Source organism: Halomonas caseinilytica (assembly GCF_001662285.1).
Classification (GTDB): Bacteria; Pseudomonadota; Gammaproteobacteria; order Pseudomonadales; family Halomonadaceae; genus Halomonas; species Halomonas caseinilytica.
Genome location: NZ_BDEO01000007.1, coordinates 228409 through 286079 on the forward strand (window position 1 = coordinate 228409; position 57671 = coordinate 286079).

The 57671-nt window shown below is 65.0% G+C and carries 47 protein-coding genes and 3 tRNA genes (2 of these 50 only partly in view); 10 read left to right on the forward strand and 40 right to left on the reverse strand.

Annotated features, from left to right (window positions below):
* The 5 genes from exaC to ptsP form a co-directional block, all read right to left on the reverse strand.
* A protein-coding gene (exaC, locus tag HSDC_RS08780) for an acetaldehyde dehydrogenase ExaC (protein WP_064699554.1) crosses the window boundary here: on the reverse strand, positions 1-928 show its 5' portion. Its footprint begins 593 nt before the window's first position; the window shows 928 of its 1521 coding nt (coding positions 1-928); its start codon is at positions 926-928; its stop codon lies off the left edge, out of view.
* Positions 929-1047: 119 nt separating this feature from the next.
* Positions 1048-1629: an antibiotic biosynthesis monooxygenase gene (locus HSDC_RS08785; protein WP_170862759.1), complete on the reverse strand. Its 582-nt coding sequence runs from the start codon at positions 1627-1629 to the stop codon at positions 1048-1050.
* A 135-nt stretch (positions 1630-1764) separates the two neighbouring features.
* Complete coding sequence (locus tag HSDC_RS08790) at positions 1765-3507, reverse strand: PTS fructose-like transporter subunit IIB (protein WP_064699555.1); 1743 nt, start codon at positions 3505-3507, stop codon at positions 1765-1767.
* Positions 3504-4481: a 1-phosphofructokinase gene (pfkB, locus tag HSDC_RS08795; RefSeq protein ID WP_064699556.1), complete on the reverse strand. Its 978-nt coding sequence runs from the start codon at positions 4479-4481 to the stop codon at positions 3504-3506. Before pfkB ends, HSDC_RS08790 begins: the two co-directional genes overlap by 4 nt.
* Positions 4481-7354: a phosphoenolpyruvate--protein phosphotransferase gene (gene ptsP / locus HSDC_RS08800; RefSeq protein ID WP_064699557.1), complete on the reverse strand. Its 2874-nt coding sequence runs from the start codon at positions 7352-7354 to the stop codon at positions 4481-4483. The genes pfkB and ptsP overlap by 1 nt, the downstream gene beginning before the upstream one ends.
* A gap of 179 nt (positions 7355-7533) precedes the next feature.
* Between ptsP and cra the strand changes: the two genes are divergently transcribed.
* Positions 7534-8547 (forward strand): catabolite repressor/activator, encoded by a 1014-nt coding sequence (gene cra / locus HSDC_RS08805; protein WP_064699784.1) that lies wholly within the window; start codon positions 7534-7536, stop codon positions 8545-8547.
* 27 nt (positions 8548-8574) lie between these two features.
* Here the strand turns inward: cra and HSDC_RS08810 are convergent, their stop codons facing one another.
* The 5 genes from HSDC_RS08810 to HSDC_RS08830 form a co-directional block, all read right to left on the reverse strand.
* A complete protein-coding gene (locus HSDC_RS08810) occupies positions 8575-10746 on the reverse strand; it encodes a response regulator (RefSeq protein WP_064699558.1) in 2172 nt (723 codons plus the stop codon).
* A gap of 18 nt (positions 10747-10764) precedes the next feature.
* On the reverse strand, positions 10765-11268 hold the full coding sequence (locus HSDC_RS08815) for a putative pterin-binding protein (protein WP_342039353.1): 504 nt from the start codon (positions 11266-11268) through the stop codon (positions 10765-10767).
* A 132-nt stretch (positions 11269-11400) separates the two neighbouring features.
* Positions 11401-11829 (reverse strand): universal stress protein, encoded by a 429-nt coding sequence (locus tag HSDC_RS08820; protein WP_064699560.1) that lies wholly within the window; start codon positions 11827-11829, stop codon positions 11401-11403.
* 11 nt (positions 11830-11840) lie between these two features.
* The gene (locus HSDC_RS08825; protein WP_064699561.1) at positions 11841-14435 is read right to left on the reverse strand and encodes a TRAP transporter permease; all 2595 of its coding nucleotides are present in this window, start codon (positions 14433-14435) and stop codon (positions 11841-11843) included.
* A 137-nt stretch (positions 14436-14572) separates the two neighbouring features.
* Positions 14573-15553 (reverse strand): TAXI family TRAP transporter solute-binding subunit, encoded by a 981-nt coding sequence (locus tag HSDC_RS08830; protein WP_064699562.1) that lies wholly within the window; start codon positions 15551-15553, stop codon positions 14573-14575.
* A gap of 287 nt (positions 15554-15840) precedes the next feature.
* Between HSDC_RS08830 and HSDC_RS08835 the strand changes: the two genes are divergently transcribed.
* Positions 15841-16371, forward strand: coding sequence for a macro domain-containing protein (locus tag HSDC_RS08835; protein WP_137055249.1), 531 nt, complete (start codon positions 15841-15843; stop codon positions 16369-16371).
* A 71-nt stretch (positions 16372-16442) separates the two neighbouring features.
* Here HSDC_RS08835 and HSDC_RS08840 read toward each other — a convergent pair whose 3' ends face one another.
* From HSDC_RS08840 to HSDC_RS08850, 3 genes are read right to left on the reverse strand one after another with little or no spacing between them, the layout of a single operon-like run.
* A complete protein-coding gene (locus tag HSDC_RS08840; RefSeq protein ID WP_064699564.1) occupies positions 16443-17738 on the reverse strand; it encodes a TRAP transporter large permease in 1296 nt (431 codons plus the stop codon).
* Positions 17728-18204, reverse strand: a complete 477-nt coding sequence (locus HSDC_RS08845) for a TRAP transporter small permease (RefSeq protein WP_064699565.1) — start codon at positions 18202-18204, stop codon at positions 17728-17730. Before HSDC_RS08845 ends, HSDC_RS08840 begins: the two co-directional genes overlap by 11 nt.
* Positions 18205-18264: 60 nt before the next feature.
* Positions 18265-19275, reverse strand: a complete 1011-nt coding sequence (locus HSDC_RS08850; protein ID WP_064699566.1) for a DctP family TRAP transporter solute-binding subunit — start codon at positions 19273-19275, stop codon at positions 18265-18267.
* A 484-nt stretch (positions 19276-19759) separates the two neighbouring features.
* Here HSDC_RS08850 and HSDC_RS08855 point away from each other — a divergent pair, with 484 nt between their 5' ends.
* Together HSDC_RS08855 and HSDC_RS08860 are read left to right on the forward strand one after the other, a co-directional pair.
* Positions 19760-20524 carry an outer membrane protein OmpK gene (locus HSDC_RS08855; RefSeq protein WP_082920004.1) on the forward strand — a complete coding sequence of 255 codons (765 nt, stop codon included), beginning with the start codon at positions 19760-19762 and terminating at the stop codon, positions 20522-20524.
* A gap of 194 nt (positions 20525-20718) precedes the next feature.
* Positions 20719-21585 (forward strand): DMT family transporter, encoded by an 867-nt coding sequence (locus tag HSDC_RS08860; protein ID WP_064699568.1) that lies wholly within the window; start codon positions 20719-20721, stop codon positions 21583-21585.
* A 32-nt stretch (positions 21586-21617) separates the two neighbouring features.
* Here HSDC_RS08860 and HSDC_RS08865 read toward each other — a convergent pair whose 3' ends face one another.
* Together HSDC_RS08865 and HSDC_RS08870 are read right to left on the reverse strand one after the other, a co-directional pair.
* Positions 21618-22241 carry an L-threonylcarbamoyladenylate synthase gene (locus HSDC_RS08865; RefSeq protein WP_064699569.1) on the reverse strand — a complete coding sequence of 208 codons (624 nt, stop codon included), beginning with the start codon at positions 22239-22241 and terminating at the stop codon, positions 21618-21620.
* 43 nt (positions 22242-22284) lie between these two features.
* Positions 22285-23193 (reverse strand): PHP domain-containing protein, encoded by a 909-nt coding sequence (locus tag HSDC_RS08870; RefSeq protein ID WP_064699785.1) that lies wholly within the window; start codon positions 23191-23193, stop codon positions 22285-22287.
* A 117-nt stretch (positions 23194-23310) separates the two neighbouring features.
* Between HSDC_RS08870 and HSDC_RS08875 the strand changes: the two genes are divergently transcribed.
* Positions 23311-23610, forward strand: a complete 300-nt coding sequence (locus HSDC_RS08875; RefSeq protein WP_064699570.1) for a YciI family protein — start codon at positions 23311-23313, stop codon at positions 23608-23610.
* Between the two features lie 147 nt (positions 23611-23757).
* On the forward strand, positions 23758-25779 hold the full coding sequence (gene mnmC, locus HSDC_RS08880; protein ID WP_244534432.1) for a bifunctional tRNA (5-methylaminomethyl-2-thiouridine)(34)-methyltransferase MnmC2/FAD-dependent 5-carboxymethylaminomethyl-2-thiouridine(34) oxidoreductase MnmC1: 2022 nt from the start codon (positions 23758-23760) through the stop codon (positions 25777-25779).
* 54 nt (positions 25780-25833) lie between these two features.
* Here mnmC and HSDC_RS08885 read toward each other — a convergent pair whose 3' ends face one another.
* The 13 genes from HSDC_RS08885 to ccmA form a co-directional block, all read right to left on the reverse strand.
* Complete coding sequence (locus HSDC_RS08885; RefSeq protein ID WP_064699572.1) at positions 25834-26103, reverse strand: YheU family protein; 270 nt, start codon at positions 26101-26103, stop codon at positions 25834-25836.
* Entirely contained in the window at positions 26096-28144 is a 2049-nt protein-coding gene (gene ligA / locus HSDC_RS08890) for an NAD-dependent DNA ligase LigA (RefSeq protein ID WP_064699573.1), read from the reverse strand. The genes HSDC_RS08885 and ligA overlap by 8 nt, the downstream gene beginning before the upstream one ends.
* 184 nt (positions 28145-28328) lie before the next feature.
* Positions 28329-29882 (reverse strand): cell division protein ZipA, encoded by a 1554-nt coding sequence (gene zipA / locus HSDC_RS08895; RefSeq protein WP_064699574.1) that lies wholly within the window; start codon positions 29880-29882, stop codon positions 28329-28331.
* Between the two features lie 227 nt (positions 29883-30109).
* On the reverse strand, positions 30110-33604 hold the full coding sequence (gene smc / locus HSDC_RS08900) for a chromosome segregation protein SMC (protein ID WP_064699575.1): 3495 nt from the start codon (positions 33602-33604) through the stop codon (positions 30110-30112).
* 3 nt (positions 33605-33607) lie between these two features.
* Complete coding sequence (ccmI, locus tag HSDC_RS08905; RefSeq protein ID WP_064699576.1) at positions 33608-34555, reverse strand: c-type cytochrome biogenesis protein CcmI; 948 nt, start codon at positions 34553-34555, stop codon at positions 33608-33610.
* Complete coding sequence (locus tag HSDC_RS08910; protein ID WP_064699577.1) at positions 34552-35061, reverse strand: cytochrome c-type biogenesis protein; 510 nt, start codon at positions 35059-35061, stop codon at positions 34552-34554. The genes ccmI and HSDC_RS08910 overlap by 4 nt, the downstream gene beginning before the upstream one ends.
* Complete coding sequence (locus HSDC_RS08915; protein ID WP_064699578.1) at positions 35049-35579, reverse strand: DsbE family thiol:disulfide interchange protein; 531 nt, start codon at positions 35577-35579, stop codon at positions 35049-35051. The genes HSDC_RS08910 and HSDC_RS08915 overlap by 13 nt, the downstream gene beginning before the upstream one ends.
* A complete protein-coding gene (locus HSDC_RS08920; RefSeq protein ID WP_064699579.1) occupies positions 35576-37579 on the reverse strand; it encodes a heme lyase CcmF/NrfE family subunit in 2004 nt (667 codons plus the stop codon). Before HSDC_RS08920 ends, HSDC_RS08915 begins: the two co-directional genes overlap by 4 nt.
* 12 nt (positions 37580-37591) lie before the next feature.
* A complete protein-coding gene (gene ccmE, locus HSDC_RS08925; RefSeq protein WP_064699580.1) occupies positions 37592-38095 on the reverse strand; it encodes a cytochrome c maturation protein CcmE in 504 nt (167 codons plus the stop codon).
* Positions 38092-38292: a heme exporter protein CcmD gene (gene ccmD, locus HSDC_RS08930; protein ID WP_064699581.1), complete on the reverse strand. Its 201-nt coding sequence runs from the start codon at positions 38290-38292 to the stop codon at positions 38092-38094. The genes ccmE and ccmD overlap by 4 nt, the downstream gene beginning before the upstream one ends.
* Positions 38292-39032: a heme ABC transporter permease gene (locus tag HSDC_RS08935; protein WP_064699582.1), complete on the reverse strand. Its 741-nt coding sequence runs from the start codon at positions 39030-39032 to the stop codon at positions 38292-38294. Before HSDC_RS08935 ends, ccmD begins: the two co-directional genes overlap by 1 nt.
* A gap of 15 nt (positions 39033-39047) precedes the next feature.
* Positions 39048-39785 (reverse strand): heme exporter protein CcmB, encoded by a 738-nt coding sequence (ccmB, locus tag HSDC_RS08940; RefSeq protein ID WP_082920012.1) that lies wholly within the window; start codon positions 39783-39785, stop codon positions 39048-39050.
* Complete coding sequence (gene ccmA, locus HSDC_RS08945) at positions 39772-40416, reverse strand: cytochrome c biogenesis heme-transporting ATPase CcmA (protein WP_064699583.1); 645 nt, start codon at positions 40414-40416, stop codon at positions 39772-39774. The genes ccmB and ccmA overlap by 14 nt, the downstream gene beginning before the upstream one ends.
* 201 nt (positions 40417-40617) lie before the next feature.
* Here ccmA and lexA point away from each other — a divergent pair, with 201 nt between their 5' ends.
* Positions 40618-41088: a transcriptional repressor LexA gene (gene lexA / locus HSDC_RS08950; protein ID WP_064699584.1), complete on the forward strand. Its 471-nt coding sequence runs from the start codon at positions 40618-40620 to the stop codon at positions 41086-41088.
* The gene (locus tag HSDC_RS08955; protein ID WP_064699585.1) at positions 41088-41708 is read left to right on the forward strand and encodes an IMPACT family protein; all 621 of its coding nucleotides are present in this window, start codon (positions 41088-41090) and stop codon (positions 41706-41708) included. The genes lexA and HSDC_RS08955 overlap by 1 nt, the downstream gene beginning before the upstream one ends.
* On the opposite strand, the gene olsF is transcribed toward HSDC_RS08955, so the two are convergent.
* The 4 genes from olsF to HSDC_RS08975 form a co-directional block, all read right to left on the reverse strand.
* Positions 41705-43492, reverse strand: coding sequence for a bifunctional ornithine lipid synthase OlsF (gene olsF / locus HSDC_RS08960; protein ID WP_064699586.1), 1788 nt, complete (start codon positions 43490-43492; stop codon positions 41705-41707). The genes HSDC_RS08955 and olsF overlap by 4 nt on opposite strands.
* 161 nt (positions 43493-43653) lie before the next feature.
* Positions 43654-44979, reverse strand: a complete 1326-nt coding sequence (locus HSDC_RS08965) for a sodium ion-translocating decarboxylase subunit beta (RefSeq protein WP_064699587.1) — start codon at positions 44977-44979, stop codon at positions 43654-43656.
* A gap of 10 nt (positions 44980-44989) precedes the next feature.
* A complete protein-coding gene (gene oadA / locus HSDC_RS08970) occupies positions 44990-46801 on the reverse strand; it encodes a sodium-extruding oxaloacetate decarboxylase subunit alpha (RefSeq protein ID WP_064699588.1) in 1812 nt (603 codons plus the stop codon).
* A 75-nt stretch (positions 46802-46876) separates the two neighbouring features.
* Positions 46877-47128, reverse strand: a complete 252-nt coding sequence (locus HSDC_RS08975) for an OadG family protein (RefSeq protein WP_064699589.1) — start codon at positions 47126-47128, stop codon at positions 46877-46879.
* A gap of 159 nt (positions 47129-47287) precedes the next feature.
* Between HSDC_RS08975 and HSDC_RS08980 the strand changes: the two genes are divergently transcribed.
* Positions 47288-48247, forward strand: a complete 960-nt coding sequence (locus HSDC_RS08980) for a tRNA dihydrouridine synthase (protein WP_064699590.1) — start codon at positions 47288-47290, stop codon at positions 48245-48247.
* Positions 48248-48346: 99 nt separating this feature from the next.
* On the opposite strand, the gene HSDC_RS08985 is transcribed toward HSDC_RS08980, so the two are convergent.
* Both HSDC_RS08985 and HSDC_RS08990 read right to left on the reverse strand, forming a co-directional pair.
* Positions 48347-51514: an efflux RND transporter permease subunit gene (locus HSDC_RS08985; protein WP_064699591.1), complete on the reverse strand. Its 3168-nt coding sequence runs from the start codon at positions 51512-51514 to the stop codon at positions 48347-48349.
* A gap of 178 nt (positions 51515-51692) precedes the next feature.
* Positions 51693-52877: an efflux RND transporter periplasmic adaptor subunit gene (locus tag HSDC_RS08990; RefSeq protein ID WP_425292852.1), complete on the reverse strand. Its 1185-nt coding sequence runs from the start codon at positions 52875-52877 to the stop codon at positions 51693-51695.
* A 248-nt stretch (positions 52878-53125) separates the two neighbouring features.
* Between HSDC_RS08990 and HSDC_RS08995 the strand changes: the two genes are divergently transcribed.
* The gene (locus tag HSDC_RS08995) at positions 53126-54106 is read left to right on the forward strand and encodes a LysR family transcriptional regulator (RefSeq protein ID WP_064699593.1); all 981 of its coding nucleotides are present in this window, start codon (positions 53126-53128) and stop codon (positions 54104-54106) included.
* A gap of 179 nt (positions 54107-54285) precedes the next feature.
* Here HSDC_RS08995 and HSDC_RS09000 read toward each other — a convergent pair.
* The 6 genes from HSDC_RS09000 to alaS form a co-directional block, all read right to left on the reverse strand.
* Positions 54286-54362: transfer RNA gene (locus HSDC_RS09000), tRNA-Arg, on the reverse strand.
* Positions 54363-54442: 80 nt separating this feature from the next.
* A tRNA-Arg gene (locus HSDC_RS09005) sits at positions 54443-54519 on the reverse strand.
* Positions 54520-54540: 21 nt separating this feature from the next.
* Positions 54541-54633, reverse strand: a tRNA-Ser gene (locus HSDC_RS09010).
* 103 nt (positions 54634-54736) lie between these two features.
* Positions 54737-54934 (reverse strand): carbon storage regulator CsrA, encoded by a 198-nt coding sequence (gene csrA / locus HSDC_RS09015; protein WP_064699594.1) that lies wholly within the window; start codon positions 54932-54934, stop codon positions 54737-54739.
* Between the two features lie 201 nt (positions 54935-55135).
* The gene (locus tag HSDC_RS09020) at positions 55136-56386 is read right to left on the reverse strand and encodes an aspartate kinase (RefSeq protein WP_064699595.1); all 1251 of its coding nucleotides are present in this window, start codon (positions 56384-56386) and stop codon (positions 55136-55138) included.
* Between the two features lie 98 nt (positions 56387-56484).
* A protein-coding gene (gene alaS / locus HSDC_RS09025; protein ID WP_064699596.1) for an alanine--tRNA ligase crosses the window boundary here: on the reverse strand, positions 56485-57671 show its 3' portion. 1420 nt of this gene lie beyond the right edge of the window; only the last 1187 of its 2607 coding nucleotides appear in the window; the start codon falls outside the window, past its right edge; the stop codon is at positions 56485-56487.

Consider the following 57671-nt stretch of genomic DNA (forward strand, 5'->3'; position numbering starts at 1 on the left):
GGATCAACGCCCGGCTCGGGCAGGTACAGACCTCGCCCTGATTGAGGAAGGCCAGCACCAGTCCTTCGACGGCCTTGTCGATGAACTCGGGCTCGGCATTCATGATGTCGGCGAAGTAGATGTTCGGCGACTTGCCCCCCAGTTCCACGGTGGACGGAATGATGTTCGCCGCGGCGCATTCGAGGATGTGCGAGCCCACCGGGGTCGAGCCGGTGAAGGCAATCTTGGCGATGCGCTTGCTGGTCGCCAGCGCCTCGCCGGCCTCGGCACCGTAGCCGTTGACCACGTTGATCACGCCGGCCGGCAGCAGATCGCCGATCAGCTCCATCAGCACCAGGATCGAGGCTGGCGTCTGTTCGGCGGGCTTGAGGACCACGCAGTTGCCGGCGGCCAGTGCCGGGGCCAGCTTCCAGGTGGCCATCAACAGCGGGAAGTTCCATGGAATGATCTGCCCGACCACGCCCAGCGGCTCATGGAAATGATAGGCCACGGTGTTGGCGTCGATATCGGCCGTGGCTCCTTCCTGAGCGCGAATACAGCCCGCGAAATAGCGGAAGTGATCGACGGCCAGGGGAAGATCGGCGTTGAGCGTCTCGCGCACCGCCTTGCCGTTGTCCCAGGTCTCGGCGACGGCCAGCATCTCGAGGTTGTCCTCGATACGCTGGGCGATCTTCAGCAGCAGGTTGGCACGCTCGGCGACGGCCGTCTTCCCCCAGGCGGGAGCCGCGGCGTGGGCCGCATCCAGGGCCTTGTCGATGTCCTCGACATCGGAACGAGGGATCTCGCAGATCACCTGGCCGTTGACCGGGCTGACGTTGTCGAAATAGCGCCCCTTCACCGGCGGCACGAACTCACCCCCGATATAGTTGCCGTAGCGCGTGGCGAACTCGACCAGGGCACCAGGGGTTCCGGGGTTGGCGTAGATCATGGCATGACTCCGCAGGTTGGCAGTGATGAATGGCAACCCTCAGTCTTGGTCATGTGGCGCCAGTGGAACATACGCCTTTGGCAGGACAGCCCCTGGAAGCGTCGAAACGGACGTAGCGCCTACGCCCTACGCTGGTGCCACAGGCGCCAAAGACGCGCCAGGGGAGCCCCTCTGCCATGCAGCCAGGGCGCCAGCAGGCGAGTCGACAGTGGAATGAACACGAACACCATCACCGGCGTGAGCATCAAGGTGCCGACCAGCACCCTCAAGACCAGCGGCAAGGCGGCCAGCGTCTCGCCGAACATGGCCTGATGCCCCAGGGAGACGGGAAAGAAGGCCAGCCAGATCGCCACGGCCTGCTTCCAGCGTGGCGGCGTCTTCTGCCCCGGGGCCTCGTGAAACCAGCTATCCAGCCCGGTGGCACGATGCTCATGAGGGGATTCGAACAGTCGCCGGCCGCGTGCCAGCCAGGCACGCCGGGACGCGGAGTGCTCCCAGGCCGCCAGGGTCTCGGCATCCCGGAAGCGGAAGATGACCTGATATTCGTCGTCGCCGGGTGGCGGCGCCAGGATGCCGGAGCCCAGATAACCCGGGAAATCGGCGGCGAGTTCGCGGCCCTCATCGAGCCAGGCCGTGAAGGATCGGTAGCGCCCGCGTGCCACGCGGCGCGCTACCATCAGGGTAACGGGGGCGGTGGACATCGTGTATCTCCTCGCGATTCGGCGACCGGGGTAGGGGGTCGCCGACAAGACGTCGGCCCGGGTAGGGGCCTCCGTGACAGGGAAGCAGAAAATACACCAGCCGGGGGATTCCCTCCAGTACCGACGGCCCCCGCGTCAGCCTTCCGCGGCTACCGACATCGCCTTGTCGCCGCGCTTGATCAGCGCATAGCCCAGCCCGGTGACCAGCGAACCGGCCACGATGGCCAGCAGGTAGGGCAATACCGGGGTGATGGCATTGGGAATCATCAGCACGAAGATGCCGCCATGAGGCGCCATCAGCTTGGCACCGAAGAGCATCGCCAGCGCGCCGGTCAGGGCTCCTCCGACCATGCTGGCGGGAATCACCCTCAGCGGGTCCTTGGCGGCGAAGGGTATGGCGCCTTCGGTGATGAAGCACAGGCCGAGCACGAAAGATGCCTTGCCGGCCTCTCGCTCCGGCTCGGAAAATTTGCCGCCGGCAACGAAGCTGGCGATGCCCATGCCGATGGCCGGCACCATGCCGGCGGCCATGATCGCCGCCATCGGCGCATAGCTCTCCGAGGCCAGAAGCCCCACGCCGAAGGTATAGGATGCCTTGTTGACCGGCCCGCCCAGGTCGAAGCACATCATGGCGCCGAGCAAGGCACCCAGCAGCACCGCATTGGCCGAGCCCATGTCCTCGAGAAAGGCCGTCAGGGCGGCAAGAATGGCAGCTACCGGCTCGCCCACCACATAGATCATCACCAGACCGGTGACCAAGCTGGCCAGCAGCGGGATGATCAGGATCGGCTTGAGCGACTCGACGCTGGCCGGCAGCTTGATGTACCGGGTCACCGCCCAGGCCGTGTAGCCGGCCAGGAAACCCGCCAGGATGCCGCCGATGAAGCCGGCACCGATGCTGGATGCCAGCATGCCCCCGATCATCCCCGGCGCAATGCCAGGCCGGTCGGCGATGGAATAGGCGATATAGCCGGCCAGTACCGGAATCATCAGCGCGAAGGCCGTCTCCCCGCCGATCTGCATCAGGGCGGCGGGCAACGTGCCCTCTTCCTTGAAGGCCTCGATGCCGAACACGAACGACAGGGCGATCAGCAGACCGCCGGCTACCACCATCGGCAGCATGAAGGAGACGCCGGTCAGCAGGTGCTTGTAGACGCCCTTCTCCTTGATGCTCTTCTTGGCGTCGCCGCCGCTGGAAGCCGTTCCCTCGCGTTCCACCTCGGCATCCACCAGGGCCGCCTCGATGGTCGGCCGCGGCTTCTTGAGCGCATTGCCGGTCGAGGTGCGATAGGTCCGCTTGCCGGCAAAACGCGTGGGATCCACCTCGATGTCGCAGGCCAGGATCACCACCTCGGCGGCGGCGATCTCATCGGCGGTAAGGGCATCCTGAGCCCCTACCGAGCCCTGGGTTTCCACCCGGATCTCGTGCCCCATCGAGCGTCCCGCCTCAGCGAGTGCCTCGGCCGCCATGAAGGTATGCGCCACGCCCGTCGGGCAGGCGGTCACGGCGACGATGCGCTGCCCCCCGGCCTCACTCGCTGGCGTCTCGTCCGCCTCCTCCTCGGGCGCGAAGACGTCGGCATCACGCTCGGCGCGCGCCAGGAAGGTCTCGGGATCAGGCAATGCCTGGTCGATCGATCCCTGGAAGACACGCTTGCCGGCAAAGCGCGCAGCGTCGGGGATTCGATCGGCCGCCACCACGACCAGCTCGGCGGCTTCCAGGGTCGCTTCGTCGACCGGCGTGACGGCTCGCGCCTCGCCGTGCGCCTCGACCGTCACCTTCCAGCCCAGGCGTTCGGCGGCGCTCTGAAGGCGACGCGCGGCAAGGTAGGTCGTGGCCATGCCACTCGGGCAGGCGGTGATCAGGATCACATTCATGCAAGCGCTCCCTCTGCGGCATCGCCGGCGTCCAGGCGATACACGCGAGTCTGTCGTTGGAGTTCGGAAAAATCATCGGCACCCGGGCGTCCCACGCCGATATGCCGCACGGCTTCGGCAGACAGGGCCGTGGCCAGGCGCAGCGCATCCTCGGACGATGTTTCCTCGAGCACACCGTGCAACAACGCCGCGACCAAGGTGTCGCCGGCCCCCACGGTATTGACCGCTTCCACTCGAGGCGGCCTGGCCTCCCAGGCACCACGACGGCCAAGCCACAGCACCCCTTCGGCACCGGCGGAAACCACCGCCTCCTCGACGCCGGCATCGCGCAGCCGGCGTGCCGCCGCGCGCCGCCCCGCGTCATCCAGCGCCGCTTGGCCGGCCCAGGCGGCAAGTTCATGTTCATTGGGCTTGACCGCCGTGGCCCCTGCCACGATGGCGGCATCGAGCGCCGGGCCACTGGTATCCACCCATACCGGCAAGCCCGCTGCACGCCCTCGGGCCACCAGCTCGCCGAGCCGATCAGGCGTCACGCCGGGCGGCAGGCTGCCGGCGATCACGACCGCCCCGGGGCAATGGCGCGATGCCGCGAGCCGCCGCTCCAGCTCGTCGATCAACCGCTGCCAGGCATTGGCGTCGATGGTCACGCCAGGACCATTGATATCGGTGACACGTCCGTCGTCCTCGGCCAGCTTGACGTTGGTGCGGGTCTCGCCGGGTACGCGCAGACAGGCATCCTCGATGCCCAGGGTCTCGAAGGTACGGCGGAAGGCACCGTCGTTGTCGGCACCGAGAAAGCCCGACACGGCCACCTCGTGTCCCAGCGCCACCAGCACCCTGGCCACGTTGACGCCCTTGCCGGCGGCCTCCAGATGCGTCGCGCGGGTTCGGTTGACGCGACCGGGCGACAGGCGTTCGAGGTCGACCGACAGGTCGAGTGCTGGATTGAGGCTCAAGACCAGAACCGCTGCCATCATGCCTCCTCCAGGGCGTCACGCACCTCGTCGGCGGTCGCCCGGGATAGCGCTCGCCGCGCTTGCTCCTGGGCACTCGCCAGGTCGAACTCGCGCAATCGCGCCTTGACCATCGGCACCTGGCGGGCACTCACCGATAGCTCGTCAACCCCGAGTCCCACCAGCACCGGCACCGCCATGGCATCCGAGGCCAGTTCCCCGCAGACCCCGACCCACTTGCCTTGGGCATGGGCGGCCTCGACGGTCATCTGGATCAGCCTGAGCACGGCCGGATGCAAGCCGTCGGCCTGGGCAGAAAGCTCGGGATGGCCACGGTCGATGGCCAGGGCGTACTGGGTCAGGTCATTGGTACCCACCGAGAAGAAATCCGCCTCCACAGCCAGGCTGGCCGCCAGCAAGGCGCTGGAGGGCACTTCGATCATCACGCCCAGTTGCACATCGGTGGCACGCTCGTCGCCCGGAATGTCGGCGAGCAGTCGATCGAGCATTCCCCGGGCCGTACGCAGCTCGGCCACATCCTTGACCATCGGCAGCATGATGCGCAACGGCCTGCCGACGGCCGCCCTCAGCAGGGCTTCCAGCTGCGTGGCCAGGACGTCGGGGCGCGTCAGCGCCAGGCGAATGCCGCGCAGGCCGAGGAAGGGGTTGTCTTCCTGGGGCACCGGCCAGTACGGCAAGGGCTTGTCGCCCCCCACGTCCAGCGTGCGCGCCACCAGAGGACGCCCATCCAGCGCATCCAGCGCCTCGCGGTACTCCGCCATCTGGGTCTCGAGATCCGGTGCCTCGGCGTGGGCCATGAACAGGAACTCGGTCCGCAGCAGGCCGACGCCTTCGGCGCCTCGCGACACTGCATCGGCGGCATGGGCCGTATTGCCCAGGTTGGCCGCCACCTCGACACGATGCCCATCGCGGGTGGTGGCCGGCGCGAAACGGGCTTCCCAAGCCTCGTGCTCGCGGCGTTCGCGATCGGCCAGCTGCCGCTCGGCACGCTGACGACGCGCCTCGCCCGGCGCGGGCACGATCCGGCCCCGCTCGCCATCGAGAATCAGGGGGGTCTCGTTTTCCAGTGACAGGATTCGCTCGCCGGCGCCCACCACGGCGGGAATGCCCAGGGCCCGAGCGAGGATGGCGCTGTGGGCCGTGGCACCGCCCCTGGCGGTCAACAGGCCGCGCACGCGCTCGGTGTCGAGGCGCGCCACGTCCGAGGGGCCGATATCGTCCATCACCAGGATATAGGGATGTGCCGGCGGCTCGGGCAAGGCCACGTCGCAAAGTCTCCCCAGCACGCGCCGCCCCACGTCGCGCAGGTCGGCGGCCCGCTCGGCGAGCAGCCGGTCGGCCAGCATCTCCTGGGCCCGAGCGGCTGCGTCGATGGCATCCCACCAGGCAGCCTCGGCGGAATACCCTTCCTGGATGCCTTCACGGGCAGCCTGCAGCAATTCCGGGTCGTCGAGCATTTCCTCATGCATGGAGAGAATCTCGGCGACCTCTCCGCCCCGCGCGCTGCGCGCCAGTGCCGCGAGCTGCTCGCCACCCTCGCGGACCGCCGCTTCGAGTCGCTGCGTCTCGGCGGCGGGATCATCGGCACGCTGTGGGTAATCGAAGCGCGGCATGCGCATCACGAAAACAGGCGCAATGGCCAGGCCCGGCGAGGCGGCCACCGCCTGATAAGCGGTGTCTTCCGGCAAGGGCTGAGGCGCGCCTTCCTCGTCGGTCGTCGCAGCCGCCGGCACGGATTCGTGGCTGTCGTCGAAGGGTTCCACGGCTTCGCCAAGCCCGTCGACGACGGCCTCACCGATGGTAGACAGCGCCTGTTCGGCGCCCTCACCCTCGGCGGAAAACACCAGCCACTGGCCGCGGCGTGCGCCGAGCCCGATGACCTTGGTCAGGCTGGTGGCCGACACCGGCTCGGCACCGCCTTCCGCCAACCGAACCCGGATCGGCACGGCCTGCTCCCGTGCCACCTGAACGAGCTGCTTGGCCGGACGCGCATGCAGGCCATGGGCGTTGAGCACCCGCACGCGCTGGGTATGCGCCACAGCCCCTTCACCCGCCAGTCGGGCCAGCACCGTCTCGGCATCACCATGCCGCAGCGTCTCGATGCCACCCTCTTCCAGCAAGGCGGCAAGTCGCTCCAGCAGTCCCAGGTGAGCGTCATCGCGCGCCGCCAGACAGAACACGCCATTCACGCTCTCGCCTTGCACCTCGAAGGGCGTGGCGGGAGTCGCCAACGACAAGGCCGGCACCGAGACATTGCGCTCGGCCATGGCCAGCCAGGTTCCCTGGCCCAGACGTCGCGGAGCCATCCCCGCCATCTCGGCGATGAAGCCATCTTCGACGCAGCCGGCCTGGCGCAACCGAGCCGCTCCCGCCAGCGCCAGTTCCCGGATGTCGCGGGCGGGCACCCCCAGGCACAGGGTTTCGGTGTCGAGCCGTGCCTTGGCGGGAACTCGCGACAACAGTGTCACCACCTCTTCGGCATCATCGGCACGGGCCAGACGATCGGCGACATCGTCGCGGTCCAGCACGTGCGTCAACTGGCGCAGAATGTCCAGATGCTCGTCGTTCTGGGCGGCGATGGTCACCAGCACATGCACCCGCTGACCGTCATGCCATTCAATCCCCTGAGGGAACTGCAGCACCCTGACGCCGGTGCGCAGCACATGGGCACGACTCTCGGGCGTGCCATGGGGAATCGCGATGGCATTGCCTAGATAGGTGGAAGATTGCATCTCCCGGGAAAGCAGTCCCTCCCGGTATGCCGGTTCGGTCAGTCCCGCCCCAGCAAGGGATTCGGCGGCCAGGTCCAGGGCCGAACGCCAGTCCTCGGCCCGGCAGCCGAGCAGAATGTCGCTCTCGCGTAGCGTCAGCATGCGTCTCTCCTGTTCGATGGTGACGCGACAGGGATAGCTTTTATGCTGAATCGTGTCACCTTGATGATATCAATGCTGGATCGATTCATACTGTATGGCAAGCTAAAACGTCTACGACTTTGGCAGAAACCAAGCGCGGCATCGTCGACATCACCGCCTCACTTGCATCGGATGGACCCATGACGCTCGCTGAAATCGCCCGACTGGCCGGGGTTTCTCGTACCACCGCCAGCTATGTCATCAACGGCAAGGCCCGGGAACGCCGCATCAGTCAGGACACTGTCGACCGTGTCATGGCCGTGGTGGGTCGCTACCACTACCGGGTCGATGCCCAGGCCGCCGCCTTGCGTCGCGGCTCCAGCCGGCTGCTCGGACTGATCGTTCCTGACCTGGAAAACGCCAGCTACGCGCGCCTGGCCAAGTTGCTGGAACAAGGCGCCCGACAACGCGGCTATCACCTGCTGATCGCCGGCTCGGATGACGACATGGCCGGTGAACGCGAACTGGCCCTGGCACTGAGGGCCCAGGGATGCGATGCGCTGATCACCGCCAGTTGCCTGCCGATGGAGGCGCCCTTCTACCGGGATCTGATGGAAAGCGGATTACCGGTGGTGGCCATGGACAGAGGCCTGGATCCGGCGCATTTCACCAGCGTGGTCAGCAATGACCGGGATGCCGCCGAGCGGCTCACTCTCGCGGCGCTGGACGCTCCGGTAGAGCGCGTTGCCTGGTTCGATGCGGTACCCGAGCTCTCGATCAGCCGCGAACGCCGCGCTGGCTTTCAGGACGCCCTGGCCCGGCACGATGTGGCGGCCAGCCTGCACAGCGCGAAACGTTACGATCGCGCCGCCGGCGCCGAGCTGATGCGCGAACTGCTCGATCGTCATGGACTGCCCGACGTGCTCATCACCGCGTCCTACACGCTGCTGGATGGTGTCTTCGACGTCCTGCTTGCAGAGGGCCGGCTGCCCGATGATCTTCGCCTGGCGACCTTCGGCGATAACCGACTGCTGGACTTTCTGCCCCTGGCGGTGGACTCGGCGGTCCAGGACCATGCCCGCATCGCCGCCACCACCCTGGCCTGCGCCGAGTCGGCGGCCAGCGGCGACTACCGCCCCGGCCATCATGTCATCAGCCGGACCCTGCATCGACGCACCGCATCCCCGAGCCGGCGGCGAGGAGCCCGCGCCTGACGCGCCAGCCACCCGACCCGTGATTCATCATCGCGGCAGCAAGTCGTCGAACGCTTGCAGGGTGCGCGCCAGAAGCGTCTCCAGGTGCCGTACTTCGGCTTCCGCGTTATCCAGGGCGGCATCCTTGCCGGCACGTTCCAGGCGCAAGGCCGCTTCGGCGACCTTCACCGCTCCCAGACTGGCAGACTCCCCCTTGAGTTGATGGGCCTGTTGTCGCATCGCCTCGCCATCGCGGCGCGTCACGGCGTCCCGCAATGCCGCCAGATGCTCACGGGACTGATCACGGTAGCGCGCCACCAGGGCCGCCAGATCATCATCGCCGAGGCTTTCCTTCAGAGCACCGATGACCTCCTCATCCAGCCACTGCTCCGCCCCCGGCGAAACGCTCGTTGTCTCCACCTCATCCGTGCCCCGATGAAGATGGCGGCGCAACATCGCCTGCAGGGCATCCTGGAACAACGGCTTGACCAGATAGCCATTCATTCCAGCGGCCAGACATCGGGCCTGGTCGCCACCGGGGCCGCCGGCCGTCATGGCGACGATCGGCACCTCCGCCATCCAGCCACCACGCTCGCGAATCTGGCGCGTCACCTCCAGGCCATCCATGTCGGGCATCTGGACATCCATGAAGACGAGATCGAAACGCTCCGTCTCGAGACGCTCCAGCGCCTCGTGGCCGGAACTGGCCAGGCCGACACGACACCCCAGCTTGTTCAACATGGCGGTGGCCACCTGTTGATTGACGGGGTTGTCCTCCACGACCAGCAACCTGGCACCACTCAAAAGGTCGTCATCCTCTCGGCGGGCACCACTCTCCGGAAGGGCCGTATCCTCGGCGCCCACCACCAGCGGCAAGCGAACCCAGCAGCGACTGCCGACATGCAACTGACTTTCCATGCCGATACGTCCGCCCATGGCCTCCGTCAACCGCTTGCAGATCGCCAGCCCCAGCCCCGTGCCGCCGAAGCGCCGGGCAGTGGAGGGATCGCCCTGCTGAAAGGGCTCGAACAGCTTCGACTGGCGCTGCTCATCGATACCGCAACCCGAATCGATGACATCGATGCCCAGCTCGCCCTCGTCGGTGACGAACGCCTCCACGCGCACCTCGCCTTGCGCGGTGAACTTGATGGCATTCGACAGCAGGTTCAACAGGATCTGGCGCAGGCGACCGGGATCGCTGACGACATGCGTCGGCAAGGCAGGATCGATCCATGCCACCAGCCGAACCCCCTGGGCTTCGGCACGGGGCGCGAAGAGCGACAGCGCCCCATTCACCAGTTCGGCAAGCGACAACGAGCGGGTTTCCAGGTCCAGCCGCCCCGCCTCGATCTTGGAGAAATCCAGGATGTCGTTGATCAGCTCGAGCAGACGTTGAGCACTGTCGTGGATGGTGTCGGCATAGTGTCGGGCGCCCTCCGGCAAGCGATGCTCCACCAGCAATTCGCTCATGCCGATCACGCCATTGAGGGGGGTGCGGATCTCGTGGCTGACGGTGGCGAGAAATTCCGACTTGGCCTGGCTGGCCGATTCGGCCCGGCGCGCCGTGACCTCCAGCTCGTCGCTGAGCGCTTCCAGGGCACGACGAGCGGCGGCATTGTCGCGGGATTCGCGAATCAGGAAGGTCACCACCATCATCGCCGACACGCTCATCGCCAGAATCAACACCAGCAGTAGGCCATACAGCCATTTCAGGCGCCCGCGCTCGCGGGTCGAGGCCTCTGCCAGATGGCCATTGATGGTCACGATCAAGCGTTCGGTAGGTTCGCTCAGGGCCACCAGTTGACGGCTCATCCTGGCGCGTGTCGCGGCATCCAGGGTATCGGCCTCGCTCAGGATGGCATCGAGCGCTTCGAGATGTTGCTCGATCTTGCCGGACAATTGCTCGGCCAGCGGAATGGCCGCGATGAGATCGGCGATCTCGCCGCCCTTCAGCAGCGTGAGTCGGCTATAGAGGAGCTCGAAGCGCAGCCGGACATCCTCGAGCGCGCCCTCGCCGGGTTCCTGCACCGCCAGGAAATTGCGCAGTTGCACGACATCGCGATCCAGCTTGTAGGCATGCCAGGTGGCATCCTCGCCCACGCGCCAGATCAGGCTGTCCTGTCGCCAGGCCACCAGCCCCACCACCAGCAAGGCGCCGGCAAACAGCACCAACGCGGAAATGGCGCCGAGCTTGAGACGCAGAGGGTATTGCTGCAGCACCGATTTCTCCCACGGGGATCAATACACGAAGATGTGATGCACCTGCCATACCGAGCGAAAGCGGATGGCTTCGGTCATGAGTTCGGGATGCTCCTCGAAGGGATACACCACGAACAAGGGCCCGAAGTTGCGGATCGTCATCGGCTCGCCATTACGACGCATGGCCAGGATGACGTCGTAGCGTTCGAAATCGCTGACCGGGATGTCGGCCTCGAAACCGTTCAAGGCCCTGACTCTCACTTCATCGCCGTTGGCCCCCACAGCCTCCAGCAGGGCCGAGAAGAGCGGGCCCTCGAAGCGGCCCGTGCCGGGTTGCCAGGGCGTTCTCGTGACGATGGTGCGAGATGGCAGGCGATCGAGCATGGCACGATCGAAGCGAGCTTCATCGCCGACATTGGGATGCTCGATATCGCCCCGGATCGTGAGGACCACCTCACCGCTTGGCGATGGCAAGGGCATTGCCTGGACGGCGGTACCCATGGTCGCCACCACCAGGCCAACGATCATCGCAAGCACAGACATGGGAGACATCTCGATTGCCGATCATGTCGACAAGCCTACGCGATTCACGTGCCACATGCAGTGACAGTCTCGTCACACAATGCCCCGGGACGCCCGCAGCGTCCGGGGCACGGCGGCCGGCCTGCGCACCGGTCAGCGCACGATCATCACCGACACCTTGCTGTGATGCACCACATGCTCAGCATTGGGACCGAGGACATAATCGGCAAACTTTCGCTTGGTGTGTGAGGCCATGACGATCAGATCGGCCTCGACTTTCTTGGATGCCTTGATGATCGCCTCCCAGGGCGAGCCCTCGACGATCACGCTCTGGACCTGAACATCCTCCGGCACATGGTCACGGATGAACGCATGCTGTGCATCGCTTACCGCCTTGCGCGCCTTGTCGGCGAATCCCGCGGGGAAGAACCCGCCGACCAAGGGCATCTGGACATCAGGCAGTACGGTGACCACATGCAGGGACGCACCGAAACTACGGCACAACGTCAGTGCCGTGGGCAGCGCCTTGGACCAGGAGGCCTCCTCGTTGAGGTCCACCGGCAACAGGATCTTGTTGTACATGGCTTACCTCCTCAGGCCGCTACCGGGTCGCGACCGCGATCCCGGCGCCGACGCTGCAGCAATACCACCAGGGCAAAGACCAGGAACGCCGGTATCCACATCCATTCCTTCGTCCAACGCTCTACGGGTGCCTGTACCTCGATGATCTCCTGATCGAAGTCGAAGCCGAGCTCCTTCGCCTGGCTACCGAAGGTCACCATGTCGACCACGGCTCGGTCACCCTCCGTGCGCAGCTCGAGTCCGAGGTTGGTCATCCGCTCCTCGCCACTGTCGCCATCCGGCACCGGCAGGGTCATGTAGGTCGTCAAAGGGTCGCCGTAGGGCCCCTCCCCCCGAATCTGCAAGCGCAAGGTGCTGTCCTCGTCGACATTGCCCAGCGCCTCGACGAATTGCGTCGGCGGGATAGAACGATAGGGGTCATGGATCATGTCCATCCAGAAACCGGGACGGAACAGCGTGAACGCCACCAGCAGCAGCAGGATCGACTCGTACCAGCGATTGCGGGTGATCATGAAGCCCTGAGTCGCCGCCGCGAAGATCAGCATCGCCACCGTCGCCACCACGAAGATCAACACGCCCTGAAGGGGCGAGACATCGATCAACAGCAGGTCGGTGTTGAAGATGAACAGGAAAGGCAGCGCAGCGGTACGCAGGCTGTAGTAGAAAGCCTGGAAGCCGGTGCGGATGGGGTCGCCCCCCGACACCGCCGCAGCGGCGAACGACGCCAGCCCCACCGGCGGTGTGACATCGGCCATGATGCCGAAGTAGAAGACGAACAGATGCACCGCGATCAGCGGCACCAGCAGGCCATTCTGCTCGCCGAGCGTCACGATCACCGGCGCCAGCAGGGCCGATACCACGATATAGTTGGCCGTGGTGGGAAGCCCCATGCCGAGGATCAAGCTGAGCACTGCGGTGAACAGCAGGATCAGCAGCAGGTTGCCCATCGACAGGATCTCGACCACATCGGCCAGCACCAGGCCCACGCCGGTCTGGGAGACGGCCCCGACGATGATACCGGCGGTAGCCGTCGCGATACCGATGCCGATCATGTTGCGAGCGCCGGTCACCAGGCCGTTCCACAGGTCCAGAAAGCCTTCGCGGATATCGGCACCGACATTGCTGCGATGGCGGAACAATGCTGTGATGGGACGCTGGGTCAGCATGATGAAGATCATGAAGACGGTGGCCCAGAAGGCCGACAGCCCCGGCGACAGACGCTCCACCATCAAGCACCAGATCAGCACGATCACCGGCAGGATGTACTGCAGGCCGACCATCACCGTGGGGCGTGTCTGCGGCAGCTTGTAGATCGGTTCGTTGGGGTCGTCGAGCTCAAGCTCGGGATAGCCCGAGGCCAGCTTGAGCAGGGCCACGTAGATCGCCGCCAAGGCCAGGGCCACGACCCAGGGCGTGGCATCCCCGAGCACCGGCTTGAGCCATCCCAGCCCGTAATAGACCACCAGCGCAGTCACCATCATCAGCAACAGGCCACCGAGGAAGCCGATCACCTTGCGCGCCAGCGGCTTGGCCGGATTGCTGCTCTCCAGCCCCTGCATGTTCGCCTTGAGCGCCTCGAGGTGCACGATGTAGATCAGGGCGATATAGGAGATCAACGCCGGCAGGAAAGCGTGCTTGATGACCTCGACATAGGAAATGCCCACATACTCGACCATCAGGAAGGCCGCCGCCCCCATCACGGGAGGCATGATCTGGCCATTGACCGACGAGGACACCTCGACGGCGCCGGCTTTCTCCGCGGAAAACCCGACCCGCCTCATCATCGGGATAGTGAAGGTACCGGTCGTCACGGTATTGGCGATCGACGACCCGGATATCAGGCCGGTCATGCCGGACGCCACCACAGCGGCCTTGGCCGGGCCACCCTTGTAGTGCCCCAGCAGCGAGAAAGCCACCTTGATGAAATAGTTGCCGGCGCCGGCCTTATCCAGCAAGGCACCGAACAGCACGAACAGGAACACGAAACTCGTCGACACCCCCAGAGCGATGCCGAACACCCCCTGGCCGGTCAACCACTGGTGGTTGATCAAGCCATCGAGGCTCACGCCGCGGTGAGCCAGGATGCCGGGCATCCAGGGGCCCGCCAGGGAATAGATGATGAAGATGCTGGCAATGATCGTCAGCGGCGGCCCCAGGGCGCGTCGCGTGGCCTCGAGCAACAGCAGCAGACCGATCACCCCGACGATGACGTCCTGCAGGATCGGCGCCCCGGGTCGCTGGGACAGTTGATCGTAGAACACGAACGTATAGGCCGCGGCAGCCGCCGCCAGAATGGCCAGCCCCCAATCCATCAATGGAATACGGTTACGCGGCGAGCGCTTCAACGCCGGGTAAGCCATGTACGCCAGGAGCAAGGCAAAGGCCAGGTGAATCGAACGCGCCTCGGTGGCGTTGAAGACCCCGAAGCCCAGGATGAACGGCAGCGGAGAGGCGATCCACAGTTGAAAGAGCGACCATGCCGCAGCAATGCCCACCAGCAGCTTGCCCGGCATTCCCGCTGGCTTGCGGGCACCCGAGTCACTCGAGGCAACCATATCCTCGAGATCGACCTCGGCGCCTGGCCCTCTCTTGTTATCCTCAGTCATATGTATGTCCTGCTCTGAATCGGTTGACACTTCCCGTGCGTCGCCGGCGACCGACCGGCACCACCAACGTAAAGCGCGGCCCCTCGACAAGGGGCCGCGCATTCTTCCATGAGATACGCGATCTCATCCAGTCCCGATCACTCGATCCAGCCCTGCTCGCGATAGTAGCGCGCCGCCCCTTCGTGCAGCGGTGCAGACAGCCCTTCGGAAACCATGTCCTCGGGGTTGAGGTTGGCGAAGGCCGGGTGCAGTTGCTTGAAGCGATCGAAGTTGTCGAACACTGCCTTGACAGTCTGATAGACGACGTCGGGATCGGTGTCGGTGGAGGACACGAAGGTAGCCGCCACACCAAAGGTCTCGACGTCATCCGGATTGCCCTTGTACAGGCCGCCCGGAATGGTCGACATGGAATAATAGGGATACTCTTCGACCAGTCCCTGGATGGTCTCGTCATTGAGCGGGACCAGGCGGGAATCGACGGTGGTGGTGGCTTCCTGAATGGCCCCGTTGGGATGGCCGACCACATATGCCATGACATCGATGTTGTTGTCGGCGAGAGCGGAAGCCATCTCGGCGGCATCCAGCTCGGAAGCCAGGGAGAAGGTATCTTCGGTCCAGCCCTTGGCATCCATCACCACTTCCATGGTGTTGCGCTGCCCGGACCCCGGATTGCCGATGTTGACACGCTTGCCTTCCAGGTCGTCGAGGGTTTCGACGCCGGAATCGGCGCGGGCCAGCAGAGTCAGCGGCTCGCCATGGACACGGAACACCGCCCGCAGGTCTTCGTAGGCATCGCCCTCGAAGTTGCCGGTGCCATTGTAAGCCTGGTACTGAACGTCGGACTGGGCGACCCCCATGTTCAGCTCACCGCTGCGGATGCCATTGATGTTGGCCACCGAGCCGCCGGTGGAGGGAGCGTTGCACTTGATGTTGGCGTCTTCCAGCCGGTTCACCAAGCGACACACCGACTGACCGACCACATAATAGACACCGGTCTGACCACCGGTACCGATGGTGATGAACTGCTCTTCTTCCTGCGCCATGGCCGGCGATGCGAACATCGCAGCCCCGAGCAAGGCGCCGGAGAAAGTGGCGGCGGAGAAAACATGGCGTTTCATGGACACACCTCATTGTGACGTTATGGTCGAAGCGTTCGATCGGCGATCTCCTGTCGACGATCGTCGGCGGATTGACCGCCCCTTCCTACTTTAGCGGAAACTGCAGCAACATGGTGCGGCATCTTGGCTGTCTTTGCCGTGACAGTCTAGCCGGCCACAACGTTTAGCGTTCGTTAATTTTCATGTCTGACGGCCGACGGCGCAACAGCGTGTCTCGGCACGGCGGTTGCCGTCATGTCTCACTGATCCCAGACTGATAAAGCATAGCCCCGGACGAGGAGATCGACATGCAGGCTCCCGACCCGCTCATCGAATGCACACAAGGGGACATTGCGCGCCAGGACGACATGGAGGCGGTGGTCAACGCCGCCAACGCTGCCCTGCGCAGTGGCGGCGGCGTGGCAGGCGCCCTGCATCGCGCCGCCGGCCCGGCGCTCGCCGACGCCTGCCGCCCCTTGGCGCCTATCCAGCCCGGCCAGGCGGTGATCACCGAGGCCTTCGCGCTGCCCAACCGCTATGTCATCCACTGCCTGGGGCCGGTCTACGGCGTCGACGAACCCTCCGATACCCTGTTGGCCGACGCTTACCGCAACGCCCTTCACCTGGCCCAACAGTACGATATCGGGCGACTGGCCTTTCCGGCGCTGTCCACCGGCGCCTTCGGCTATCCGGCCTCCGAAGCGGCACGCATCGCCCTGTCCACGGTATTGGCCACCCTACCAGACTGCCCGGCCGTTCGGCGGGTTCGCTTCGTGCTGTTCGACAACGCCAGCCGCGCGTTGCACCAGCAGTGGCTCGACACCCTGGTCAGCAACTAGCGGCAAGCGGACACGCGCTTCGCAGCACAGGCCACGAAACCCGGGAATGGAGGCCAGGAGCGGAGCCGGGGCTAGACGTTATAGCCGAGCACCTCGGGCAACCACAGTGCGATGCCGGGGAAGATGGCCACCAGCGCCAGGGCGCTCGCCATGGCCACCACGAAGACCATCGCCCAGCCAACGGTCTGTTCCAGGCGTACGCGGGCCACCTCGGTAGTGACCATCAGATTGACCGCCACGGGCGGCGTGAACTGGCCAATGGCAATGTTCATCGCCAGCAGGATGCCGAACCACACCGGATTCCAGTCGAAATGCTGCATGACCGGTATCAGGATCGGCATCAGGATCAGATAGATCGAGATGGCATCGAGCAACATACCGGCCACCAGCACCGCCAGCATGATCAGCACCAGCAATAGCGTCCCGTTGTCGGAAAGACCGATCACCCACTCCGCCAGGTGCCGGAAGGTTCCCAGGGTGGTGCCGGCCCAGGCAAAGATGCCGGCCAGGGCAATGATCAGCATCACCACGCCGGAGATCACGGCGGCTTCGCCGAATAGCTCCCACAGGTCGCGCCAACCGAGTTCGCGGGTCAGCCAGAGCCCCACCACCACGCCATAGGTGACGGCCACCACCGCCGCCTCGGTGGGCGTGAACAGGCCACTGCGCAACCCGCCGAGGATCAGCACCGGTGCGAAAAGCGCCGGAATGGCCTGACGAAAGCTCTCGCCGAGCGGGGGACGCTCGGCGTCTTCCGGTGCCTCCCAGCGATAGCGGCGCGCCAGCCACCAGGCCGGCACCAACAGTGCCGCACCGGCCAGCATCCCCGGGAAGAGACCGGCAGCGAACAATGCCCGCAGATCCACCCCCGGCACCACGATGGAGTACAGGATCAGCGCCACCGAAGGCGGGATCAGGATCGCCGTGGATGCCGAGGCGGCGATCAGCGTCGCCGAAAAGGGGCGCGGGTAGCCGGCCCGCGTCATGCTGGGCAGCATCACCATGGCAACGGCCGCCGCATCGGCAGGCCCCGAGCCGCTCATGCCGCCCATGATCATGCACACCAGCACCGCCACCAGTGCCAGCCCGCCATGACGAGGGCCGATCAGCGCCTGGGCAAAGCGCACCAGTCGTGCCGCCACTCCCGCACGTTCGAAGATCAAGCCAGTGAGGATGAACAGCGGGATGGCGATCAAGGGATACTTGGCGACACTGTTGTAGGTATTGGTGCCCAGGGTCGCCAGCATCGAAGGAGACAACCCGGCGACGATGCCCACCGCTCCGGACAGGCCCAGCGAGAAAGCCACCGGCACCCCGGCGATCAGCAGGCCAGCGAAGGCCAGCAGCATCCAGAGGTCAGGACTCATCATCGAGCTCCCCACGCAGGCGGTCGAGGATCTGCTGGCACTGGCGCCACAGCATCAGTATGGCAAGCAGCGGCAGCCAGACCAGATACCACCACTGGGGCAGCCCGAGACCAGGCGAGCGAGTTTCCCACTGGTACTCCTGCCAGGCCAGCTTGGCACCAAACCAGACGATCAGCCCCAATACGACGAGGCCACAAAGGCCCTGGAAGAGGATCAAGACAGGACGCACGGCGTCCGGCAAGGCCCGCTCCAGCAGAACGATGCGAATATGGCGGTGGCGACGCAGCGCCACCGACGCACCGGCGAAGGTCAACAGCACCAGCAGGAAGACCGAAAATTCCTCTGTGAAGGCAAAGGAAGCATCGGTGACATAGCGCACCACCACGTTGGCCAGGCTGATCAGGCCGATGATCAGGATGGCCAGGGTCGCGAGCACACGCTCGAGTCTTGCGTCCGGACGTTTCATGACAGGTATTCTTGACGGATAAGGGAACGCCCGGTACCACGACCGGACGCATTCAAGGCATCACTCCGCGTCGATGTCGCGACGGGCCGCCTCCACGATGGCCTCGCCGATTCGCGGCACCCATTTTTCATGGACGCTCTCGGTGGCCTCGACGAAGGCCTGATGCTGTGCCTCGGAAAGCTCAGCGACTTTCACCCCGCGCTCGCGGATCGCCTCCAGCCGCGCCGCTTCTTCCTCGCGCGTCTTGGCGATCTCCCAGGCACCGGCCTCGACGGCCGTCTCGCGCAGCATCTCGCGCTGCGACTCGGAGAGCGAGCCCCACACCTGTCGGTTGGCGGCGAACACCAGCGGGTCGTTCATGTAGTTCCACAGGGTCAGGTGCGTCTGCCCCACCTGGTCGATGCGTGCCACATCGAACACCGACAGAGGGTTTTCCTGACCATCCACCGCACCGGTGGTCAGTGCCGGCTTGGCATCGGCCCAGCTCATCTGGGTCGGGTTGGCGCCCAGGGCAGAAAAGGTGTCCTGGAATAGTGGCGAGCCCACCACGCGAATCTTGAGGCCCTCGAGGTCGGCTGGCTCGTCGATGGCACCGCTGGAGTTGGAAAGCTGGCGGAAGCCGTTCTCCCCCCAGGCCAGCGGCACGACACCCTTGTCCTCGATGGCGGAGAAGATCATCTGCCCGGCCTCACCACCGGTCACCGCATCGACGGCTTCCTCATCAGGCAACAAAAAGGGCAACGAGAACAGGTTGAGCGCCGGCACCTGGGGCGACCAGTTGATGGTCGAGCCGACTGCCAGGTCGATCAAGCCGGAGCGCATGGCCGAGAATTCCTGAGTCTGGTCACCGCTGACCAGCTGGGCATTGGGATAGACGCGCAGCGTCAGCTCGCCGTCGGAGCGTTCTTCCACCAGCTCGGCCCATTTCTGCGCAGCCTGTCCCCACGGGAAGGCATCGGACAAGACGGTGGAAACGGAAAGCTCCCGGGCCTGGACGGTCAACGCCGACGTCAGGAGGGCGGCGCCGGCCAGGGTGGCGGCGAATCTTGCGAGGGGGCGGGTCGTTGGCATGGCGAGTCCTTGGTGTCCGCGTCGTGGTTATTGATTATCGGGAGACACGACGGAAACCCCGAGCCGTCCGTCCAGAGCATCGCCACGCTCCCTGGCCTGTCAGCAGCTCGTTGCATCGGCCGGGTCATCGGTCCTGCTCGATGCTCCCTGATCTCGGGGTTCTCCGTTGTTCACGGCCTTTCAATATGCATGCAAGACACGGCTCCCCACAAGGGGGCCCTCAAGCGGCGTCGGCATATTTCGATGAACACTTATGTACACAAAAATCGTTGATAAGGAATCCTCTAAAACTTATAACTGTATACAAGCACTGTCACACACCATCGCCTCGCTTGTTCACAAGCGATGAAAACAATAACAAGCTTCGACCGCGTCTCTCAGCCGCTCCGTGGCGCACCTTGCCACCGACAGTGCCGGATTGCCCGACGGCTGGGCGCCCGAGGCATCGGCCCACTCCAACGACAACAGCCGACAATGGAGAACCATGATGCTCAACAAGACCCGACTCGCCCTGGCCGCCGCCACGTCGCTATGCGTGGCCCAGAGCGCCAATGCGGCCCTTTTCAGCACCACCAAGGTGGAAGCCCTGTACGGCTGGAATTACGAGGACCAGGCAGGGGCCGGCTTTCCCATCGACAACGAGGAACACGCCATCCTGACACTGGCCAATGCCACGGGCTGGACCTACGGCGACAGCTTCTTCTTCGCCGATGTCACCAACCTCGATCACGGCAGCGAAGGCGAGAACGACTTTGGCAGCGTGCACGCAGAGTGGAACCTGCGCGGCAATATCGGCGAGCTTACCGGCCGCGATCTCTCCGCTGGACCAGTCAGCGATCTCTACGTCACCGGGCAGCTGGATATCGACCGTAACTCCTCGGTACGCAAGACCATCCACATGGCAGGGCTGTCCGCCGACCTGGAGATCCCGGGCTTCCAGTTCTTCAAGCTCTACGCCATGTATCGCAACGACGAGAGCAGTGCCGCCCGCGGCAGTTCCGAGCAGTACACGGCAGTCTGGAACCTGCCCTTCACACTGGGCGGTGCAGACTTCACCTTCGAGGGGTTCGTCGACTACATCACCGAGGAAGGCGACCTGGAAGCCCAGTTGCTGACCCAGCCACAACTGGTCTGGCATGCCACCGAGCATCTCGGCATCGGCATGGAGTACCAGCATTGGGAAAACAAGTTCGGCCTGGCGGACACCGACGAGTCCTTCCCGCAGGCCATGATCCGCTGGACCTTCTAGGCTCTGGGCGACACGTGCCGGCGCTCGTCGACCTTTCGTGCAAGGCCCGGCCTGCCTCGGAAAGCATCGGCGGGAGGCTTCATGGCGGCCCAGGGCCGCCATGGGGGCTCAGCGAGGCGGTTCCTTCACCTCACGCCCGGCACCGGGTCTGATATGCTGACGACTTCCTGCTAACCATCGACCAAGGAAGTCTCGTGCCGCTACGTGACCTGTCCATCGGCCTGGGTGTCATCGTCATCTGGGCGCTGAACATCATCGTCATCAAGGTCGGGGTGACCGACATGCCGCCCTTGCTGCTGACCACCCTGCGCTTTGCCCTGGTGGCCTTGCTGCTCGTGCCCTTCCACCCGGTCGCCCGCCACCAGCTCCCTTTTCTGGCCTTGCTGTCGTTGACCTTCGGCACGCTGCACTTCGCCCTGCTGTTCATCGGGCTCGGCCAGGCCGAAGCGGGTACCGGCGCCTTGCTGGTGCAGATGGGCACGCCCTTCGCCACCCTGCTGGCGGTGATCGTACTCAAGGAGCGCCTGGGACTGCGGCGCCTCATCGGCCTGATCCTCTCCTTCGGCGGCATGGTGGTACTGGCCGGCGGCCCGACACTGCCCGCTCCCCTGCCTACCGCCCTGCTGCTCACCAGCGCGCTCGGCTGGGCCATCTCTCAATTACTGATCAAGCGCGGCCCCAATGTGTCCCCCCTGGCCCTGGCCGGTTGGGTAGCGTTGTTCGCCATTCCCCAGGTCGCACTGGGCTCTTGGTGGTTCGAGCGGGATCAGTTGGCCGCCCTCGGCGCGGCCGGCTGGGTCGGTTGGGGAGCCGTCTTCTACACAGCAGTGATGTCCTCGATCGTCGCCTATGGCGCCTGGTATGGCCTGCTGCGTCGCCACCCCGTCAATCGTGTGGTGCCATTGACGCTGCTGGTCCCGGTGCTGGCCGTGGGGCTCGGCGTCTTGATACTTGGCGACACGCTGGGCCCCCACAAGCTGATCGGGGGCGGCCTGGTGATCGCCGGTATCGGCTTGATCGTGTTGCGCTTCAAGGGCGGAGCGCGTCGCCAAGCATCGTGACAGGCCCGACACGGGGTCGGGCCAGAGGCGGATCATTCTGTGAAGGGTGCGATATCCCCTCGCCCCTCGCGTACCACCCGGGGCGGGAGCTCGCGCAGATCGACGACACTGGTCGGCTCCAGGTGGCAGGCACCGCCATCGATGACCAGATCCAGGTGTGCACCGAAGCGCTCGCGGATTTCCTCGGCATCGGTCATCGGCAGTTCCTCGCCCACCGGAATCAGCGTCACGCTCATCAGGGGCTCGCCCAGCTCATCGAGCAACGCCCGGGGAATCGGATGGTCCGGCACCCGCACGCCGATGGAGCGTCGCTTGGGATGCAGCAACAGCCGAGGCACTTCACTGGTGGCCTGGAGGATGAAGGTATAGGCACCGGGCGTATGCGCCTTGAGCAGACGAAAGACGGCATTGTCCACCTTGGCGTAGGTACCGATTTCGGACAGATCCGAGCACACCAGGGTGAAGTTGTGCTTGTCGTCCAGGGAGCGCAACCACTTGATGCGCTCGATGGCCTTCTTGTCGCCGAGATGGCAGCCCAGGGCATAACCGGAGTCGGTAGGATAGGCGACCACACCGCCATCGCGGATGATACGGACCGCCTGATCAATGAGTCGCTTCTGGGGGGTTTCCGGATGAATCTGGAAGAACTGGCTCATGGGCGCTCCCTGTTCATTGGCATTGTCGAGGACATTCGCCGGCTCAGGCCGCCGGCACGGAGTGGCCGAATACGGCCGCAATACCTGGATGAGTCCAGACCGGCGCCACCGACGTTCGCGGTACCGGCGTCATGCTCCCCGGCGCCAGGTGGCCGCCGGGGAAATGAAAATCGCTGCCGAGCGAGGCCAGCAGGTCTCGCTCGGCCAGCTGGCGCGCCAGGTCACGCGTGACATCAGGGTTCTGGAAGCCACTGACCAGCTCCGCCGCCTGACCTCCAGCGGCATGGAAGTCGTCGAGCAGTTGTCCGCGCTTGCGACGAGTCAGGCCGTAGCGCAACGGGTGCGCCAGCGCCGCCACGCCACCGGCATCGAGCACCCAGGCCACCACCGTGGCGAGAGAAGGCCAGTGGGCCTTGATATCGCCAGCCTTGCCATTGCCCAGGTGGCGTCGAAAGGCGGTGGCCATGTCGGGCACCAGCTCCGCCGCCACTAAGGCCCGCGCGAAGTCCGGACGCCCCAGGGGACGATCCGAACCGGCCTCTTCCCGAGCGCGAGCGAGCGCATCCTCGAGGCCGACCCGCTCCATCCGCTCGGCGATCTGCATGGCGCGGCGTTCACGCGCCTCGGCCTGGCGCTCCAGCCCCGATGCCAGCTCGCCCTGGGCGCCCGACGGCAGCAACCCCACCACATGAATGTTGATGCCCCGCCACTGGCAGGACAGCTCGGTGGCAGGCAGCACCACCACACCGTGACGCTCGCCCGCAACCCGCGCCCGCTCGACACCAGCGACGGTGTCATGATCGGTCAGCGCCATGTGGGTCAAGCCACGCGCCGCGCACGCCTCGACGAGCGCCTCGGGCGACAGGGCACCATCGGAGGCGGTGGAGTGCATGTGAAGGTCGATGGCGAGCGCCTCGCCCTCGAAACGCTCGGGAAGTGCATTCATTGGCATGACGCCGGCAGGTGTCTTTGTCAGAATAACGTCCATGGTGCTCGCGCGACCCATGGGGGTCAATGCCGAGCCCTCTCGTTCACGCGGCGCCAGCCGCTTTACCGAGGACCATTCGTGATGCTCTACGCCATCATCAGTGAAGATGTGAACAACAGTCTGGAGCGGCGCCTGGCCGCACGTCCCGATCACCTGGCCCGCCTGGAGGCACTGCGCGACGAAGGCCGCCTGGTACTGGCCGGCCCGCACCCTGCCATCGACAGCGAATCGCCGGGCGACGCGGGCTTCAGCGGGAGCCTGGTGGTTGCCGAATTCGACGACCTGGCAAGCGCGCAGGCCTGGGCCGACGCCGACCCCTTCGTCATTGCCGGTGTCTACGCCAAGGTGACCGTGAAGCCCTTCAAGCGCGTACTGCCCTGATCCCGACCCTGAGTTATCCACCGCGGGTTTCCCACAGTTGCTGTGGATAACATTGTTGAAACGCCGCGGACGCATCTCTCCGGGCCGGTCCTCATGCCGCTACGCTGACATCGATCAAACTTTGACCAACAGATGCGGAGTTACGCCTTGCCCGCCCACGATCCGTTGCCGCCGCTTGCCGGCCTGCCCCGGGCCCACCTCGACTGGCGGTCCGACGACGGCGGGATGAGTGCACCGCATTCCAGCGCGTTCGACGATGTCTACTTCTCCCGCCACGACGGGCGTGCCGAGACCGAGCACGTCTTCCTCGAGGCCAATCGCTTGCCCGAGCGTTTTCGGGCCTGGCCGGAGGGTCGTCCCTTCGTCATCGGAGAGACCGGCTTCGGCACCGGCTTGAACATGCTCTGCGCCTGGGCCTGTTTCGATGCCCACGCACCCGACCATGCCAGGTTGCATCTGGTCTCCACGGAACTCTACCCGCTCGAGCGCCGGGACCTGGCCCGTGCCCTCGAGGCCTGGCCGGACCTGGCCGGCCGCGCGGCGGCTCTGCTGGCACAATGGCCCGAGCCGGTGAGCGGCGTGCATCGCCTGTGGCTCGACAAGCGCGTGACCCTGGATCTGCACTTCGGCGACACGACCGAGCGCCTGCGATGCCTCGACGGCCGTGTCGACGCCTGGTTCCTGGATGGCTTCGCGCCGGCTCGTAACCCCGACATGTGGCAACCGACGCTGTTTGCCGCCATGGCGGCGCGCTCGCGTCCTGGCGCGACCTTTGCCACCTTCACCTGTGCCGGCGTGGTCAAGCGCGGTCTCGCGGCCGCCGGCTTCGCCTGGCGCAAGGTGCCCGGCTTCGGCCGCAAGCGCGAGATGCTCGCCGGCGAGATCCTCGATCCCCCGGCGGACGAACGGCGCCGCGCCACGCCCTGGTTCACGCCTCCCGCTCCCTGCCCGGGGCAGCGGGTCGCGGTCATCGGTGGCGGTATCGCCGGCACCAGCGTGGCCGCCGCCCTGGCTCGGCGCGGCGTGCCGGTCACGCTGATCGACCGTGAAGCCCCCGGTGCCGGTGCCTCCGGCAATCGCCAGGGCATGCTTTACGTCAAGCTTGCCGCCGAGACCAACGACCAGAGTCGCTGCTATCTGGCCGGCCTGCTGCACAGCCGACGTTGGCTCGATGCACTGGACCCGGATGGCACCCTGTGGCATCCCTGCGGTGTGTTGCAACTCGCCACCGGCCCACGCGAGGCAAAGCGCCAGGCACGCTTTCTCGACAACCATCCACTGCCCGAGAGTGTGGTCCGCGCCATCTCGTCCGCTCAGGCCAGCCAGCTCGCCGGTATCCCGGTCGAAAGCGACGGACTCGAATACCCACTTGCCGGCTGGGTACGTCCGGATGCGCTGTGTCGACGCCTCGCTGCCACGCCCGGTGTGACCCTCCAGCGTGGCGAGGTGCACGACATCACCGCCACGCCCGAAGGGTGGCGACTGTCGATGACGGTCGACGAAGGAGCGAGCGAACTCGAGGCCGACCAGGTGGTGATCGCCACGGCAAGCCTGGCCAATGGCTTCGCCCAGACCGCCGAATTGCCGCTCCAGCCGGTGCGTGGACAAGTCTCCAGCCTGACGCTGCCCGAAGGCGCCCCCGCGCCGAACCGAGTGATCTGCGCGGGCGGCTATGTGTCGCCTCCTCTGGAGGGACAGTTGACCTTCGGCGCCACCTTCAGGCCCAACGAGACGGATGCCCGGGTGAGCGACGCCGACCACCGGACCAATCGCGACGAGCTGACCCGCACCCTTCCCGGCTATGCCGCGGCCCTGGAAGCATCGGGCGCCTCGCTCGACGCCACAACGCTCGAAGGGCGCGCCGCGGTGCGTGCGGCAAGCCCCGACAAGACACCCTACGCCGGCCCCGTTCCAGACGCCGCCGCCTGGCGCGAGGCCTATGCGGTGCTGGCCAAGGACGCCACCCGTATTCCCGACATTGCCGGACAGCATCATCCTGGGTTGTGGATCAGCACCGCCCATGGCTCCCGAGGACTGGCCAGCGCGCCCTTGTGCGCCGAGGTCATCGCCTCGCGCATCTGTGACGAGCCGATGCCCCTGGAAGCGCCGCTGGTCGATCACCTGCACCCGGGACGACGACTGATCCGCGATTTGATTCGCGGTGGCTGAAGACAACGCGCTCCCGCAGCGGCCAAGCCTCGCCCTGCACAGGCGCAGAGACGCCTAGCCCTCTTCCTCGTCGTCGGCCAGATCACGCCCGAAGGCACGCCACTGCGCCAGCGTCATGACCTCGGTGGTCTCGGTCTCAAGGTCGTGGGCGATCAATAGTTCACCCTCTTCCAACTGACGCTTGAGCTGGGTCGTCCAGCCGGTCATGCCCTGTTCGGTGTCACTGGTGTCGTACCCCTGGCGGGTCACGAAAGCCTCCAGCAGGGCATCCAGGGTGTCGGCCGGCAGCATCCGGTACGGCACTTCGATGAAGCGATCACCCATTCTGTGCATCTCCCTTCTCCCAGGCCTCCAGGCGTTCGAGGAACGTCGACTCGTCGATGACCTCCACGCCGAGTTGTTCGGCTCGGGTCAGCTTGCTGCCGGCGGCTTCGCCGGCCACCAGACAAGCGGTCTTCTTCGAGACACTACCGGCCACCTTGGCACCCAACGCCTGCAGGCGGGCCTTGCCTTCGTCTCGGGTCATGCTCTCCATGGTGCCGGTGAGCACCCAGGTCTGGCCTTCCAGCGGCGTCGGACCGGCCTCGACCTCGGTTTCCTCCCAGCGCAGTCCGGCATCGATCAGCGCCTGGATCGTCTCGCGGTTATGGGGCTGCTGGAAGAAGGTATGCACATGGGCCGCGACGATGGGACCAACGTCCTCCACCTTCTCCAGGGCATCGCGCCCGGCCTCCATCAGCGCCTCCAGGGTGCCGAAGTGGCGCGCCAGGTTGGCCGCGGTGGCTTCACCCACCTCACGTATTCCCAGGGCGAAGATGAAACGCGGCAGCGTCGTCGCCTTGGCCTTCTCCAGGGCCGCCACCAGATTCTGCGAGGATTTCTCGCCCATGCGCGGCAGCGTCGCCAGGCGCTCCGCCTCGAGCGCGAACAGGTCGGCCGGTGTCTGTATCCAATCGAGTTCGACGAGCTGGTCGATCAGCTTTTCACCCAGGCCCTCGATGTCCAGGGCGCGACGGCTGGCGAAATGCTTGAGGGCCTCCTTGCGCTGTGCGGCACAGTACAGCCCACCGGAACAGCGCGCCACGGCCTCGTCCTCGAGCCGCTCTATCTGGGAGTCGCAGACCGGACACCGCTCGGGGAAAACGATCTGCCGGGCATCGTCGGGTCGATATTCTTCCTGTACGCGCACCACCTGAGGAATGACGTCACCGGCACGCCGGATCGCCACGGTATCGCCGATCATGACTCCGAGCCGGTCGATCTCGTCGGCATTGTGCAGGGTTGCATTGGAGACCGTGACCCCGGCCACCGAGACCGGCTCGAGCCTTGCCACGGGCGTGATGGCACCGGTTCGGCCGACCTGGAACTCCACGTCGTTGAGGCGCGTCGTCTGCTCCTGGGCGGGAAACTTGAAGGCGATGGCCCAGCGCGGCGCCCGCGCCACGAAGCCCAGCTCACGCTGCAGGCGCAGGTCATCGACCTTGATCACCACACCGTCGATGTCATACCCCAGCGAATCACGCTTCTCGCCAAGCGTCCTGCAGTACTCGATCACGCCCTCTGCCCCGTGGACGACCTGGAGCTCGGCACTGGTGCGAAACCCGAACTCTCTCAGACGGGCCATCAGGGCACTATGGCTGGCATCGCCGGCATCCGGCTCGATGCGGGCCGCCTGGTAGGCGCTGAACTCCAGGGGGCGCTTGTCGGTGATGCGCGGGTCGAGCTGGCGCAGGCTACCCGCCGCGGCATTGCGCGGATTGGCGAAGACCTTGCCGCCTTCTTCCCGGGCCTTGTCGTTCATGGCCTCGAAGTCGGCGTGGCGCATCGTCACCTCGCCACGCACTTCCAGCAAGTCCGGCCACTCCCGGCCACGCAGCTTCAGCGGTATCGACTTCAGGGTCTTGAGGTTCGAGGTGATGCCCTCGCCGGTGCGGCCGTCGCCGCGGGTCACGCCAGCAACGAGCGCGCCATGCTCATAGACCAGGGACACGGCCGCGCCGTCCAGCTTGGGCTCGCAACAGAAGGCGAGCGACTCGCCATCGACCTCGAGTCGGTCGGCGACACGCTTGACGAAGGCAGCCAGTTCCTCCTCGTCGAAGGCGTTATCCAGAGACAGCATCGGCACGGCGTGCTCGATCTCGGGAAACCCATCGGCAGGGGCGGCGCCGACCCGCTGAGTGGGCGAGTCGGGCGTCACCAGCTCGGGATGCTCTGCCTCGATCTCCTGCAGACGCCGCAGTTTGCGGTCATAGTCGGCATCGGTCAGGCGGGGTTCGTCGAGCACATAATAGCGGTGATTGGCATCATCGAGTTCGGCGCGCAGGCGCTTCGCCTCGTCCTGAATCGTGGGATCGGGATGGGTCATGACATTCCGTTTCTCGGTCCTTGGCGAGGGATTCGAAGCTCGAAGCTCGAAGCTCGAAGCTCGAAGCTCGAAGCTCGAAGCTCGAAAGGCAGCGTAAACCAAACCACCTCCGTAGCAAGGCTACGGAGGTGGTCTTCTTCCAGCTCCAAGCGTCAAGCTTGCAGCTCCGGGCGCAGCCCGGTCGTTAGTTTACCTGATAACGATGCAGTCGATTGCGGCGTTCGAACTCCTGCACACGCTGTCGGGCGAATTCCACCGTCTGCGCCGTCATCACGCTCATGTTCTCGTCCTTCAATTCGCCGCCCAGGTGACGGACGATGACCATGGCCGTCTCGACCATCGCCTCGAAGGCCGCTGAGGTGTCGGTGGCGCTCGGCAGAGGCATCAACAGGGTAACGCCCGGCGTGTGAAAGTCATCCATGGAATGGATGGGGAAGGTCCCCGGCTTGACCACATTGACCATGGAGAATTGCAGCGGACTCTCGGCATCCTCGGTCTCGAAGCGATGGAAGATGCCCATGTCGCGGCCGTAACGCAGACCGCAGGCCAGCATCAGGTCCAGCAGGGCCGCCCCGGAGAATCCCCGCTCCTCGCGCGACATCACGCTGATGACGATGATCTCCTCGGCGTGACTCAGGGCCTGGCGGGCATGCTCGGCGCTCACGTCGTGGCGCATGGCCTTTTCCAGCACCGGATGCGCCTTGACCACATCATCGTCCTGCGGCACTTCCGCCGTTTCGGTCGAGGCTGGTGCGTCCTCGTCGTGATAGCGTGAGGCTGCGGCGTCATCACCGAACAAGGGATCATGATGTTCGGCGGTTTCGGCCTCGAAGCGACGACGTTCTGCCTCGCGAGCCGCACTGGCCTCGGCCTCCTCGCGCTCGCGACGCGCCTGTTCCTCGCGTTCGGCCTGCTCACGCTGCTTGCGTTCCGCGCGTTCCTGTTCCTTGCGCTCTCTCTCCTGGCGCTTCTGGTCGCGACGTTCGGCGAGGGTCTTCTGCAAGGAGGAACCGAACCGATGCATGGAAGCGCCCACTCGCCGCGAACCGCTCTTCAGCGAATCGCCCATGCCCTCGAGATCGACCAGACGATATCGTTCGTCATCGTCGTGATAGGTCTCGTGATCGTCGGGATCGGCCGCCAGAGGCTCGGACATGCTTTCAGCCGGCTGGCGATCGTTCTCCGAAGTCCGCTCATCCCTGGCTCCATCCTCGAGGCCAAGCGCGGGCTCGCGCCGCGCCCCATCGTCGCTGCGCGCTTCACGCTTCGCCGCCACATCGGCATGCGGCGTGGCAACCTCCTCGTGTGCCTCCGCTTGCGGTTCGGCGTCACGGGGGCCGGGATCGGCAGCAACGCTCGATGCCGGGCGAGCCGACACGTCTCCGACCTCCGGGGCCACGTCATCGTCATCCCGACGCTGACGCCGGAACTCGGAAAGCACCCTGGAGGGGCCCGGGTGATCCTGTCGTTGCAATTTCGGCTTGGGCTGCACCGCCGCCTGCTCAGCCGGCCTGACGACACGCGCCCCTCCGTTGGGCAGTTCCCAGCTCAGCTCGGCCTCGCGCGCCGCCGCCTCTGGGTCTTCATCGGAATCCGCCGTCATACCGTCCGCCGGCTCTGAACCGGCCCGGTCAAGACGCGGCACCTGACGTTGGCGCTGGAGGCGGCGCACCCCATCGATCACGATGAGGGTCACCAATGCCAGCCCAAGAATGATCAGCCACTCTCTAAGTTCCATGGGTCGTCATGCCTTTTGCTAAGGCGCCATGCCTGAAGGTTGTTCGACAACAGCATAGCGCGATTGCCCGAAAAAGGACCACTTTTTTTGTTTGTCAAGCTCGGATTTTTTTCACCGAGTGTCGACAAGGCCCTGCGCAATCGCCCTTCATCAATCCCTGTACGTACCTGCAATGCAACATTGTTACCTTCCTTGTAAACCCTTTCACCATTATCGTTCAAGCCTCATCACGCCTCGGCAAGGGCCGCCGCCTCCTCGACGCCCACCGAAACCAGACGTGAGACCCCGGGCTCCTGCATGGTCACCCCCATCAGTCGCTCCGACGCTTCCATGGCAATCTTGTTGTGGGTGATATAGATGAACTGGACCGACTCCGACATTTCCTTAACCAGCTTGGCATAGCGTCCCACATTGGCATCATCCAATGGTGCATCCACTTCATCCAGCATGCAGAAGGGTGCCGGATTGAGTTGGAAGATAGCAAAAACCATGGCCAACGCAGTCAGTGCCTTTTCTCCCCCGGAGAGTAGATGAATGGTGCTGTTCTTCTTGCCCGGTGGCCTGGCCATGATGGCGACCCCGGTCTCCAGCAAATCGTCGCCGGTCAAGGTCAACCATGCGGTCCCGCCGCCGAAGATCTTGGGAAAAAGTGTCTGCAGACCCGTATTGACTCGCTCGAAGGTATCGCGAAAACGCGTCCGGGTTTCCTGATCGATACGCCGGATCGCCCGATCCAGGGTCTCCAGCGCCTCGCTGAGTTCAACATGCTGGGCCTCGAGATAATCGCGCCGCTCGGCCTGCTGGTCGTATTCCTCGATGGCCGCGAGGTTGATCGCGCCGAGCCGGCGGATACGCTCGCCGACCTCCTCCAGCCGCGTCTGCCAGGCGGATTCGGTGGCATTCGGGTCCAGCGACTCGGCCAGGGCAGCGGCATCGTGTCCCAGCTCACCTAGCTGCTCGTCCTGGGCCTCGGCCTTGAGGGCCAGGGCCTGGACCTGCATGCGCGATTCCTGCAGGCGTTCGCGAATGCCCTCGAGCTGGCGTTCATGGGTCTGGCGCGCCTGTTCATCCTCGCGTAGCCGTTCGACCAGGGAGGCCGCACGAGAGCGGGCCTCGTTGAGCTCTCGCTCCTCGCGCTCGCGACGATGCAACAACTCGTCGAGCCGTTCACGGCGTTCCTCATCGGGCTCATGCAGTCCTTCGCGTTCCTCTTCCAGTTCGGCGCAGCGCTGCTCGAGACGCTGGCGGGCCTCGCCGGAACGTCCCTGCTGTTCCGCCAGACCCGCACGTTCGGTGGTCAGGCGTTGATGCTCCAGCGCCAGGCGCTGGGACTGCTCGGCGAGAGGACGCTGTCGCGACCGCAACGATGTCAGCCGTTCGCGCGCCTCGCGGCGCTCCCGCTCCAGACGCTCGCGCGTTTCGGCACCTTCCTCGAGCCGAGCCATCGCGGCCTGCCAGTGTTCCCGCGTTTCCTCGATGGCCAGGCGCGTTTCCTCGGCGGACGCCTCCAGCCCCTCGACTTCCTCGGCAAGCTCGGCGGCTCGGCCCTGGAGATGTTCGAGACGACTGGCCAGCCCGCTGTCCTGGACGGCCAGCTGCTGACGCTGCTGATCCAGGTCACGCTGCTCGATACGGACCTCCTCCAGACCGGATTCGGCCCGCTCGACCTCCTCGTTGGCCTCGGCGAGCCGAGCCTCCAGCGCGTCGAGCCGTGCTTCCACCGCCGCCAGCTCCTCGCGTACCTCGGCCTCGCGACGGCGGCTGACCAGCAAGGCATCGGGGCCCTCCTCACCGCCTCGATGCCGGGCCCAGCCGTCGCCCACCCAGAGGCCATCGGCAGTGATCAGGCTCTCGCCGGGCGCCAGAGATGCCTGGCCGGCCCAGGCTTCCTCCCGCGAGGCAGCGCAGCGAATCGTCGCCAGCCACTGGGTTGCCGCCCCGGCCCCCGACACCTCGGCGGCGAGGCTGCCGGGCGGCGCCAAACGCTCCTCTCCTGACAGCAACCCCAGTTCGGCGTTCAGTTCGGGGGCGAGAACACGGGCGCCATCGTCCGGCGAGGCCACGCGCGCCTTGAGCCAGGGCGCCAGCACCCAGGAGACCGCATCTTCCCAGCCCGGCGTGACATCGAGCCGCTCGCCGAGCCGAGCGCTGCCTTCCAGGCCATGCTCGGCCAGGTGGGCATCCAGGTGCTCATCATGATCGGCGAGCGCTGCCTGAATCAGGGCCTCGAGGGAAGCCAGCTCGCCCTGCAAGGTACTGCGCCGCTGGCGTTCGAGCTCCCGTGCCTCTTCGGCGTCGCGAACCCGCTCACGGGCGGCATCGCGGCTCTCCTGCCAGGTCTCGCGTCGCTCCTCGCTGGACGCCAGCCGCTCCTCGAGCTCGGCCAGGCGTTCCGTGACCTCGCTTCGCTGGGCTTCGAGTGCTGCAATGTCGGGAAGTTCCTCGCGCTGCTGGCGGCGCTTGCGCGCGTCCTCCTCGATGCGCTCGAGCCGCGACTCCTGCTCGCGCAGGCGGTCCTGGGCGCGCTCGGCCTCACGGCTATCCTCCTGCCAGCGCTCGCCGAAGGCTTCCCAGGCAGCACCGGCCTCCTCGGCAAGGGGTTCGGCTTCCTCAAGGGCGGCTTCCAACTCGGCAAGCTGCTCGGCCACCTCTTCCTGCTCGGGCCCCAGGGTCTCGAGACGCTCGTCGAGCCGGGCCAGACGTTCACCGTCGTCCTCGCCCACCTGCTTCAGGTCATGCAGTTCACGGCGGGCGCTTTCCAGGTCGCGGGCCAGTTGCTGGTCTCGGGCGCGGGTATGTTCGAGATCCTGCTCCAGACGAGCGATCGCGGTGGTGGTTTCATGAAAGCGCGCCTGGTATCCCTCGAGTTCGGACGCCAGGCGATCATGTTCCGCCCGGGCCTCTTCCAGACGCGTCTCGCATTGGCGAAGGCCCAGCACTTCACGCTCCACGGCGGTCTCGAGCTCACCGACCCGTGCTTGCTCCTCGTCCTGACTGGCTTTCAGGGCACGGCCGCGCAGCAGCGCCAGCTCTCCCTTGAGCTGGTACTCTTCCTGCTTGAGCGTCTGGTAGCGTCGCGCCGCGTCGGCCTGGCGCTTGAGCTTCTCCAGCTGCTTGTCCAGTTCTTCGCGGATGTCCTCCAGGCGCTCGAGGTTCTCCTGGGTACGACGCATGCGATTCTCGGTCTCGCGACGACGCTCCTTGTATTTGGAGATGCCGGCCGCTTCCTCGAGGGTCGCGCGCAATTCCTCCGGACGCGATTCGATCAACCGCGAGATCATGCCCTGCCCGATGATGGCATAGGAGCGCGGCCCCAGGCCGGTGCCGAGAAACAGGTCAGCGATGTCCCGACGCCGACACTTCTGACCATTGAAGAAGTAGCTGGACTGCCCCTCACGGGTGACCTGACGCTTCACCGAGATCTCGGCATACTGGGCGTAGGGACCGCCCATGGAGCCGTCACGGTTGTCGAACATCAGCTCGATGGAGGCCTGGCCCACCGGCTTACGGCCGGTGGAGCCATTGAAGATGACGTCGGCCATCGACTCGCCACGCAGGGTCTTGGCCGAGGATTCCCCCATGACCCAGCGCACGGCATCGATGATGTTGGACTTGCCACAGCCGTTGGGCCCGACGATGGCCGTCATGTTGCCATCGAAGGGAACGCTGATGGGATCGACGAAGGACTTGAAGCCAGCCAGGCGAATGGATGTCAGGCGCATGAATTATTCGACTACCTTGTCGATGACGGCATCGGGCGACTCGTTCTTCCCCGATGTCATGTTGCGTCGTTCCTCGTCGCTCGCTTCCCCGGCAGCCGCCAGCCGACGCTGGGCGGTCTCGATGCCCTGGCGCAGGGCCTCGGCGGAACGGTTGTCGCTCATGCCGGCAATGGCCCGGCGCCAGCGGTCGATGGCCAGCCGGTACTCGCCGTTCTCGAACGCCTCGATACCCAGCATGCCCAATATCGTGGGCTGGTCGGGCGCCTCGGCGAGCACCTCGTCGACCAGTGCCTGGGTATCCTCGCCCAGCGTGCGGCCCTCGGCGAAGTAGCGCAACTGCGCCAGCTCGGCCAGCAGCGCGGGCTGCCGGCCTTCCAGTTCGATCAAGCGGTGCAGGGCCGACTCGGCCTCCGCGACCCGTCCGGTGTCACGATAGAGGGGGAACAGCGAGCGCCAGACATTGGCATTCTCCGGCTGGCGTGCAGCCTGTTGCTCGAGTGCCTCGACCAGCTCGCTCACCGAGGCATCGGGTTGCTGCAGGACCTGCTGCTGCGCGGCACGCAACGCCAGGTCGCCCTCGGCCCCTTGTTGGCGGTACCAGAACACGCTGGCCACCACCAGGAAGATCATCGCGATCGGCACCAGCAGACGGCCCGACAAGGCCGACTTCAAGGGGCGGCGGTTCGCCCGTTCGGTATCCTCGAGCAGACTGCGCTCCAGCTCCAGCCGGTCTTCCTCGAAGCGCTCGTCGCCGATGTCTCCCCGCTCCCTCGCCGCTTCCAGCGATGCCAGGCGGCGACGATAGATCGCGAGATTCTGCTCGACATCGAGTTCGTTCGCCTCGGCGACCTGCTGGGCTGCCCGCACCCCCTCCGCCCGACGGAGCGGAAGGATCAACAACCACAAGGCCGGCAGCAACAGCAGGGCGAAGGCGAACCAGAGCTGGGTCATTCGTTCCTCTTGTCGTGAACGGTGTCTTGATGGGTGTCTCGATCCACGCCCTGGCGGTGAACCAGGGCATCGAGTCGGGCACGCTCCGCCTCGCTGAGCCCGCGCGCCGCAACGTGGCGCCGGGCCCGCACCAGCATGAGCACCAGCACGACGCCGAGCAGCACCAGGGCTGCGGGCAAGCCCCACAGCAAGAGGGTACGTCCCTCCAGGCGTGGATTATAAAGCACATAGTCACCGAAGCGGTGCACCATGAAGTCGAGAATTTCCTTGTCCGACCGCCCCTGCTGCAACTGCTGGTAGACGCGCTCTCGCATGTCGCCGGCGATGGGAGAATCGGAATCGCCGATCGACTGATTCTGGCACTTGGGGCAACGCAGCGTCGCGGTGAGGTCGCGATAGCGCTGCTCCATGACCGGGTCGTCGAACTGGCGTACCTCGACGGCGGCCAGGGTCGGCAGCGACAGCGCCGCCAGCAGGATCAACAGCCAGACATTCAGTCGCGCCATTTTTCCACCTCCGGCATGATCACGCGGGAGACATCGTCAGGAGCGATATAGCCAGTATGGTGATAGCGGATCACCCCCTCGGCGTCGACCAGGAAGGTCTCCGGCGCGCCATAGACGCCGAGATCGAAGCCCAGGCTACCTTCCGGATCGAAGATGTTGACCTCGAAGGGATCGCCGAACTCGTCCAGAAAGGCGCGCCCCTTGGCTCGGGTATCCTTGTAGTCGACCCCCACCAGCCGTACGCCACGCTCGGCCAGCTCGAGCAGCTGGGGCATTTCCTGCTTGCAGGTCGGGCACCATTCTCCCCAGACATTGACCAGGGTCACCTCCCCTTTCAGCAACGAGGCATCCACTCGGCGCTCGGGGTCGGCCAGGGTGGTCAATTCGAATTCGGGGAAATCCCGGGCCACCATGGCCGAATCACGGTTCGATGGGTCCATCGACAAACCGCGATACAAGACAGCGCCCAGCACGAGAAATCCCAACAACGGCAACAACAGTAGCACTCGACGCTTCATGCACTGACCTCCCGCGAGTCCTCGAGGGCAGCACGCTCCGGGTCACGGGCCGTCACCGCACGACGATAGCGACGATCGATCACCGCCAGCAGCCCGCCGATCGCCATCAACAGGCCACCCAACCACAGCCAGCGTACCAGGGGCTTGTACTGGAGCCGCAAGGCCCAGCTACCATCTTCCAGCTTCTCGCCCATGGCCACGTAGAGGTCACGCAGTGGCCCCGGGCGCAGGGCTACATCGGTCATCGGCATGCCGGTGGCGAGATACAGGCGCTTCTCCGGCATCATCACGAAATGCCGGTCATTATCGCCTCGTTGCACCTCGAGGCGCGCCGTATCGGCGACGAAATTGGGTCCGCGGCGCTCGGCGAGCTCGGTCAAGGTAAAGGTATAGCCGGCCAGACTAGCCGTATCGCCGACGCCCATGCGGACATTGCGCTCGATGGAGTAGTTGGCCACCACGCTGACCCCGACAATGGTCACGGCCACGCCCAGATGCGCCAGCAGCATGCCCCAGTAGGCCAGCGACAGCTTGCGCAGGGCAGCCATCCGCGAGGGCCCGCGGCGCGTCTTGTCCAGCAGCCCACGCAGCATCGGCAGTACGATCCACAACGCCACCACCAGCCCCAGCGAAACCTGCAGATTCCACTCGCCGTCGTACAGCAGTGGAACGGCTCCGGCAATGACCAGGGCCATGCCACCGGCCAGCCAGGTGCGACGCCAGAGGACGCGAACGCTCATGCGCTTCCACTGCGCCAGCGGCCCCAGGCCCATGAAGATGCAGAGAAGCACCGTCAGCGGCACGAAGAGGGCATTGAAGTAAGGCGGCCCCACGCTGATCTTGCCGAGCCCGAAGGCATCGAGCAGCAACGGGTAGAGGGTCCCCAGCAGTACCGTGATCGTCATGACCACCAGCAGGATGTTGTTGATCAGCAACAAGGCATCGCGAGACAGCCAGGTAAAGCCCACCCGATGGCCGACTCTTGGAGCGCGCAACGCGAACAGCAGCAAGGACGCCCCCACGGTGATACCCAGCAGCACCAGGATGAAGAGCCCCCGCGATGGATCGTTGGCGAAGGCATGCACCGAGGTGAGCACGCCTGAACGCACCAGGAAGGTGCCCAGCAACGACAGCGAGAAGGTTGAAATGGCCAGCAGCACCGTCCAGCTCTTGAAGGCACCCCGCTTCTCGGTCACCGCCAGGGAGTGGATGAGCGCAGTGCCAGCCAGCCAGGGCAGCAACGAGGCATTCTCCACCGGGTCCCAGAACCACCAGCCGCCCCAGCCGAGCTCGTAGTAGGCCCACCAGCTACCCAGTGCGATTCCTACGGTGAGAAAGGCCCAGGCCACATTGGTCCAGGGTCGCGCCCAGCGTGTCCAAGCCGCGTCCAGACGGCCGCCCATCAGGGCCGCGATGGCGAAGGAGAAGACCACCGAGAAGCCGACATACCCCATGTAGAGCATCGGCGGGTGGATGATCAGGCCGATATCCTGCAGCAGCGGGTTCAGGTCGGCACCATCGGTCGGCACATTGGGCAACAGCCGCGCGAAGGGGTTGGAAGTCACCAGCACGAACGTCAAGAAACCCGTGCTGATCAGCCCCATCACGCCCAGTACCCGGGCCAGCATGTCCCGGGGCAGCTCCCGGGAAAAATGCGAGACGGCATAGGTCCAGGCGCCGAGGATCAGGCTCCACAACAGCACCGAACCCTCGTGGTTGCCCCAGACAGCGCTGAACTTGTAGTACCAGGGCAGCATCGAGTTCGAGTTGTTGGCCACCGTGGCCACGCTGAAGTCATCCAGCAGATAGCTGGCCGTCAGGCAGGCGTAGGCCACGATCAAAAAGGCGAACTGGCCGGTCGCCATGGGGCGGGCATAGGCCATCCACAACGGCCGACGCGTTGCCGCCCCGGCCAGCGGCACAAACGCCTGCACCACCGCCATCAGCAGGGCGATGACCAAGGCGAAATGGCCAATCTCGGGGATCATCTCGATCAGCATGGCGACTCCGCATCACTCCTGGCCGGCACGCCGCTCGGCGTCCAGCCGTTCTCCCACCTCGGCGGCCTTGTCCTGATAGTCCTCCGGCGCATAGCCGGCCTCCTCCAGGGCCTCAGCCACCTCAGGCGGCATGTAGTTCTCGTCGTGCTTGGCCAGCACCTTGTCGGCGCGTACCCAGCCCTCGGGTTGCAGCCGACCGACCACCACCACGCCCTGCCCCTCGCGGAACAGATCAGGCAGGATGCCGTTGTAGTGCACGCGAACCTCTTCGACGTAATCGGTAACGCTGAAGGTCACGTCCAGGCTTTCCGGATCGCGCGTCACGGAACCTTCCTTGACCATGCCACCGGCACGAATCTGGCGTTCCAGTGGCGCTTCCCCAGCCACGATCTGCACCGGACTGAAGAACAGGTTGATATTGCTGCGCAAGGCATAGAGCGTCAGCCCCACGGCAATCGCCACCAGGGCGACCAGGCCAAGAATGACAAGCAACCTCTGCTTGCGTCTGGCTCTCATGGCGTCGTTCCTCCGTCTCGCGACTGGTGCCGCTCGCGTCTCGCGCGGCGACGCAGCTCGCGCCACAGCCGTCGACGCTCCAGGCTCAGGTGGCATACCACACCGAGCAGCAACAGCAGGGTGGCGCCGTAGGCGGGCCAGACATAGGGTGCGTAACCGCCCATGGATAAAAAGGCGGCGAGCGAATCGAAAGCCATCAGCCAGCCTCCCCGACCAGGTCGCGCACCCAACGCTTGGAAGACTCGCGACGCAGGATTTCGTTGCGTGTTCGCGTCAAGGTCACGGCGATGAAGAAGCTATAGAAGCCCAGCACCATGATCAACAACGGCAACCACATCTCGGTGGGCATCGCCGGGCGCGAGGTAATGGAAAAGGTGGCGGGCTGGTGCAGGGTGTACCACCAGTCCACCGAGTACTTGATGATCGGAATATTGATCACCCCGACCATGGTCAGCACCGAGGCCGCCCGCGAGCCAGCGTTGCGACTGCCGAAGGCCCCGCGCAGGGCGATCACGCCGATGTACAAGAAGAACAGGATCAGCATCGAGGTCAGGCGGGCATCCCACTGCCACCAGGTTCCCCAGGTCGGCACTCCCCACACCGCACCGGACAACAGCGCCACGAAGGTCATGCCGGCGCCCAGCGGAGCCATCGCCGTGGCCGCCATGTCAGCCAGCTTGATCTTCCAGACCATGAACACCAGTCCGGCCAGAGCCATGACGACGAAGATCGACTGAGCCAGGAAGGCCGCCGGCACATGAACATAGATGATGCGAAAGCTGTCACCCTGCTGATAGTCGGCCGGTGCGAAGGCCAGCCCCCAGACGCCCCCGGTCCCGATCAGCACGGCGGCCGCCGTCCAGAACCAGGGCGACAGACGCGCGCTGAGGGCATAGAACACTTTCGGGGAACCGAGCTTGTGAATGAAGGCCCACATTGACGTGACGATACCTCAACCGTTGAGACTGATACGCAGCGACGCCGCGATTGCCCAGGGCGCAAACACCAGGGCTGCCGCCAGCAAGGCGCCAAGCAAGGCCAGGTGCGCTGCCACGCCGCTGCCTGCAATCGCTGCCTGAACGGCGCCGGCACCGAAGATCAGCACGGGGACATAGAGCGGCAGGACCAGCAACGACAGCAGCACCCCACCCCGGGAGACGCCAACGGTCAAGGCCGCGCCGATGGCGCCGATCACGCTCAGCGTGGCGCTGCCCAGCGCCAGCGACAACGCCAGCACCCCGTAGCTGCCGAGTGGCAGCGAAAGCATGACGCCCAGCACTGGGGCCATCAGTGCCAATGGCAGACCGGTCGTCAGCCAGTGCACCGCCACCTTGGCCAACGCCAATGCCGGCAAGGGATGGGGAGCCAGCAGCAACTGCTCGAGGGCCCCATCTTCAGCATCCTCGCGAAACAGGCCATCCAGCGACAACAAGGCCGCGAGCAACGCCGCCACCCATAGCAGGCCCGGCGCGATGATCGCCAGCAGTTCCGGGTCCGGCGAGATGCCGATCGGGAACAGGGTGATCACCAGGGCAAAGAACGCCAGGGGATTGAGCACGGCACCAGGACGCCTCAGCAGCAGTATCAGGTCTCGCCGCATGGTCGCGTACAGCGCCGACGTGAGGCTGGCGTCGACGCCTCGTGCCCGATCAGGGCTCACGATAGCCGAACGGGCCTCAGGACGCGACATGGCCATGCCCCTCGCCCAGCCGTATGCGGCGCATCGGTACCGGTACATGCAGCGCCTGATGCGTGGTCAGCACCACGCTTCCTCCTGCCTGCACATGCGCTGCCAGGCGTGCTTCCAGATCGGCAACGCCCTCGCGGTCGATGGCAGTGAAGGGCTCGTCGAGGATCCAGAGCGGGCGCGGCGTCAACTCGAGGCGCGCCAACGCCACCCGACGCTGCTGGCCGGCGGAAAGCTGGCCGGCTGGAAGATCTTCGAACCCTGCCAGCCCTACCGCCTCCAGGGCCGACATTCGATCCGCCTCAGCGCTCCCGGCACCCGCCAGGGCCTGATACCAGGCCAGATTCTCGAGTGGCGTCAAGGCCGCCTTGACGCCTGGAGCGTGGCCGAGATAGAGCAGATTGGCGAGAAAGTCCCGGCGCGCCTTGCGCAACGGCTCCTCCTGCCAGAAGAGCTCCCCCCGGTAATCTGTCAGTTGGCCGGAGAGGATCTTGAGCAGAGTGGTCTTGCCGCTGCCATTGGGCCCTTCGACACGCAGGACCTCGCCACCGCGGATGACCAGTTCGAGATCGCGAAACAGCCAACGATCATCCCGTTCACAGGCCAGCTTTCGGGCTTCCAGGCAGAGGCTCAAGGCGTACTCCGAACCGGGGAATCTGGCCGAAACTGTACACGCAAAAGATTTGCATATCCAGTATACAAAAGTGCCATCAAAATGAGCACACTTTTCAGATTACTGGCCTTTCGGAATGCCCTTGCCAGATTCCTGTCTCCTGCTATGCTGGCAAAGTACTGTATGAATCGACAGTCATCGCCAACGGAGAGACGTCGCGCCATGCCAACTTCCACAGCACAGTACCTGTTCCGTCAGCCCAACCTGCCCCTGGCTGCCTCCTGGTCGCCCATCGACGCCGAGGATCTGGTGGAGATTCCCCTGCTTGGCCGTGTCTCGGCAGGCATGCCCATCGAAGCCTGCCTCGACGCCGGCAGCATCGAGGTGCCTTCGCGCATGGTCAGGCGCAACACCTACGCCCTGCGTGTGCACGGCAACTCCATGATCGATTGCAACATCTTCGATGGGGATGTGATTATCATCGAGCGTCGCGAGAGCGCCGAGAACGGTGAGACCGCGGTGGTGATGATCAACGATCAGGAGGTTACCCTGAAGAAGTTCTACATCGAGAAGTCCGGCGTGCGCCTGCAGCCGGCCAATGAGTCGATGGCCCCCATCTACCTGCACAACAGCGATATCCAGGTACTGGGCATGGTGATGGGTGTGGTGCGCCAACCGGACCTCGCCGCCTGATGCGTTACGCTGTCCCCGACATCGCCGACGGCGCCTGGCACGAAACCGAGCTGGAAATCGAGCGCAGCCGGTTCATCACCTGGACCGCCCACATCCCGGACTCGCCGGCCTTCGAGGCCCTGCTGGCCGAGGCTCGTCGCACCCATTCCGGCGCCAGTCACCATTGCAGCGCCTTCATCGCCGGCCCTCCCGGAGAACAGAACGCCATCGGCTTCTCCGACGACGGCGAACCCGGCGGCACCGCTGGCCGCCCCATGTTCCAGGTGCTGGAAGGCGCCGGACTCGGGCAAGTCGGCTGCGTGGTCATCCGCTACTTCGGCGGCATCAAGCTTGGCACGGGAGGCCTGGCGCGGGCCTACGCACAAGCCGTCAGCGAGGCCCTCGACACCCTGCCCAGGCGCGAGGTCATCGAGCGCAGGCCCCTGACTCTCAGGGTCGACTTCGCTGGCGAAGCCGGGGCCCGCGCCTGGTGCGGCGAGCATGACATCCCCATCGAGCACGCCGACTATCAGGCCGATGGCGTGATCCTGACCCTGGGCTGGCCAAGCGACATGGAAAGAGATCTCGAGCCTCTCAATGCCCGACTCAAGGGCCGCATGACCCTGCTCGACACGCCTTAGTCGCCGAGTGCGGACGACACGGAAACCGCCGGTTCGGCAGCCGCCACGTTTCGCCCTGCATCGCGCCCTGCCATCTCGCCGATATAGCGCGCACGCTTCTCAGGTTTCAAGCGCGTGACGTCCACCACCACCAGTCCGTCGGTACAGTAGCCGAAGCCGGCATCCACGCCGAAAGCCAGAAAGCGCGCCCCGCCGGGTTCGACGACGTCGATGTACTGCTTGTAGAGCGCCGGCACGCCGGCGCCCATTGCATGAAGGGCATGGCGCAGACGCCGGAAATCCTCCTTGGCATCGTCACCCCGCAGCAACCGCTCCACTTCCTGCTGCCCGGCTCGCGACAGTCGGAAAGGAGCCCGAGGCCGAATCCGGGTGTCGCCGTCGCCATGGTAGTGCTGGTAATAGCCCACCAGCAGCTCCTTGGCCAGAGGCGGCATCAGGTTGGGAATGGTCACCGGCCCGAACAGCCAGCGAACCTCAGGGTGCTCGCGCAGGTAAGCACCGAGGCCGACCCAGAGATAATCCAGGCTGCGGCGCCCCCAGTAGCGTGGCTGCACGAAGCTTCGCCCCAGCTCCAGGCCATGACGCCACTGCGACCAGGGTGCCGGCTCGAGCTGGAAGATCGTCGAGCTGTAAAGCCCCGACACGCCCAGCCGATCGAGAATCTCGCCGACCTCGCCGAGCCGGTAGGCGCCCGCAATCTCCAGGTCCTGATCGTCCCACAGGATCAAGTGGCGATAGTGGTTGTCAAAGTCGTCCAGATCGCGCTTGTTGCCGGTTCCCTCGCCGACGCGACGAAAGGTGATCTCGCGCAGGCGGCCGATCTCGCGCATCACCGCCGAGTCGGGCCGGCTGTCGAACAGCAGGATCCGCTTGCCGTCCGCCGTCTCGCCCAGGCAACGCGCCTCGCGCAGTTCCTCCCGCAGGCGCTGGCGATTTTCCGGACGGGCGATGCCGGTCTCGCTGACAAACACGCCCTTGCGACCACGCCCGAGCCGATAGACATGCTTGCGCAGCAGCTTCAGCTTGACCGGCGTGGTCAGGTCGTCCCGGTTGAAGCGTGCCAGCGGAATCAGGCCCCCGACTCGCAAGGGAATCTGTCGGTCGCGCTGGCGAAACATTTCGCTGGGCAGCATCAAGGTACCCAGCGGCCCGCGCATTGACGACAGGCTATAGAAACGCGATGAATTGCGGCCCCCGACATGTACCGGCAGGATCGGTGCATTGGTACGACGCGCGGCATGCAGAAACCCCGACAGCCACTTGCCGTCGCGAACGCCGGCAGGCCCCGCCCGGGAAACCTCACCGGCAGGGAAGACGATCACCGCACGGTCTTCCTCGAGCGCGCCGATCATGCGCTCGAGGCTGCGGCGAAAGCCCTTCCGGGTCAGGTTATCCACCGGCAGGATCACCTCCCGCAGGGGAGCGATCTGCAGCAACAGGTCGCTGGCGAGGATCCGCACATCGGGTCGTAGCTCGGCGACCATCCGGAGCAGGGCCAGACCATCCAGGGCCCCCAGGGGATGATTCGCCACGATGACCACCCGGCCGGTGGCGGGAATGTTGTCGCGATCCCGGGACGACAGGGTATAGCCGAACCGGAAGTAGTCGAAGACCTGGTCGATGAACTCGAGCCAGCCGAGTCGCCCGTACCGTGCCAGGAAGGCATTGACCTCACGCTCGTGCACCAGTCGGCGCAGCCCAGCCACCAGCGCTCCCCTCACCCAAGCGGGCCAGGTCGCGATTCGAGGGGCCTTGCCCAGCAGGGATTCCTCGATATCGAGCATCCGCCACTCCCTCCAGTCGGGCGCCGCAGCGCCGATGCCTTATAGGCTAGGAGCGGAAGATGACAGGACGATGGCGAGCCGGAACGCGATACGGCGCCCGATGGGCGCCGTATCGTCATCGCAAGCGATGGAGAGGTGGTGGAAAAGGAGAGGCGGTGGAATCAACCAAGGTACTTGATCATCACCCCGGCGGCCACGGCCGAGCCGATGACGCCAGCCACGTTGGGCCCCATGGCGTGCATCAACAGGAAGTTGTGAGGATTGGACTCCAGCCCCACCTTGTTGGACACCCGCGCGGCCATGGGCACCGCCGAGACCCCGGCGGAGCCGATCAGCGGATTGATCGACTGCTTGCTGACCAGGTTGAGCAGCTTGGCCATGAGGATGCCGCAGGCGGTACCGATGGCAAAGGCCACCATGCCCAGACCGAGGATACCCAGCGTCTCCAGCGCCAGGAAACGATCCGCCATCAGCTTGGAACCCACCGAAAGCCCGAGGAAGATGGTCACGGTGTTGATCAGGGCATTCTGGGCGGTATCGGAGAGCCGCTCCACCACGCCGCACTCACGCATCAGGTTGCCAAAGCAGAACATCCCCAGCAGCGGCGCGGCATCGGGCAGGAAGAGCACGACCAGGATCAACAGCGCCAGCGGAAAGACGATCTTCTCCAGCTTGGAGACCGGCCGCAGCTGGGTCATGGTGATCTCGCGCTCGCGACTCGAGGTCAGCGCGCGCATGATCGGCGGCTGGATCAGCGGGACCAGTGCCATGTAGGAATAGGACGCCACGGCGATGGCGCCCAGCAACTCCGGCGCCAGCAGGCTCGAGACATAGATCGAGGTCGGCCCGTCGGCACCGCCGATGATGCCGATGGCAGCGGCCTGCTTGAGCGAGAAATCCATCACGCCCATTGCCGAGAGGCCCACCGCACCGAGCAGAGTGGCAAAGATGCCGAACTGCGCGGCGGCCCCCAGGAAGAGGGTGCGCGGGTTGGCCAGCAGCGGACCGAAATCGGTCATGGCACCGACGCCCATGAAAATCACCAGCGGCGCCACGCCGGAGGCAATGGCCACGCTGTAGAACTGATGAAGCATGCCGGGGGCGTAGCCGGCACCGGCCGCCGCGTCATTCGCCGCCCTCACCAGGGCCGGCGAGGTATCGCCATGCAGCGCCTCGCTCACCAGATGTCGCGCGCCCTCGATCCCGGCGGCCGGGTCCAGCGTCACCTTGAGTGCCGAGGCCAGGCGCTCGAGCACCTCGGGGCCGGCCTGATGGGCGGCCTGCTCGGCGGCCGACAGGGCCAGCCCTGCCTCGGGAATGTTGGCCAGGATGCCGCCAAAGCCGATCGGCACCAGCAACAACGGCTCGAACTTCTTGTTGATCGCCAGGTAGAGCAGCCCCAGCCCGACCAGGATCATCACGGCCTGGCCCCAGTCCAGGTTGTAAAGCCCGGAGCCGTGCCACAGGGTCAATAGCTTGTCTGTCATGAGTCCATCCTTAGAGAACGATCAGCTCGTCGCCCACGGCCACGCTGTCACCCTCGCTGACCTTGACCTCCGACACCGTACCGGCACTGGCGGCACGCACTTCGGTCTCCATCTTCATGGCCTCGAGAATGATCACCACATCGCCCTCGGCAACGCTGTCTCCCGGCTTGACGTTGACCTTGAAGATATTGCCCGCCAGGGGCGCCGTGATGGCCTCGCCCGACGAAGCGGCCGGCTCGGAAGGCGCCGGGCTGCTGCCCTGCTCCTGCACCCGATCGATCTCACCGCCCTCGGCGACCTCGACCACGTACGCCTTGCCATTGACCTTGACGGTATAGGTCTCGGGACCGGTCGACTCGGCGGCCGGCACCTGAGCCTTCGCCGGCGGCCTGGTCATCGAGGCGGCCTCATCCTCCGGTGCCTGGGGCGCCGGCTCGAAGGCCTCGGGATCATCGCGATTGGCGAGGAATTTCAGGCCGATCTGCGGGAAGAGCGCATAGGTCAGCACATCGTCGATTCGCCGCTCGTCCTCGGCCAGGCGAATACCGTCCTCGTCGGCCTTGTTCGCCAATTCCTCGGCGAGACGATCCATTTCCGGCGACAGGCGATCCGCCGGACGCTCGGTGATGGGCTGCGTACCGTCGAGGACGCGTGACTGAAGCGCGTCGTCGAAGTCCGCGGGAGCGGCACCGTACTCGCCCTTGAGCAGGGCCTGCACTTCCTTGGAGATGGACTTGTAGCGTTCGCCCATCATCACGTTCATCACCGCCTGGGTGCCGACGATCTGCGAGGTCGGCGTCACCAGGGGAATGTAACCCAGGTCCTCGCGAACCCGAGGGATCTCGGCCAGGACGTCGTCGAGCTTGTCGCCAGCGCCCTGCTCCTTGAGCTGGCTCTCCATGTTGGTGAGCATGCCACCCGGCACCTGCGCCACCAGAATCCGCGAATCGATGCCCTTGAGCGCGCCCTCGAAGGCGGCGTACTTCTTGCGCACCTCGCGGAAATAGCCGGCAATGTCCTCGAGCAGTTCGAGGTCGAGCCCGGTGTCGCGCTCGGTGCCCTTGAGGATGGCCACCAGCGATTCGGTCGGACTGTGGCCGTAGGTCATCGACATCGAGGAAATGGCGGTATCGACGTTGTCGACCCCCGCTTCCACGGCCTTGAGCGCCGTGGCCGTGGACATGCCAGTGGTGGCGTGACTGTGCAAGTGGATGGGAATGTCCAGCGCCTTCTTCAGGCGCGACACCAGTTCGAAGGCATCGTAAGGCGTGAGCAGGCCGGCCATGTCCTTGATCGCCAGGGAATCGGCGCCCATGTCGGCGATGGAACGCGCCAGTTCCACCCAACTCTCCATGGTATGGACCGGGCTCACGGTATAGGAGATGGTGCCCTGAGCATGCCCTTCGTTGGCGCGCACCGCGCGGATGGCGCGTTCCAGGTTGCGCGGGTCGTTCATGGCGTCGAAGACGCGGAAGACGTCGACCCCGTTGGTTTTGGCCCGCTCGACAAAACGATCGACCACATCATCGGCATAATGCCGGTAACCCAGCAGATTCTGGCCCCGCAACAGCATCTGCTGAGGCGTGTTGGGCATGGCCTCTTTCAACGCCCGTATCCGCTCCCACGGGTCTTCGCCGAGATAGCGGATACAGGCGTCGAAGGTAGCGCCACCCCAGGACTCCAGCGACCAGAAGCCGACACGATCGAGCTTCTCGGCAATGGGCAGCATGTCGTCCAGGCGCAGGCGCGTGGCGAACAGCGACTGGTGGGCATCGCGCAGCACCACGTCGGTGATGCCGAGCGGACGGACGTTCTCAGTCATGCGGGTTTCCTTATCGTTGTAACCGAAATGTGTCGTCATGAAGCGAAGCGCGAACCGCCAGCGGCGCGTTGTTGGTCAGCGGCGATGACGGCGACGATGGCGGTGCACGGCGGCGCTGATCGCGGCCATGACATCGTCGTCGCGGGCCGGCGCGTGCCGCCCGGAGACCGAAGGAGCATTCGCCGGCGCCGGTTCGGGGAAATAACGTCCGATGATCCGGGACATCAGGGTCGTGGTGATCACCAGAACGGTCAGGAAGACGAAGACGAACCCCATGCCGAGCCCCATCAGGGCAAAGCCTTCGTTCAATAACTGTGTATCCTGCATGCGGTCTACTCCTCGTTTGCGCCGCCACCTCGCCTGCCGATGACGAGCGCATGGATGCTGAGGCTATAACCTGCCACCCTCGCGATGGATTACAATGACGCCATGGTGGAAGTCGACGTTGTTAATTTACTACATTCAGGTCGCATCGGCCTAGCCCCGATGGAAGGGGTCATCGATGCCGCGACGCGAGATCTGCTGACCCGCTCCGCAGGCATCGACTGGACGGTGACCGAATTCGTGCGCGTGGTGGACACACGACTGCCGCCGCGCGTCTTCCTGCGCCACTGCCCCGAACTGGCCAGCGGAGATCCCCGTACCCCCAGCGGCATCCCCGTGCATCTGCAGTTGCTCGGCTCGGACCCTGCCGCCCTGGCGGCCAATGCGCGTCAGGCGTTGTCGCTCGGCGCGACGAGCCTCGACCTCAACTTCGGCTGCCCCGCCAAGCTGGTCAACCGCCACGACGGGGGTGCCTCCATGTTGCGCGACCCTCACCGCCTGCGCACCGCCGTCGCCGCCGTTCACGGTGCCGTGGGCGACACGCTTCCGGTGACGGCCAAGATCCGCCTGGGATTCGCCGACCGCCGCCTGGCCTTGGACTGTGCCCGTGCCGCCGAGGACGGCGGTGCGCGCCAACTGGTGGTCCACGCCCGTACCCGCAACGAGGGCTATCGCCCCCCAGCGCACTGGGAATGGATCGGACGCATCCGCCAGCACCTGTCGATCCCCGTGGTGGCAAACGGCGACATCTGGACCCTCGAGGATTACTGGAAGGCCCGAACCCTCTCGGGCTGCCCTGATGTCATGCTCGGCCGCGGCGCTCTGGCCGACCCGGGGCTGGCCTCGCGCATCCGACACTGGCAGGCCACCGGGGAACGGCGTCCCTCCACCGGCTGGCCCACCAAGGCGGAGACGCTGCTCGACTATGCTGCAATGCAGCGTAACATACTTCCACAGAAGGTGGTGGTGGCTCGACTAAAGCAGTGGATGAACCACATGCGCGGGCGGGACTCCGAGGCAGCACGCTGCTTCCAGGCCCTGCGGCGGGTCACCGAACTGGAGGATTTCCTGGCGGGATTGCGGGCATCGATGACGCCAGAGGCGCCGGCTCTGACGGCATGAACGGGCAGCCCCGAAGCCAACGAGGCGCGAGCCGATGGCCCGCGCCTCTCAGGTTGCCGACAGGACGCGCCCGACCTCAGGCACGCCCTCTTCGACGCTTCAGCCCTTCCCCCCTTCATGACCGGCCGTCGGCAGCGGTACGCGCTCGCCGCGAGTCACCAGCTTGCGCAATGCCACATAGAATACCGGCGTCAGAAACAGCCCGAACAGCGTCACGCCCAGCATGCCGGCGAACACGGCCACGCCGAGAGCCTGGCGCACCTCGGCACCCGCACCACTGGCCAGCATCAGCGGTACCACCGCGGCGGTGAAGGTGATCGAGGTCATGATGATCGGGCGCAGGCGCAGACGACAGGCTTCCAGGGCGGCCTCGACGATACCGCGCCCCTGGCGCTCCAGCTCCCGGGCAAACTCAACGATCAGGATGGCGTTCTTGCATGCCAGGCCGATCAACACCACCAGGCCCACCTGAACGAAGATGTTGTTGTCGCCTTTCATGAACCATACGCCAAGCAGCGCCGACAGCATGCACATCGGCACGATCAGGATCACGGCCAACGGCAGGGTCCAGCTTTCGTAGAGTGCGGCCAGCACCAGGAACACCAGCATCACCGACAACGGGAATACCACCAGTGCGGCATTGCCTTGCGTGGCCTGCTGATAACTCAAGTCCGTCCACTCGATGTCCATGCCGTTGGGCAATACCTCGGCGGCAAGCTCCTCGAGCGCCTTCATCGCCTGTGTCGAGGAAAGCACGCGAGGGTCCGCCTCGCCGGCCAGGTCGGCGGCAGGATAGCCGTTGTAACGCAGCACCGGATCTGGCCCGAAGGTCTGGTCGACCGTCACCATCGAGCCGATCGGCACCATCTCGCCTTGATCGTTGCGAGTACGCAGGTTGGCGATGTCGTCGGCACTGTCGCGGAAGGAGGCATCGGCCTGAGCGATCACCTGCCAGGTACGACCGAACTGGTTGAAGTCATTGACGTAGGTCGAGCCAAGGTACGTCTGCAAGGTATCGAACAACGCCGTCAGCGGAACGCCCTGGGATTTGGCCTTGATCCGGTCGACCTCGGCATCCAGCTGGGGCACGTTGGCCTGGTAACTGGTGATCGGGAACCCCATGCCATCGGTCTGCGAAATCGCCCCCTGGAAATTCGTCACCGCCTCCTGCAAGGCCCCATACCCCAGGCCGGCACGGTCTTCGACGAACATCTGCCAGCCATTGCCGTTGCCCAGCCCCAGGATCGGCGGCGGCATGAACGAGAAGGTGAAGCCGTCCTGCAGGCCGGCGATCTTCTGGTTGACCTCGGCATTGATCTCGGCGGCCGAGCGGCTGCGTTCCTCGAACGGTGACAAGGTCAGGAACACCACGCCGCTGTTGGGCGTATTGGTGAACTGCAAGGCATTGAGCCCCGGAAAGGCGATCGAGTGCGTCACCTCCTCGCTTTCCATGGCCATCTCACCGACCTGGCTCAGCAGCTCATCGGTACGCGATAGAGAAGCGCCCTCCGGCAGTTTGACGCCGGCAATCAGGTACTGCTTGTCCTGAGTAGGAATGAAGCCCGGCGGAACCGCCTGGAACATCATTCCTGTCGCCACCAGCAACAGGACATAGATCGCAAACACGCCGCCCCGCCGATGCAACGAACGCGACACCGCCCCCTGGTATTTTTCCGAGCTGCTGCCGAAGAAGCGATTGAACGGACGAAACACCCAGCCGAATGCCAGATCGATCAAGCGCGTCAGGCGATCCCTGGAAGCGCCGTGCGGCTTGAGCAGCATCGCCGCCAGTGCCGGCGACAGGGTCAAGGAGTTGATCGTGGAGATGACCGTGGAGATGGCGATGGTCGCCGCGAATTGTCGATAGAACTGCCCGGTGACACCGGACAGGAACGCCATCGGCACAAATACCGCACATAGCACCAGGCCGATGGCGATGATCGGCCCCGAGACTTCCCTCATCGCCTGGTGCGCGGCGGCAAGCGGGGCCAGGCCTTCCCCGATGTTGCGCTCGACGTTCTCGACCACCACGATGGCGTCGTCGACCACGATGCCGATCGCCAGCACCAGGCCGAACAAGGTCAAGGTATTGATCGAGAACCCCAGCAGGTAAAGCACGGCAAAGGTCCCCACCACGGAGACCGGCACCGCAATCAGGGGAATGATCGAGGCGCGCCAGGTCTGCAGGAAGAGCGTGACGACCAGCACCACCAGCAATACCGCCTCGAGCAGCGTCTTGATCACCGACTCGATCGAATCGCGCACGAAGATGGTGGTGTCGTACACCGCCTCGTACTCGACGCCTTCCGGAAACCACTGGGCCCGTTCATCCATGGTATCGATGACCTGTTTCTGGATTTCCAGGGCATTCGCGCCCGGCGCCTGAAAGACGCCGATGGCGACCGCATCCTTGCCATCCAGTTGTGAGCGCAGGGTGTAGTCGCCGGCGCCCAACTCCAGCCTGGCGACATCGGACAACTGCACGAGCTCGCCGTCGTCACTGCTCTTGAGCACGATGTCGCCGAATTCCTGCTCGGTGGTCAGCCGCCCCCGGGCATTGATCAGGGTCAGGAAGTCACTGTCAGGCATGGGCTCGGCGCCAAGCTGACCGGCCGAGACCTGGACGTTCTGCTCACGTATCGCTTGCACCACGTCGCCAGCGGTCAGCCCGCGCGCCGCGATCTTGTCCGGATCGAGCCAGGCCCGCATGGCGTAATCGCCACCCCCGAAGATCTGCGCCTCTCCGACGCCCTGAATCCGCGACAGCGCATCCTTGACGTGGAGGCGTGCGTAATTGCGCAGGTAGAGCGTATCGTAGCGGCCATCCGGCGAAGTCAGGTGCACGACCATCAAGAAGGTCGGCGACTGCTTCTGCGTGGTCACGCCCTGACGGCGCACGTCCTCGGGTAGCCGCGCCAGCGCCTGGCTGACCCGGTTCTGCACCTTGACGGCCGCGTCATCCGGGTCGGTGCCGGGACGAAAGGTCACGGTCATCTGCAGCACGCCGTCGGAACCGGCCACCGACTTGAGATACATCATGTCCTCGACACCGTTGATCGATTCTTCCAGCGGCGTCGCCACCGTCTCGGCAATGACCTTGGGATTGGCGCCGGGGTAGGCCGTTCGCACCACCACCGAAGGCGGCACCACATCCGGATATTCGCTGACCGGCATCAGCGGTATGGTGATCACCCCGGCGGCAAAGATGAGAATCGACAGTACCGCGGCAAAGATCGGACGGTCGACGAAGAACTTCGCGAAATCCATGGCAACACTTCCCCCTCGGGCCAGACGCCTGGCGCCCACCCCATTGCAAAGATCGGTGATGAAGCTCGATCGACCTCCGGCACCCGGAAGGCCATCGCGAAAGCAGATCGATTGATGAAGCGACTAGGCGCTGTGTGAAGCCTCGACGGCCAAGGACCAGGCCGTTGCCGTACGCAGCCTAGTGAGCGGCCAGATCGGCAGGCGCGGAGGCGCCTTCCATGTCGACGCTTTCCGCTGCTACCTGCATGCCAGGAAAGAAGATACGATGCGCGCCCCGCACTACCACGCGATCTGCTGGCGCCAGTCCCGTCTGGATCACTCTGAGGCCATCGACCATGCGGCCTGGCTGAACGTCCTTGCGCTGTGCGACTCCCTCATCGTCGACGACGTAGACATACTTGCGGTCTTGATCGGTCAATACCGCCTTGTCGTCGATCAGGATGGCATCCTCGGCACTGCCTCCGCGCAACTGCACCCGGGCGAACATGCCGGGCGTGAAGCGCCCCTCGCTGTTGTCCAGCACAGCACGGACCAGCATGGTACCGGTCGCGGCATCCAGCCGGTTATCCACGAAGTCCACCTCGCCCCGATACGGATAGCCGGCGTCATTGGCCAGCCCGACCCGGACCGGCGTTCGCGACTCGCGTGAACTCGAGCGTTCACCGGAACGGGCCAGTTCGTCGTAGTTCAGGAAGGTCTGCTCGTCGCTGTGGAAATGCACATGAACCTTGTCCAGCGACACGATGGTCGCCAGCAAGGTGGCATCCGATACCAGGTTGCCGGCGGTCACCAAGGCTTGCCCCGTGCGCCCCGAGATGGGCGCGCGAACCTCGGTGAAGTCCACGTTCAGGCGCGCCCTTTCCACCTCGGCCCGGGCGGCCAGGATCTCGGCCTCGGCCTGGGCGGCGGAAGCCCGGCGTTGATCCAGCTCTTCGCGGGAAATCGAGCGGGACTTGGCCAGGGTCTCGGCCCGGGCGGCCTCGCTGCGAGCCAGCTCGGCTCGGGCACGGGCACGCTCAAGCTCGGCCTCGGCCCGCGCCAGATCGGCCTGATAAGGACGTGGATCGATGGTGAACAGCACATCGCCCTTCTCCACGGTCTGGCCCTCGACGTAATGAATCTCATCGAGATACCCCGCGACTCTCGGGCGCAGCTCCACCTCGTCCACCGCATTGATGCGCCCCGTGAATTCATCCCAGAAATTCACGTCCTTGACCACGACCTCGGCCACGCTAACCTGAGGAGGTGGTGGCTCCGGCTGAGCAGCACTGTCGGCCTGGCTGTCGCAACCAACCAGCAAGGTGAGCCCCATCCAGACGGCGATCGCCATGAAAGGACGCGGACGCAACGACGGCGGGAACATCTTGTGGACGTTCATGGTAGCCCCTCGGTCAACTCGTGACGGCGAATGGATTGCCGACAACCGCCAGATCATGGCGGATGACATGTCGTAGATGCCTACTAATCGCACGGGACGATGGAAAATCGACACGCCGGCATGCGATGCAGCGCATCACCATAGAGCTTGAGGGAAGGATTGATTAGCCGGGGGATCAGGGAAATACTGTCCCACCTCCGGGACAGTGCGCTGACCCATACAGGACGATGACGATGCAGCAAGATCTCAACGATGCCTTGATCTTCGCCAAGGTCGTGGAACAAGGCAGCTTCACTGCAGCATCCAAACTGCTGAGCATCCCCAAGACCACCGTGAGCCGCAAGATTCAGGCACTGGAGTTACGCCTGGGCGCGCGCTTGCTGAATCGCACCACCCGCCGACTGAGCCTGACCGAGGCCGGCGGCGTCTATTACGATTATTGCCATCGTATCGTCCAGGATCTGGGCGAGGCGGAGAGCGCCGTGCAACGGCTCGAAGGCAACCCTCGCGGCTGGCTGCGAGTCACCGCTCCCTTCACCATGTGCACCGACTTCACCTCCTCGCTCTTGCGGGATTTCCGCGCCCTCTACCCGGAAGTGAAGATCGACCTGGTACTCTCCAACGAACGGCTCGACCTGGTCGCCCAGCAGATCGACGTTGCACTGCGCATCGGCCCGCTGCCAGATTCCAGCCTGGTCGCTCGCCCCCTGGCGCGATACCGCTCCTTCATCTATGCCAGCAACCGCTATATCGCGCGCCACGGCGAGCCGAAAGAGCCGGCCGACCTGAAGCTTCATCCCGCACTGGCCAAGAGCACCGACCAGCGTGGTCAGCGTTACTTCTGGCAGTTGCACCGGGGCGCCCAACAGCAGGAAGTCGAGCTGGACCCCGTCACCGTCGCCAATGATCCCTTCGTGTTGCGGGGGCTGTTGCTCGACGGCTCGGGCCTGATGCTGACCAGTGAAGCCGTCGCTTGCCTGGGGCCGGATGGTCACCAACTGAAACGCATCCTGCCGGAATGGGAAGGCCCGGAAGTCGAGTTCAATGCCGTCTTCCCGGGAGGGCGCCTGATCTCGCCGAAGGTACGCACCTTCGTCGACTTCGTCGTGGAACGCACGAGCCTCACCCACATGGCCTCTCCCACCCCATGGATGTCGCCCGCCAGGCCACCCGAGCACTCGCCCCGCCCCGCCACCGCGGACGAAACGGCGTAATCGGAGCATGACCCAAAAAAGGTGGCCAAAAAGGAATGACCAAAAAAAGAGGCGCTCGTTGCATAGCAACGGCGCCTCGAACGATCGCAGGACTCATCCCTCCAGGGAAAGCGGTCCAGCTAGTGGCAAGCTTGCCAAAAAACGAAAACCCGCCCTCTCATGGAGGACGGGTCGGGATCTGGCGCGCCCGGGAGGATTCGAACCTCCGACCGCCTGATTCGTAGTCAGGTACTCTATCCAGCTGAGCTACGGGCGCATTGCGCAACGAGCTGACTCGTTGAAATTGACGGTGAATCCCCCTAGGGTCGACAAGTGAGGACTCGTCTGTAGGGAAAGTGGCGCGCCCGGGAGGATTCGAACCTCCGACCGCCTGATTCGTAGTCAGGTACTCTATCCAGCTGAGCTACGGGCGCTTACCTTCACCGTGCCGAACATGGCGGAGAGGGAGGGATTCGAACCCTCGAAGGGGCTATTAACCCCTTACTCCCTTAGCAGGGGAGCGCCTTCAGCCACTCGGCCACCTCTCCCTCATCGGCACGGTGCGCATCCTACCGATTTAAAAGGCCATTGTCCAGCACTCGAAGGATTTTTCTCTTGCCTACCGGCGTGTAGCCACGCCGGTAACGAGTCTCATGACGTCTCGTCGTCGATATCGTCGTCGGATTTCTCGCGCTGAATACGCTGATAGATCTCCTCACGATGCACGGCGACGTCCTTGGGGGCATTGACGCCAATACGGACCTGGTTGCCCTTTACCCCGAGAACGGTGACGGTGATATCGTCACCGATCATCAGGGTTTCGCCGACACGGCGGGTCAGGATGAGCATGACTGATCTCCTTTTCAGACTTCTGGCTACGGGATGCTGCCACTTACGGGGACGACGGCGCGTGACACCATGGCACGATGTCGCCCCCGAGCCAATAGCAACGACCATGACACCGAAACACCACGTTGAAGGGAAGCCCGTTTCACTTCAGTGTCATGGACTCCCTACCAGCGTAGAAGCTGTCGGAGAACCTGGGCGCCGTTATTCGCTTTCGATATCGGCCTTGTCGAGTCCGAAGGCCGTGTGCAGGGCGCGAACCGCCAGTTCCATATGCTTCTCGTCGATCACCACGGAGATCTTGATCTCGGATGTGGAAACCATGCGGATATTGATGTTCTCCTCGGACAACACGCGGAACATCTTGGATGCCACGCCGGCATGGGAGCGCATGCCGACACCGACCAGCGACACCTTCGCGATGTTGTCATCGCCCTTGACCTCGCCCTCGCCCAGTGCCGGCAGCACCTGATCCTCGAGGATGCGCAGGGTCTGCTTGTAGTCGCTCTTGGCCACGGTGAAGGTGAAATCGGTGTAATCACCGGCCGGTGCCACGTTCTGCACGATCATGTCGATCTCGATGTTGGCATCGGCGATCGGCCCCAGAATCTTCGAGGCGACACCGGGCACATCCGGCGTGTTGAGCAGGGTCAGCTTGGCTTCGTTGGCGGTAAAGGCGATACCGGAGATCAGCGGTTCTTCCATGGAGTCCTCGTCATTGTCGGAGTCTGCGACGATCAGGGTGCCGGGGCCGCCCTCGAAACTGGACAGCACGCGCAGCGGAACATTGTATTTGCCGGCGAACTCGACGGCGCGGATCTGCAGGACCTTGGAGCCCAGGCTCGCCAGTTCCAGCATCTCCTCCACGGTGATGGTGTCCAGGCGCTGCGCCCGGGCACAGACCCGCGGGTCGGTGGTGTAGACGCCGTCGACATCGGTGTAGATCTGGCACTCGTCAGCGCCCAGCGCCGCGGCCAGGGCCACGCCGGTGGTATCGGAGCCACCGCGACCGAGGGTGGTGATGTTGCCTTCCTCGTCGACACCCTGGAAGCCGGCCACTACGGCGACCTGGCCATCGTCCAGGTCCTGGCGCATGTCCTCGGTCTCGATGCGCTGGATGCGCGCCTTGGTGTGGGCGCTGTCGGTCATGATGCCGACCTGGGAACCGGTATAGGAGGTCGCCGGTACGCCGAGCTTATGCAGCGCCATGGCCAGCAGCGAGATGGTCACCTGCTCGCCGGTGGACACCAGCATGTCCATCTCGCGCGGTGTCGGCTCGTCGTTGATCTCGTTGGCCAGGCCGATCAGTCGATTGGTCTCGCCGCTCATCGCGGAAACCACGACCACCACCTGGTGCCCCTCGTCACGGAAGCCCTTGACCTTCTCGGCCACGGCCTTGATGCGCTCCACGGAGCCCACCGAGGTGCCGCCGAACTTCTGTACGTATAGTGCCATTTATCGTTGTCCCTCGTATCCGGGTTAACGTTCGAATGAAAACGGTTGTCCTTATAAACCGAGGGCCGAAGGCATCACGCCTTCGGCCCCGATGAGCGTCAGAGCTTGGACTCGACCCATACGGGCACGCTCTCCAGCGCACCGGGCAGGGCCGGGACATCACTGCCACCGGCCTGGGCCATGTCGGGGCGACCTCCGCCCTTGCCGCCGACCTGGGACGCCACGTGATTGACCAGCTCACCGGCCTTGACCTGTCCGGTCAGGTCGTCGGTGACCCCGGCGATCAAGCTGACCTTGCCGGCCTGTTCGTCACCCACGCCGAGCACCACGATGCCCGAGCCCAGCTTGTTCTTGAGCTGATCGAGCAGACCGCGCAGCTCCTTGCCGGAAACGCCCTCGAGGCGCTTGGCCAGCACCTTGACGCCCTTGACCTCGCGGGCTTCACCGAGCATGTCGCTACCCGCGGCGCTGGCCAGCTTGGCCTTGAGGCGCTCGAGTTCCTTCTCCAGGTCGCGGTTGCGCTCGACCAGCGATGTCACGCGCTCCTCGACCTGCTCGGGCTTGGCCTTGAGGCGTTCAGCGATGCGGGACAGACGCGCTTCCTGGTCGCGGAAGTAGGCCAGGGCGCCCTCCCCGGTGATCGCCTCGATGCGGCGCACGCCACTGGCGATGCCGGTCTCGGCGACGATATGACAACAACCGATGTCGCCGCTGCGTGCCACGTGCGTGCCGCCGCACAACTCGATGGAGAAGTCGTCGGCGCCGATGGTCAACACCCGCACGCTGTCCGCATACTTGGCCTCGAACAACGCCGCGGCTCCCTTTTCCTTGGCCTCGTCGAGCGTCATGTGCTCGATGCGGGTCGGCGCGTTGGCCAGCACCTGTTCATTGACCAGGCGCTCGACCTCGGCAAGCTGCTCGGCGGTCATCGGCTCGGCGTGGCTGAAATCGAAACGCAGTCGCTCCGGGGTCACCAGCGAGCCCTTCTGCTGGACATGTTCGCCCAGCACCATCCGCAACGCCTGGTGCAGCAGGTGAGTGGCCGAGTGATTGCGCACCGTTGCGGCACGCAGGCTCGGGTCGACACGCGGCGTCACGCTGGCGCCGACCTCGAGTCCGCCTTCCAGCAGGCGCCCCCGATGCAGATGGTGCCCGGCCTGTTTCTGGGTGTCCTCGACCAGGAAGCGCCCGCCCTCGAGCTCGAGATAGCCGGTATCGCCGACCTGCCCGCCGGACTCCCCGTAGAAGGGTGTGCGATCGAGCACCACCACGCCCCGCTGCTCGG

What these genes read in the sequence shown, in the direction of transcription:
- HSDC_RS08785 (WP_170862759.1), bottom strand. Translation starts at nt 1,629, where the DNA reads ATGTCCACCGCCCCCGTTACCCTGATGGTAGCGCGCCGCGTGGCACGC.
- HSDC_RS08790 (WP_064699555.1), bottom strand. Translation starts at nt 3,507, where the DNA reads ATGAATGTGATCCTGATCACCGCCTGCCCGAGTGGCATGGCCACGACC.
- pfkB (WP_064699556.1), bottom strand. Translation starts at nt 4,481, where the DNA reads ATGGCAGCGGTTCTGGTCTTGAGCCTCAATCCAGCACTCGACCTGTCG.
- ptsP (WP_064699557.1), bottom strand. Translation starts at nt 7,354, where the DNA reads ATGCTGACGCTACGCGAGAGCGACATTCTGCTCGGCTGCCGGGCCGAG.
- cra (WP_064699784.1), top strand. Translation starts at nt 7,534, where the DNA reads ATGACGCTCGCTGAAATCGCCCGACTGGCCGGGGTTTCTCGTACCACC.
- HSDC_RS08815 (WP_342039353.1), bottom strand. Translation starts at nt 11,268, where the DNA reads ATGTCTGTGCTTGCGATGATCGTTGGCCTGGTGGTGGCGACCATGGGT.
- HSDC_RS08820 (WP_064699560.1), bottom strand. Translation starts at nt 11,829, where the DNA reads ATGTACAACAAGATCCTGTTGCCGGTGGACCTCAACGAGGAGGCCTCC.
- HSDC_RS08825 (WP_064699561.1), bottom strand. Translation starts at nt 14,435, where the DNA reads ATGACTGAGGATAACAAGAGAGGGCCAGGCGCCGAGGTCGATCTCGAG.
- HSDC_RS08830 (WP_064699562.1), bottom strand. Translation starts at nt 15,553, where the DNA reads ATGAAACGCCATGTTTTCTCCGCCGCCACTTTCTCCGGCGCCTTGCTC.
- HSDC_RS08835 (WP_137055249.1), top strand. Translation starts at nt 15,841, where the DNA reads ATGCAGGCTCCCGACCCGCTCATCGAATGCACACAAGGGGACATTGCG.
- HSDC_RS08840 (WP_064699564.1), bottom strand. Translation starts at nt 17,738, where the DNA reads ATGAGTCCTGACCTCTGGATGCTGCTGGCCTTCGCTGGCCTGCTGATC.
- HSDC_RS08845 (WP_064699565.1), bottom strand. Translation starts at nt 18,204, where the DNA reads ATGAAACGTCCGGACGCAAGACTCGAGCGTGTGCTCGCGACCCTGGCC.
- HSDC_RS08850 (WP_064699566.1), bottom strand. Translation starts at nt 19,275, where the DNA reads ATGCCAACGACCCGCCCCCTCGCAAGATTCGCCGCCACCCTGGCCGGC.
- HSDC_RS08855 (WP_082920004.1), top strand. Translation starts at nt 19,760, where the DNA reads ATGATGCTCAACAAGACCCGACTCGCCCTGGCCGCCGCCACGTCGCTA.
- HSDC_RS08865 (WP_064699569.1), bottom strand. Translation starts at nt 22,241, where the DNA reads ATGAGCCAGTTCTTCCAGATTCATCCGGAAACCCCCCAGAAGCGACTC.
- HSDC_RS08870 (WP_064699785.1), bottom strand. Translation starts at nt 23,193, where the DNA reads ATGCCAATGAATGCACTTCCCGAGCGTTTCGAGGGCGAGGCGCTCGCC.
- HSDC_RS08875 (WP_064699570.1), top strand. Translation starts at nt 23,311, where the DNA reads ATGCTCTACGCCATCATCAGTGAAGATGTGAACAACAGTCTGGAGCGG.
- HSDC_RS08885 (WP_064699572.1), bottom strand. Translation starts at nt 26,103, where the DNA reads ATGGGTGATCGCTTCATCGAAGTGCCGTACCGGATGCTGCCGGCCGAC.
- ligA (WP_064699573.1), bottom strand. Translation starts at nt 28,144, where the DNA reads ATGACCCATCCCGATCCCACGATTCAGGACGAGGCGAAGCGCCTGCGC.
- zipA (WP_064699574.1), bottom strand. Translation starts at nt 29,882, where the DNA reads ATGGAACTTAGAGAGTGGCTGATCATTCTTGGGCTGGCATTGGTGACC.
- smc (WP_064699575.1), bottom strand. Translation starts at nt 33,604, where the DNA reads ATGCGCCTGACATCCATTCGCCTGGCTGGCTTCAAGTCCTTCGTCGAT.
- ccmI (WP_064699576.1), bottom strand. Translation starts at nt 34,555, where the DNA reads ATGACCCAGCTCTGGTTCGCCTTCGCCCTGCTGTTGCTGCCGGCCTTG.
- HSDC_RS08910 (WP_064699577.1), bottom strand. Translation starts at nt 35,061, where the DNA reads ATGGCGCGACTGAATGTCTGGCTGTTGATCCTGCTGGCGGCGCTGTCG.
- HSDC_RS08915 (WP_064699578.1), bottom strand. Translation starts at nt 35,579, where the DNA reads ATGAAGCGTCGAGTGCTACTGTTGTTGCCGTTGTTGGGATTTCTCGTG.
- HSDC_RS08920 (WP_064699579.1), bottom strand. Translation starts at nt 37,579, where the DNA reads ATGCTGATCGAGATGATCCCCGAGATTGGCCATTTCGCCTTGGTCATC.
- ccmE (WP_064699580.1), bottom strand. Translation starts at nt 38,095, where the DNA reads ATGAGAGCCAGACGCAAGCAGAGGTTGCTTGTCATTCTTGGCCTGGTC.
- ccmD (WP_064699581.1), bottom strand. Translation starts at nt 38,292, where the DNA reads ATGGCTTTCGATTCGCTCGCCGCCTTTTTATCCATGGGCGGTTACGCA.
- HSDC_RS08935 (WP_064699582.1), bottom strand. Translation starts at nt 39,032, where the DNA reads ATGTGGGCCTTCATTCACAAGCTCGGTTCCCCGAAAGTGTTCTATGCC.
- ccmB (WP_082920012.1), bottom strand. Translation starts at nt 39,785, where the DNA reads ATGTCGCGTCCTGAGGCCCGTTCGGCTATCGTGAGCCCTGATCGGGCA.
- lexA (WP_064699584.1), top strand. Translation starts at nt 40,618, where the DNA reads ATGCCAACTTCCACAGCACAGTACCTGTTCCGTCAGCCCAACCTGCCC.
- HSDC_RS08955 (WP_064699585.1), top strand. Translation starts at nt 41,088, where the DNA reads ATGCGTTACGCTGTCCCCGACATCGCCGACGGCGCCTGGCACGAAACC.
- olsF (WP_064699586.1), bottom strand. Translation starts at nt 43,492, where the DNA reads ATGCTCGATATCGAGGAATCCCTGCTGGGCAAGGCCCCTCGAATCGCG.
- HSDC_RS08965 (WP_064699587.1), bottom strand. Translation starts at nt 44,979, where the DNA reads ATGACAGACAAGCTATTGACCCTGTGGCACGGCTCCGGGCTTTACAAC.
- oadA (WP_064699588.1), bottom strand. Translation starts at nt 46,801, where the DNA reads ATGACTGAGAACGTCCGTCCGCTCGGCATCACCGACGTGGTGCTGCGC.
- HSDC_RS08975 (WP_064699589.1), bottom strand. Translation starts at nt 47,128, where the DNA reads ATGCAGGATACACAGTTATTGAACGAAGGCTTTGCCCTGATGGGGCTC.
- HSDC_RS08980 (WP_064699590.1), top strand. Translation starts at nt 47,288, where the DNA reads ATGGAAGGGGTCATCGATGCCGCGACGCGAGATCTGCTGACCCGCTCC.
- HSDC_RS08985 (WP_064699591.1), bottom strand. Translation starts at nt 51,514, where the DNA reads ATGGATTTCGCGAAGTTCTTCGTCGACCGTCCGATCTTTGCCGCGGTA.
- HSDC_RS08990 (WP_425292852.1), bottom strand. Translation starts at nt 52,877, where the DNA reads ATGTTCCCGCCGTCGTTGCGTCCGCGTCCTTTCATGGCGATCGCCGTC.
- HSDC_RS08995 (WP_064699593.1), top strand. Translation starts at nt 53,126, where the DNA reads ATGCAGCAAGATCTCAACGATGCCTTGATCTTCGCCAAGGTCGTGGAA.
- csrA (WP_064699594.1), bottom strand. Translation starts at nt 54,934, where the DNA reads ATGCTCATCCTGACCCGCCGTGTCGGCGAAACCCTGATGATCGGTGAC.
- HSDC_RS09020 (WP_064699595.1), bottom strand. Translation starts at nt 56,386, where the DNA reads ATGGCACTATACGTACAGAAGTTCGGCGGCACCTCGGTGGGCTCCGTG.